The sequence below is a fragment of the Streptomyces sp. SYSU D01066-1 genome (assembly GCF_054956795.1).
Map to the genome: position 1 here is coordinate 1 of NZ_JBUDHV010000052.1, position 40,545 is coordinate 40,545.

Consider the following 40,545-nt stretch of genomic DNA (forward strand, 5'->3'; position numbering starts at 1 on the left):
ACGGGTCCCCCGCGTCGGCCCGGGACGGCCCCGAGTGCGGCCCGCCCACGTGCTGGGCGACAAGGGCTACAGTTCCCGGGCCATCCGCACCTGGCTGCGGCGGCGCGGCATCGGCCACACCATCCCCGAGCGGGCCGACCAGGTCCGCAACCGACTCCGACGCGGCAGCCGCGGCGGACGACCGCCGGCCTTCGACAAGCAGCTCTACAAGCAGCGCAACGTGGTCGAACGCTGCTTCAACCGACTCAAGCAATGGCGCGGCATCGCAACCCGCTACGACAAGACCGCCGAGTCCTACCAGGCAGCCGTCACCCTCGCATCACTCCTGATGTGGGCGTGACATTTGAAGACGCCCCCTAGGGCCTGTATCGGGTCGTGATCACTGAGTGGCTCGGGTGAGGTCCTTGATCCAGATCATGGAGGCGCGGAGGTGGAGTCCGGCGAGGTGGCTCTCAGGGGTTTTGTCATAGCGGGTGGCGATCCCGCGCCATGCCTTGAGCTTGTTGATCAGGCGCTCGACGGTGTTGCGTTCTTTGTAGAGCTCGGCGTCGTGAGTGACGGGCCGGCCTCCGTGCCGGCCCTTCCTCTTCCGGTTGGCCGCCTGGTCCTTCTTCTCCGGGATGACCGCCTTGATACGGCGTTTACGCAGATGGGCACGGTTGCCGCGAGAGGAGTAAGCCTTGTCCCCGGCGACCGCGTCCGGCCGGGTGCGAGGACGCCCGACGAGCCCACGGACACGCACTTTGGCGAGCACGGGGATGAACTGGGGGCTGTCCGCAGCCTGGCCGGCGGTCAGGAGCAGGGCCAAGGGCCGGCAGCGGCGGCGGAGGAGCCGGGGTGGTGCCGGCCGGCGCTGGAGCGCCCGGCGCCGATGCCGAGTCCGGCCGGGGGCTGGCGGTGGTCGAGGGGCTCGCGGCCCGCGTCACCGCGCGGAGGGAGGGTAACGGCAAGTCCGTCCGGGCCGAGCTGACGGGCCCGGACCTCTCACCCCTGCCCCCCGCGGGGTGAGGGCAACGTTCCCCACCGGTCACCCACAGCCACAGCGCCGAAACGCGGCCTCCCTACCTTCGGAAATCCGAAGCCCGGAGGAGCGTGGAGGCGTCATGGCAGCAGGAGGCCGCTGGATCGAGCACTGGGATCCCGAGGACGAGTCGTTCTGGCAGCGGACCGGAGCGAGGATCGCCAACCGGAACCTGTTCTTCTCCGTGCTCTCCGAGCACATCGGGTTCTCGGTGTGGACCCTGTGGTCCGTGCTCGTGCTCTTCATGGGGCCGGAGTACGGGCTCACCCCCGCCGACAAGTTCCTGCTCACGTCCGTGGTGACGCTGGTCGGCGCCGTCGTCCGGGTCCCCTACACCTTCGCCGTCGCCGTCTTCGGCGGGCGGAACTGGACGGTCGTCTCCGCCGGTCTGCTGCTGGTGCCGACCGTGGCCGCGTTCGTCGTCATGGAGCCGGGGACGTCCTTCTCGACCTTCCTCCTCGTCGGCCTGCTGGCCGGCATCGGCGGCGGCAACTTCGCCTCCTCCATGACCAACATCAACGCCTTCTTCCCGCTCCGGAAGAAGGGCTGGGCGCTCGGCATGAACGCCGGCGGCGGCAACATCGGGGTGCCGGTCATCCAGCTGACCGCGCTCGCCATCATCGGGGCGAGCGGGGGGCCGCGGGTGCTGCTCGGGATCTACATCCCGCTGATCGTCGTCGCCGCCGTGCTGTCCGCGCTGTTCATGGACAACATCGCGTCCGTGAAGAACGACACCGGCGCCGCCAAGGACGCCGCCCGCGACCGGCACACCTGGATCATGTCCTTCCTGTACGTGGGGACGTTCGGGTCGTTCATCGGGTACTCGTTCGCCTTCGGGCAGGTGCTGCAGAGCGGGTTCGGGCGGACGCCGCTCCAGGCCGCCTACCTGACCTTCATCGGTCCGCTGCTCGGTTCGCTGATCCGGCCGGTCGGCGGGAAGCTCGCCGACAAGTACGGCGGCGCGAGGATCACGCTGTGGAACTACGTCGCCATGGGCGCCGCCACCGCCGTGCTCATCGTCGCCAGCATGCGGGACTCGCTGGGGCTGTTCGTCACCGCGTTCGTCGTGCTCTTCGTGCTCAGCGGGCTCGGCAACGGGTCCACCTTCAAGATGATCCCCGGCATCTTCCAGGCGAAGGCCGAGGCCAAGGGGCTGACGGGGGAGGCGGCGGCCTCCTACGGGCGGCGGCTGTCCGGGGCCTCCATGGGGCTGATCGGCGCCGTGGGCGCCCTCGGCGGCGTCGGGATCAACCTCGCCTTCCGGCAGTCCTTCCTCTCCTACGGCTCCGGCACCGGCGCCTTCGTCGCCTTCCTCGCCTTCTACGCCGCCTGCTTCGCCCTCACCTGGTCGGTATACCTTCGCCGTACGACGGCCGGCGCCCCGGACGCCGCCGCCCGCACGGAGGAGAACGCGCAGCTCAGCTACTCCAACGTGTGACGTAACACCGGTGACATACAGCCGAACCGAGCCTGTCACGAGCCGTTGGCAGGCTCGGTCGGCACGATGGGCGCAAGTGATCCGAGCGGGACGAGGCCATGGACGACGTACAGCAGCGAACCGACGACCACGGACCCCTGGCCGGCTTCACCGTCGGCGTGACCGCCGCCCGCCGGGCCGACGAGCTGGGCGCCCTGCTCACCCGGCGCGGCGCCGCCGTGCTGCACGCCCCGGCCCTCAGGATCGTGCCGCTCGCCGACGACGGTGAGCTGCTCGCGGCCACCAAGGAGCTCATCGACCAGGCACCCGACGTCGTCATCGCCACCACCGCCATCGGGTTCCGGGGCTGGATCGAGGCCGCCGAGGGGTGGGGGCTCGGCGAGGCCCTGCTGGGGCGGCTGCGCACGGTGGAGCTGCTGGCGCGCGGCCCCAAGGTCAAGGGCGCGGTACGGGCCGCCGGGCTGACCGAGGAGTGGTCGCCGTCGTCCGAGTCCATGGCGGAGGTGCTGGACCGGTTGCTGGAGGAGGGCGTCGACGGGCGGCGGGTCGCCGTCCAGCTGCACGGGGAGCCGCTGCCGGGATTCGTGGAGTCGCTGCGGGCGGGCGGCGCGGAAGTGGTCGGGGTGCCCGTGTACCGGTGGATGCCGCCGGAGGACATCGGGCCCGTCGACCGGCTGCTGGACGCCGCCGTCTCCCGCGGGCTGGACGCCGTCACCTTCACCAGCGCGCCCGCCGCCGCCTCCCTGCTCTCCCGCGCCGACGAACGCGGCCTGCTGCCCGAACTGCTCACCGCCTTCGGCCACGACGTGCTGCCGGCCTGCGTCGGCCCGGTCACCGCGCTGCCCCTCCAGTCCCGCGGCATCGACACCGTCCAGCCGGAGCGGTTCCGGCTCGGGCCCCTGGTGCAGCTGCTGTGCCGGGAACTGCCCGGCCGGGCGCGGTCATTGCCGGTCGCCGGGCACCGGGTGGAGATCCGCGGGCACGCCGTACTGGTGGACGGCGAGCTGAAACCCGTACCGCCCGCCGGGATGTCCCTGCTGCGGACGCTCTCCCGCCGCCCCGGCTGGGTGGTGCCCCGCGCCGAACTGCTGCGCGCCCTGCCCGGCGCCGGACGCGACGAGCACGCCGTGGAGACGGCGATGGCCCGGCTGCGCACCGCCCTGGGCGCCCCGAAGCTGATCCAGACCGTCGTCAAGCGCGGCTACCGGCTCGCCCTGGACCCGTCGGCGGAGACCAAGTACGGGGACGAGTAGCCACCCCGGGCGGTACGGGGGGTTCCGGCCGTCCGGGCGGGCGGGCACTGTGGGAGGACGGTTCCCCAGTCCCAGAGCCCGGGCGGTGACAGGAACATGGCACGCTTCGACACCGGACGACCCTGCCTGGACCTCCTCGCCACCGCCCATCCCGGCGAACGCCTCGACTCCGTCGACACCCTGCGCGCCTGGATCACCGGCTCCGGACTGGTCCCGCCGGGCACCCTCCTCGACCACGCCGACCACGCCTGGCTCACCGGCTTCCGCGACCTGCGCGCCCACACCGCGCGCCTGGTGCGCGACCGCCTCACCCCCGGCGCGCACCCGCACGCCCGCGCGCTCGCCCGTGTCAACGACCTCGCCCGCGCCGCGCCCCCGGCCCCCCGCGCGCTGCCCACCGAGGGCGGCGACCTCGTACGGGTGCTGACCGGGCCGCCCGAGTGCGCGGCGCTGCTCGGCGCCCTCGCCCGGGACGCCGTGGACCTGCTCACCGACCCCGCGGCCCGCGCGCGCCTGCGCCAGTGCGAGGGCGACAACTGCCCGGTCGTCTACCTGGACACGTCCCGGGGCCGCCGCAGGCGTTGGTGCTCCAGCGAGATCTGCGGCAACCGCGAACGCGTCGCCCGCCACCGACGCCGGGCCGCCGCACCGGCCCGTGCGTGACGGCCGGTTCGTGTGTGGCAACTGGTCCGTGTGTGGCGACCGGTCCGTGTGTGGCAACCGGCCTGTGCGTGACGGCCGGCCTGTGCGTGACGGCCGGCCCGTGCCTGACGGCCGGCCCGTGCCTGACGGCCGGCCCAAGTGCCGGTACGGCGCCCCCGCGGCGGTGGCCGCGGGACCAGTGCGCCCCCGCGCCCCCGAGGGCGCTCAGGCGCCGCCCGCCGGCGCCTGCGGCGCCTGCGGCAGCGGGCGCAGCCTGCGCACCAGCAGGCCCAGCAGGACCGCGTTGAACAGCCCGGACAGGGCCACGCCGGCCGAGAAGGCCAGGGTCCCGAACCAGTCGGGTCCGGCCGGGACCGCCAGCAGGGCGACGAAGCCGAGCGGAGCTGTGGCCAGCGTCGGCCAGATGCCCGCGAACCCGGGGTCCGGCGACAGGTACACGGCGTACAGGAAGAAGCCCAGCGAGGCCGCCACGAGGGCGAGGTAGCCGCGGGCGGGCCAGTTGTCCACGGCGGGGGCCAGCAGGGCGCGCAGCCGGTGCGCGCGTCCGCCGGACCAGGGCGCCGTCTGCGTCCGGGGCGCCGGCGCGGCGGGCGTCCGCTCCTCGACCAGGGCCCCCAGCACCGCGGCGTTGACGAGGGCGCACAGCACCAGCCACAGCAGCCAGAGCCCGACGGCCGGCGTCAGGGCCGCCCCCTGTGCCGCGCTGCCCGGCCCGAAGGGCAGGAACACCCCCGCGAACGACAGCGGCGCCGTGAGCAGCATGGGGTCCACGGGGAGGGGCAGGTCCGGGAACAGGAGCACGAGCAGTACGGAGACGGCGACGAGGGCCAGATAGCCCCGGGCGGGCCAGTTGCCCGCGGCGAGCGAGGCGAACCGGCGCAGGCGTGGCTTCGGCATCATCAAGTTCCCTTGTTCACACGGTGGTTGAGGTGCCCCCACTCTGGCCGCGAACGCCCGTCCGGGCATGAGTACCCGTACTCAGCACCGGAACGGCGCGCAAATCTGTCGGCTCCCTTTGAACACCTCACCCTCCCCGTCCGTACCGGATGGGCGAGCGACCGACTCGGGGGAACCCCCGGACACCGGAGGTGGGCGTGCGCAAGGATCCCGTCGTGGCCAAGGAACGCGGTACGAGGGCCCGACACCGGATGTCCGCCAGGTCCTCCCCGGAGCCCGACGAGGACCTGATGCGGGCGCTGTACCGGGAACACGCCGGACCCCTGCTGGCGTACGTGCTGCGGCTGGTCGCGGGGGACCGGCAGCGCGCCGAGGACGTCGTGCAGGAGACGCTCATCCGGGCCTGGAAGAACGCCGGTTCGCTCAACCGGGCGACCGGATCGGTACGCCCCTGGCTGGTGACGGTCGCCCGGCGCATCGTCATCGACAACCACCGCAGCCGGCAGGCCCGGCCGCAGGAGGTCGATCCGTCGCCGCTGGAGGTCATCCCCGCGGAGGACGAGATCGACAAGGCGCTGTGGCTGATGACGCTGTCGGACGCGCTCGACGACCTGACCCCGGCCCACCGGGAAGTGCTGGTCGAGACGTACTTCAAGGGGCGTACCGTCAATGAGGCGGCCGAGACGCTGGGCATACCCAGCGGCACGGTCCGCTCCCGGGTGTTCTACGCCCTGCGGTCGATGAAGCTGGCACTGGAGGAGCGGGGGGTGACGGCGTGACGAACGGTGTGCACGGGGGATTCGGCGCGGGAGGTTCGGGTATGGCTGGCCCCATGCGGGAGTCCGGGGTGCCCAGCGAGCACGAGACCGTCGGCGCCTACGCCCTCGGCATCCTCGACGAGGCCGAGGCCGCCGCCTTCGAACGGCACCTGGCCGGCTGCGAGTGGTGCGCCCAGCAGCTCGACGAACTGGCCGGCCTGGAGCCGATGATGGCCGCGCTCGCCGGTCTGCCGGGCGGCGCGGCGGGCGGCGCGGGCACGCCCGCGCTCGGCGAGTCCCTGTCCGCCCGGCCCGCGCCGCGGCTGGCGGAGAAACTCGTCGACGAGGTCGCCGAGCGGCGCGCGCGCAAGAAGCGCCGCAACCTCTACCTGGTGGGCACCGCCGCCGCGCTGATCGTCGGCGGCCCGTTCGCCGCCGTGGCGACCACCAGCGGGGACGGCGGCGGCCGCGGCAGCGAGGCCCGGCCGAGCGCCGGACCCGCCCAGGAGGCCTTCGGCGACATGACCGACCGGGTCAGCGCCACCGACCCCGCCACCCAGGTCAGCGCCACCGTGGCGGTGGAGGAGAAGGCGTGGGGGACGCACGCGGTCCTGGAGCTGAAGAACGTCAAGGGACCGGAGAAGTGCGCCCTGATCGCCGTGGGGAAGAACGGCGAGCGCGAGACGGTCACCTCGTGGTCCGTCCCGGAGTGGGGGTACGGCATCCCGGACGCCACCACCGCCAAGGCCAAACAGCCGCTCTACGTGCACGGCGGCGCGGCCTTCCAGCCGAACCAGATCGACCACTTCGAGGTCATGACCTTCGGCGGCGAGCGCCTGGTCGAGGTCGACGCGTAGCCTCACCGGCCCCCTTCGCGTACGGTTGACGGCTGCCCAGCACGTCAGAAGGGGGCCCGGTGGCCGCACAGGCGCAACAGGATTCGGCCGTCGACTCGGACAGGGACGCCGTACGAGACGATCCGGTACGGGACGACTCCGACTCCGTACGAGACCGAGAGATCAGCGGGGAGCAGGCGCACCTGGACCGGGTGTACCTCCGGCTGGAGGAGAAGATCCACGAGGCGGAGTTCCTCATGGACGACGCCGCCCGGCGCGGCCAGGTGGGCACGCCCGGCGCGCTGGCCGAGCGGGACGCCCAGGTCTTCCGGGCGGGCGTCCACCTCAACCGGCTGAACAACGAGTTCGAGGACTTCCTCTTCGGCCGGATCGACCTGCTGCGGGGCAAGGACGGCGAGAAGGGGCCGGACGGCGCGTACACGGCCGTGGAGCCCGCCGAGGGGGCGGTGCGGCCGGACGGCACCGCCGACATCGCCGAGACCCTGCACATCGGCCGGATCGGCGTCCTGGACGCGGAGTACGCCCCGCTGGTCATCGACTGGCGGGCGCCGGCCGCCGCGCCGTTCTACCGGTCCACCCCGGTCGCCCCGGGGCGGGTCGTGCGCCGGCGCGTCATCCGCTCCAAGGGGCGGCGCGTCCTCGGCGTCGAGGACGACCTGATGCGCCCCGAGATCACGGCGTACCTGGACGGCGACGAGCTGCCCGTGGTCGGCGACGGCGCCCTGATGGCCGCCCTCGGCCAGGCCCGCACCCACACCATGCGGGACATCGTCGCCTCCATCCAGGCCGAGCAGGACCTGGTCATCCGCGCCCCCGCCGCCTCCGTGACCTACGTCGAGGGCGGCCCCGGCACCGGCAAGACCGCCGTCGCCCTGCACCGGGCGGCGTACCTGCTCTACCAGGACCGGCGCCGGTACGCGGGCGGCATCCTCATCGTCTCCCCGACCCCGCTGCTCGTCGCGTACACCGAGGGCGTCCTGCCCTCCCTCGGCGAGGAGGGCCAGGTCGCCATCCGCGCCATCGGCTCCCTGGCCGACGACGCGTCCGGCGCCGGGGCCACGCTCCACGACTCCCCGGCCACCGCCCGCGCCAAGGGCTCGGTCCGGATGCTGAAGGTGCTGCGCCGGGCCGCGCGCGGAGCCCTGGAGCCGGACGGTTCACCGGCCCGGCTGCGGGTCGTCGCCTTCGGGCGCCGGCTCGAACTGGAGGCCGAGGAGCTGGCGGAGATCCGGCGCACCGCGCTCGGCGGCACCGCCCCCGTCAACCTGCTGCGCCCCCGCGCCCGCAGGCTGCTCCTGGACGCCCTGTGGGCCAAGTCCGGCGCCGCCGGCCGGCACACCGACCCGGAACTCGCCGCCGAGCTGCGCTCCTCCTTCGACGAGGACGTGACCGGCGAGGACCCGTTCATCGCCTTCCTCGACGCCTGGTGGCCGGAGCTGACACCGCGCTCGGTGCTGGCCGCCATGGCCGACGAGAAGCGGCTGGGCCGCTGGGCGCGGCGGGTGCTCACCCCCGGCGAGGTGCGCAAGGTGGCCCGTTCGCTGCGGCGCGAGGGGTACTCGGTGCACGACGTCGCCCTGCTCGACGAGCTCCAGGCGATCCTGGGCGCCCCGGCCCGCCCGCGCACGCGCCGCGAGCTGGACCCGCTGGACCAGCTCACCGGCCTGGAGGAGCTGATGCCGCGGCGCGAGGAGACCCGGCGGGAGCGGGCCGAGCGGCTGGCCGAGGAGCGCGCCGAGTACGCCCACGTCATCGTCGACGAGGCGCAGGACCTCACGCCGATGCAGTGGCGCATGGTCGGCCGCCGCGGCCGGCACGCCACCTGGACGGTGGTGGGCGACCCGGCCCAGTCCTCCTGGTCCGACCCGGACGAGGCGGCGGCGGCCCGCGACGAGGCCCTGGGCAGCAGACCCCGCCGCCGCTTCGAGCTGACCGTCAACTACCGCAACCCCGCCGAGATCGCCGAACTGGCGGCCAAGGTGCTGGCCCTGGCCATGCCCGGCTCCGCCTCCCCGCGGGCGGTCCGCTCCACCGGCGTCGCCCCCCGCTTCGCCGTCGTCCGCGGCTCCCTGCCCGACACCGTCCGCGAGGAGGCCGCGCGGCTCCTGGCGGAGGTCGACGGCACGGTCGGCGTCGTCGTCGCCATGAACCGCCGCGAGGAGGCCCGGCGCTGGCTGGCGGGGCTCGGCGTGGGGGTCCCCCCGGGCGAGCGAAGTCGAGACTGGGGGAGGGTCGTGGCGCTCGGCAGCCTGGAGGCCAAGGGCCTGGAGTACGACGCCACGGTGGTCGTCTCCCCGGCCGAGATCGCCGACGAGTCCCCGGCCGGGCTGCGCGTCCTCTACGTCGCCCTGACCCGGGCCACCCAGCGGCTCACGGTCGTCTCCGGGGAGCGGGACGAACCGGACGCGGCGGGCGTGCCGGACCTGCTGCGCGACTGAGACGGGAGGAGGCCCGCACCGGATGCCGGTGCGGGCCTCGCCCGTGCGCTTGAGTGACACCGACCCGCCATGCTCGCCTCGCGGCAAGTGGTCGCTCGTAGCGACGAAGGTTGGGCCCGGGGGCTTGGATCGGGCCGGTGCCACATCCAAGGTAACAAACGATCCCCGCGGGGTGATTCCCGTCCCCGGCATCTCTTCTCACGATCGATGAGTTCTCGTATCGTGGAAAAGGTTTTCCTGGAATGGGGGCGGCTACCGCGTACTCAGGGGTAGGTGCGACCATCGGACGGCACAACCAAGCGACACCAAGCGACACGGTAAAAAGCAGAGGAAGTCGGCCATGGCTACGGCGCCCAGCGTCTCCTACTCGATGACCATCAGGCTGGAGGTGCCCGCGAGCGGAACCGCCGTCTCGCAGCTCACCACAGCCGTGGAGTCCTCCGGAGGCTCGGTGACCGGCCTCGACGTCACGGCGTCCGGCCACGACAAGCTCCGCATCGACGTCACCATCGCGGCCGGCTCCACCTCGCACGCCGACGAGATCGTGCAGGAACTGCGCGGCATCGAGGGCGTCACCCTGGGCAAGGTCTCCGACCGTACGTTCCTGATGCACCTCGGCGGCAAGATCGAGATGGCGTCCAAGCACCCCATCCGCAACCGCGACGACCTCTCCATGGTCTACACGCCGGGCGTCGCCCGCGTCTGCATGGCGATCGCCGAGAACCCCGAGGACGCGCGCCGCCTGACCATCAAGCGCAACTCCGTCGCGGTGGTCACCGACGGCTCGGCCGTCCTCGGCCTCGGCAACATCGGCCCCAAGGCCGCGCTCCCCGTCATGGAGGGCAAGGCGGCCCTGTTCAAGCGGTTCGCCGGCATCGACGCCTGGCCGATCTGCCTGGACACCCAGGACACCGACGCGATCGTGGAGATCGTCAAGGCGATCGCCCCGGGCTTCGCCGGCATCAACCTGGAGGACATCTCCGCGCCCCGCTGCTTCGAGATCGAGGCCCGGCTGCGCGAGGCCCTGGACATCCCCGTCTTCCACGACGACCAGCACGGCACCGCCATCGTCGTCCTCGCCGCCCTCACCAACGCCCTGCGCGTGGTCGGCAAGGGCATCGAGAACGTCCGGGTGGTGATGTCCGGCGCGGGCGCGGCCGGTACGGCGATCCTGAAGCTGCTGCTGGCCGCCGGGGTGAAGAACGCCGTCGTCGCCGACATCCACGGCGTGGTGCACGCCGGCCGCGAGGACCTGGTGGACGCCGCCCCCCAGTCGGCGCTGCGCTGGATCGCGGACAACACCAACCCCGAGGGCCTCACCGGCACCCTGAAGGAGGCCGTGCGCGGCGCCGACGTCTTCATCGGCGTCTCCGCCCCCAACGTCCTGGACGGCGACGACGTGGCCGCGATGGCGGACGGCGCGATCGTGTTCGCGCTGGCCAACCCCGACCCCGAGGTCGACCCCGCCGTCGCCCGCCGGACGGCCGCCGTGGTCGCCACCGGCCGCAGCGACTTCCCGAACCAGATCAACAACGTGCTGGTCTTCCCGGGCGTCTTCCGCGGCCTGCTGGACGCCCAGTCCCGCACCGTCAACACCGAGATGATGCTGGCCGCCGCCACGGCCCTGGCCGACGTGGTGACCGAGGACGAGCTGAACCCGAACTACATCGTGCCGTCCGTCTTCAACGACAAGGTCGCGGGCGCCGTGGCCGGGGCGGTGCGCGAGGCCGCCAGGGCGGCGGGGGCCACCGCCTCCTGAGGCGGTCCGGACCGCGGGCCGCGGGCCGACCGCGAGCGCCGGTTGTGAGGATCGCCACGGAGGCGGGGCGGTCCTCACCGCGCGTCGCTGGGCCGGCCTGCCCCGGCGTCCCCTTAGGGTGGGCGGCCGGGCCCGGGCAGTCCCTTCGCGTGACTCCCGTAGGTGTTCTCGCGACTCCTGCGGGTGCCGGATTGGCTTTACCGCCGCAGGTAGAGGCAGGATGCCTCCCTGGGCGCGTGGGTCCGGCGACGGACCTGCCCACCATGCGGCTACGCCGCGTGCCACGCCTCAACGGCAAGAAGAACACGGGAGTAACAACATGAACCGCAGTGAGCTGGTGGCCGCGCTGGCCGACCGCGCCGAGGTGACCCGCAAGGACGCCGACGCCGTACTGGCCGCGTTCGCCGAGGTCGTCGGCGACATCGTCTCCAAGGGCGACGAGAAGGTCACCGTCCCCGGCTTCCTGACCTTCGAGCGCACCCACCGTGCCGCTCGCACCGCTCGCAACCCGCAGACCGGCGAGCCGATCCAGATCCCGGCCGGCTACAGCGTGAAGGTCTCCGCGGGCTCCAAGCTCAAGGAAGCGGCGAAGGGCAAGTAAGCGTCCGCCGGGGGCGTCCGCGGGCCGGCCGAGCCGTCCGGCGGAGCCGCGGGCCGGCCCGGCCCCCGCGCCCCTGACGGGGCGCCGTGTCAACGCCGATGGGGCGGTCACCCGAGTCAGGGTGACCGCCCCATCGGCGTCGCGGAGGACGTCTAGCCCAGTGCCTTGCCCGGCAGTTCCACCTTCGCGCCCAGCTCCACGAGCTTCTCCATGAAGTTCTCGTAGCCCCGGTTGATCAGGTCGATGCCGTGCACCCGGGAGGTGCCCTGCGCGGCCAGGGCCGCGATCAGGTACGAGAACCCGCCGCGCAGGTCGGGGATGACCAGGTCGGCGCCCTCCAGGCGGGTCGGGCCCGACACGACGGCCGAGTGCAGGAAGTTGCGCTGCCCGAAGCGGCAGTCGGAGCCGCCCAGGCACTCGCGGTAGAGCTGGATGTGGGCGCCCATCTGGTTCAGCGCCGAGGTGAAGCCGAGCCGGGACTCGTAGACCGTCTCGTGGACGATGGACAGGCCCGTGGCCTGGGTGAGCGCCACCACCAGCGGCTGCTGCCAGTCCGTCTGGAAGCCGGGGTGCACGTCCGTCTCCAGGGCGATGGACTTCAGCCGTCCGCCCGGGTGCCAGAAGCGGATGCCCTCGTCGTCGATCTCGAAGGCGCCGCCCACCTTGCGGTAGGTGTTCAGGAACGTCATCATCGAGCGCTGCTGGGCGCCGCGGACGTAGACGTTCCCCTCGGTGGCCAGCGCCGCCGACGCCCAGGAGGCGGCCTCCAGGCGGTCGGCGAGGGCGTGGTGGTTGTAGCCGCCCAGCTCGTCCACGCCGGTGACGCGGATGGTCCGGTCGGTGTCCATGGCGATGATCGCGCCCATTTTCTGCAGGACGCAGATCAGGTCCTCGATCTCGGGCTCGACGGCCGCGTTGGACAGCTCCGTGACGCCCTCGGCGAGCACCGCCGTCAGCAGCACCTGCTCGGTGGCGCCGACGGACGGGTACGGCAGCCGGATCTTGGTGCCGCGCAGCCGCTGCGGGGCCTCCAGGTACTGGCCGTCCGCCCGCTTCTCGATGGTCGCGCCGAACTGCCGCAGCACGTCGAAGTGGAAGTCGATGGGCCGGCCGCCGATGTCGCAGCCGCCCAGACCCGGGATGAAGGCGTGACCGAGCCGGTGCAGCAGCGGCCCGCAGAAGAGGATCGGGATGCGGCTGGAGCCCGCGTGGGCGTCGATGTCGGCGACGTTGGCGCTCTCCACGTGGGTCGGGTCGAGCACCAGCTCGCCCGGTTCGTCGCCCGGACGGACCGTCACGCCGTGCAGTTGCAGCAGTCCGCGTACGACCCGCACGTCGCGGATGTCCGGAACATTGCGCAGCCGGCTCGGCGCGCTGCCGAGGAGCGCGGCCACCATGGCCTTCGGTACGAGGTTCTTCGCACCGCGGACACGGATCTCGCCCTCCAGCGGGGTTCCGCCGTGGACAAGCAGTACGTCATCAGCGCCGTTGACGGTCATGAATCTCGCGTTCCGTGGGGTGGGGCAGGGGGCAGAAGGGAAAGGGTAATCGCCCCCCGCCCCCGGGCCGTAAGCCCAGGGAGGACACAGCCGGTTCACGGCCGTGTCACAACACGGGGCGTTCCCCGCCGGACACGCGGGGTCACGGTGGCGGGCGCGCGGCGGGGCGTGCCGGGGCGCCGTCCGGGGCGCGTTCACTCCGGTGCCCCCGATCGCCTCCCCACCGCGCGGGAAGATGCGGGATCATGTCAGGCATGACCGAGGTGTCCTCGCTCACAGGGCGGCTGCTCGTGGCCACTCCCGCCCTGGCGGACCCGAATTTCGAGCGTGCGGTGGTGCTGCTCCTCGACCACGACGAGGAGGGCTCCCTCGGCGTCGTCCTCAACCGGCCCACGCCGGTCGGGGTGGGCGACATCCTGAGCGGCTGGGCGGCGCTGGCCGGCGACCCCGGCGTCGTCTTCCAGGGCGGCCCGGTCTCCCTGGACTCCGCCCTCGGCGTGGCCGTGGTCCCCGGGGACGGCGACGGCGGCGCCCCGCTGGGCTGGCGCCGGGTGCACGGCGCGATCGGCCTGGTGGACCTGGAGGCGCCGCCGGAGCTGCTGGCGCCCGCCGTGGGCAGCCTGCGGATCTTCGCCGGGTACGCCGGCTGGGGACCGGGCCAGCTGGAGGACGAACTGGCCGAGGGCGCCTGGTACGTGGTCGAGTCCGAACCCGGCGACGTCTCCTCGCCGCTGCCCGAGAGACTCTGGCGCGAGGTGCTGCGCCGCCAGCGCAACGAGCTGGCGATGGTGGCGACCTACCCGGACGACCCGTCGCTCAACTGAAGCGTGTGAGCTTCAGTACCCTTGGCGGTTATGAGCACTCTTGAGCCCGAGCGCGGGACTGGTACGGGGACCCTCGTTGAGCCGACGCCACAGGTGTCCCACGGCGACGGCGACCACGAGCGCTTCGCCCACTACGTCCAGAAGGACAAGATCATGGCGAGCGCCCTCGACGGCACGCCCGTCGTGGCGCTGTGCGGCAAGGTCTGGGTGCCGGGCCGGGACCCGAAGAAGTACCCGGTGTGCCCCATGTGCAAGGAGATCTACGAGTCCATGAGCGGCGGCGGGGACGAGGGCAAGGGCGACGGCAAGAAGTAGCTCCCGTCTTTCCCGCGGGCCTCCGCGGCGCGTGTCCCGACGCGCTCCGGGGGCCTCGCGCCGCCGGAAGAGGTTCAGACCTCTTGTGGGCGTGTCCGTGCGGTGCTTAGCCTCCATGGTGGTGTGCAGGGCGAGATCGCCATTGCGTGTGCCGCAACGCCCGCGGAGGGCCGCTGTATGAAGCTCGCCGTCGGACCGGTCCCGCCGCTCCTCGCCGCCGTCGCTGTCACCGCCACCGCCCGCGTCCCCGGCCCGCGTGGAGCGCACCCGGGTCCGAGCCGGCGGCCGGGGCGGAGGAGCGGCCCGCCGAGGACGACGGGAGCGGGGGCGGCACGGACCCAGGGGGGCGCGGGGCCGGGCGCGGGTCCCCACGGGGCCGTGCGCGACGGTGACGTCGCCGCGGGCCTTCCCGAAGCCCGCCACGGCCGCTCCGGTGGCTCCTCCTCCGCGCGGGACGGGACGACCGGCACCCTGCCGCGCGCCGCCGCCGGTCCCGCTCGCCGTGCCCTTCGGTCACCTGTGGTTGCCGGTCCCGCTCGCCGTGCCTCTCGGCCGCCTGCGACGGCCGGTCCCGCTCGCCGTGCTTTCCGGCTGCCTGTGGTTGCTGGTCCCGCTTGTCGTGCCCTTCGGTCACCTGTGGTTGCTGGTCCCGCTTGTCGTGCCCTTCGGTCACCTGTGGTTGCCGGTCCCGCTCGCCGTGCCTCTCGGCCGCCCGCGACGGCCGGTCCCGCTCGCCGTGTTCCCCGGCCGCCCGCCGCTGTCGTGGCACCAGGGGGAGGAACCGTGAGGCGTCCGTGGAGATCCGCCGCCGGGGCGTCGGCGGTACCGATCGCGGCCGTCGTGGCGTTCCCGCTGCGCCGGATGGCGTCGAGCGCGCCCCGACCGGCCGGGACGACCCGGGCCGGGCGCGTCCAGGCGGGCCGGGGAGAGCGGGCCGGGCGCGTCCCGGCCGGGGCCGTCGGCGCCGTCGCCCGACTCCTTCCGGTGGCCGTCGGCGCCCTCGCCCGGTCCCTTCCGGTGGCCGTCGGCGCCTCCTCCCGGCTCCTTCCGAGGCCCGTCGGAACAGCGGGAATTCGGCCGGCACTTCCCCGACGGCCTCGTCGTGGCCGGTGCCGACGTGGTCGTCCCGGCGCTCGTCGCGTTTCCCGCCGCGACCGCCGTGACACGATTCCGGTCCCGTTTACGGACCACCTCACCGGCCGTGTTCCCGGCGGTCCCGAGGGTGCCGGCGGAATCGCCCGTCATCCCCTTGTCCCTCCCTCCGCGGGCCCCCGCCCGGTCGAACACACCGGGGCCGCTGATCCCGCCTCGCACCGCTTTCCCGCCGCCCTTCGCGATCCGGATGTCCAGGGGTTTCGGGAAAGGCGTGCCACGGGAAATAGAGGGGCCGTGCGCCGCGACGGGAGGAGCCGGGCGGGATTTCCCCGGCGGATTCTTTTCCCGCCGCTCCCGCCGCTCCCGCCGCTCCCGCCGGCTCCGGCGGTCACCGGAGCCTTTCGCCGTCCCCGCCCGGAACGGCCCGTGTTCACCGGGCCGTTCGTCATCAGCGGCACCTCGCGCTCCGCCCCGCCGATGACACCGCCGGTCCTGTGCGCACCGGACGGCTCCGACGGGGCCGGTGGGACGGCCGCGTCCACGGCGGACGGAATTCCGGTGCCGGTCCTCCCCGTACGCGTACTCGTGCGACGACGGCCCGTCTCCGGCCTCGGCGAAGCGATGAAGGACTGAAGGGACTGAGGTGACCATGGACGTCGATCTGATCCCCGCGCCACGTGAACTCCGGCCGGGCGCCTGCGGACCGGTCCGCCTGGACCCCGGGACCCGGCTGGCGGCCGGACCCGGCGCCGAGGAGGTCGCGCGCCGGCTGCGGATGACGCTCGGCGCGGCGACCGGGCTGCCGCTCGCGGACGGCGACGGCCCGCGGCGGATCGAGCTGGGCATCGACCCGGACCTGCCGCCCGAGGGGTACCGCCTGGTCACCGGGGAGCACGCCGGGGAGCCTTCGGTGCGCATTCGGGGCGGTGACGCGGCCGGTGTCTTCTGGGGCGCGCAGACCCTGCGGCAGCTGCTCGGTCCGGACGCCTTCCGCCGCGCCCCGCTGCGGCCGGGCCGGGAGTGGGAACTGCCGGCCGTCACCGTCGAGGACGCCCCCCGTTTCCGCTGGCGCGGACTGATGCTGGACGTCGCCCGGCACTTCATGCCCAAGGACGGCGTCCTGCGCTGTCTCGACCTGATGGCCGCGCACAAACTCGACGTGTTCCACTTCCACCTGACGGACGACCAGGGCTGGCGCGTCGAGATCAGGCGGTACCCGAAGCTCACGGAGATCGGCTCCTGGCGGTCCCGCACCAAATTCGGCCACCGCGCCTCACCCCTGTGGGACGACAAACCGCACGGCGGTTTCTACACCCAGGACGACATCCGCGAGATCGTCGCCTACGCCGCCGAACGGCACATCACCGTCGTCCCCGAAATCGACCTGCCCGGCCATTCGCAGGCGGCCATCGCCGCGTATCCGGAACTCGGCAACACCGACGTCGTCGACACCTCGGCGCTCGGCGTCTGGGACACCTGGGGCATCTCCCCGAACGTCCTCGCCCCCACCGAGAACACCCTGCGTTTCTACGAGGGCGTGTTCGAGGAACTCCTGGACCTCTTCCCCTCGGAGTTCATTCACGTCGGCGGTGACGAATGCCCCAGGGAACAGTGGCGGCGGTCGGCGACCGCGAAGGCGCGGACGGCGGATCTGGGACTGGCCGGCGAGGACGGGTTGCAGGCCTGGTTCATCGCGCACTTCGCGCACTGGCTCGCCGCGCGCGGGCGGCGCCTCATCGGCTGGGACGAGATCCTGGAGGGCGGTCTCGCGCCGGGCGCCGCGGTGTCCTCCTGGCGCGGCTACCGGGGCGGCGTCGCCGCCGCGCGCGCCGGGCACGACGTCGTCGTCTGCCCCGAGCAGCACGTCTACCTGGACCACCGGCAGGACGGCGGCGCCGACGAGCCGGTGCCGATCGGGTACGTGCGCACCCTGGAGGACGTCTACCGGTTTGAGCCCGTTCCGGCGGAGCTGACGGAGGCGGAGGCCGGGCGGATCCTCGGCACCCAGGCCAACGTCTGGACCGAGGCGATGGAGAGCGTGGCCCGCGTGGACTACCAGACCTTCCCCAGGCTCGCCGCCTTCGCCGAGGTCGCCTGGAGCGCCCTGCCCGCCCCGGAGCAGCGGGACTTCGCGGAGTTCGAGCGCCGGATGACCGGCCACTACGCGCGACTCGACGCCCTGGGCGTCGACTACCGGCCGCCCACCGGGCCCCGGCCCTGGCAGCGGCGCCCCGGCGTCCTCGGCCGCCCGATCGACGGCCCGCCCCCGCGGAGGTGACGGACGGACGCGCGCGGACCGGCCGGTGACGAACGGCGAGCGGTGGACCGCGGCCACCGGCCACACCCTCCCAAAACCGCCCATCTCCCCGGTGAGGCGGGCGAATGCCTCCTAGCGGACCCCCGCGTCAGGGTGCTGCGATGATGTGCCAGAGTTGCCACGTCCGCCCTGTCAGCACGTACCGTACGGCGCACGGGCGGGACCAGTGGGACAGCGGGAAGGGGCAGCGGTTTGAGTACGCACGCACCGCAGGCGGCGCAGGTCGTCACGCTGCCCACAACACTGGACGAGGCCGTGGCGGCGCTCGCCGAGCGGCCCGCCGCCGTGCCGGTCGCGGGCGGCACCGACCTCATGGCCGCCGTCAACTCCGGTCAGCTCAGGCCCGCCGCCCTGGTGGGCCTCGGCCGGATCAGCGAGATCCGCGGCTGGCAGTACCAGGACGGCCACGCGCTGCTCGGCGCCGGACTCACCCACGCGCGCATGGGCCGCCCCGACTTCGCCGCGCTCATCCCGGCGCTGGCCGCCGCCGCGCGCGCCGCCGGGCCGCCGCAGATCCGCAACGCGGGCACCCTGGGCGGCAACGTCGCCTCGGCCGCCCCCACCGGCGACGCGCTGCCCGTGCTGGCCGCGCTGGAGGCGACCCTGATCATCGCGGGCCCGGACGGGGCCCGCCGCGAGGTCCCGGTCTCCCACCTGCTGGCCGGGGTGGAGATGCTGGGCGCGGGCGAACTCATCGGCTACGTACGCGTACCGCTGCTGCACGCCCCCCAGGTCTTCCTCAAGGCCACCGGGCGCACCGGGCCGGGGCGCGCGGTGGCGTCCGTGGCCCTGGTCCTGGACCCGGCCCGGCGCGGGGTGCGGTGCGCGGTCGGCGCCATAGCGCCCATGCCGCTGCGCCCGCTGGAGGCCGAGCAGTGGGTGGCGCAGCTCATCGACTGGGACAACAACCGCGCGATCGTCCCGGAGGCACTGGCCGCCTTCGGCGAGTACGTCGCCGCGGCCTGCATCCCGGACCCGGCCCCCGCCGAGGACGGGTCCGTACCGCAGTTGCCGCCCGCCGTACTGCACCTGCGGCGCACCGTCGCCGCGCTGGCCCGACGAGCACTGGGGAGGGCGCTGTCGTGACCGACGACCAGCAGGGAGAGGGCACGCCCCAGGGCGGCGGACGCTGGGATCCGCTGCCCCAGGGCGACTACGACGACGGCGCCACCGCCTTCGTCCAGCTCCCCGAGGGCGGCATCGACGCGCTGCTGGACGCCCACGGGGGGGCCGGCAGTCCGCTGGCGGCCCCCGGCCACGGCTTCGTGCCCCCGCAGATAACGGTCGCCCCCGCCGCGGGCACCGACCCCGCGGCCACCGGCTCCTGGACGATGCCGGCGGCACCGGCCGACGGCACGCAGTGGCAGACACCGCAGACGGGACAGCAGCCGTACGGCGGGCCGGAGGCGCAGCAGCCGTACGGCGAGGCGCGGCAGGACCCGTACGGGACGGCCGGGCAGTACGGCGCCGACCCGGGGCACGGCCAGTACGGCGCCGGCGCCCCCTACGGGGGACAGGCCGGGCACGACCCGCACGCGGGGCAGGGCGACCGGTTCGCCTACCACCCGGACGCCACCGGCCAGTGGGGCTTCGGCGAGGCCGTCGCCGCGGAGGAGACGGAGCCCGCGCCGGGCCATGACGTGACCGGGCGGTGGTCCATCCCGGTCGCCGGGGGCGACCTGCCCGACGAGTCCGGCGAGTTCACCACGTCGTCCCTGGTCGAGCAGTGGGGCGGCACCCCGCCGGCCACTCTCCCGGGCGGCGCGCCCGCCCCGTGGGCGACCCAGGCGGCGGGCCGGCCGTGGGACGAGCGGCCCGCCGAGCCGGGAGCGGAGTACGGCACCGGTCACGGTGCGGGCCACGACACGGGCCACGGTGCGGGTCACGACACGGGGCACGGTGCGGGTCACGACACGGGCCACGGTGCGAGTTACGGCGCGGAAACGGTTCAGGGCGGTGCTCCGGGGAGCGGAGAGGTGTTCCCGGAAAAGCGCCGGTACGCCGACGAGCAGGCGTTCCCGGAGGAGCGCGCGTACGCCGACGAGCAGGCGTTCCCGGAGGAGCGCGCGTACGCCGACGAGCAGGCGTTCCCGGAAGAGCGCGCGTACGCCGACCAGCAGGCGTTCCCGGAGGCGCGGCCGTTCACGGACGTACGGCCGTACGTGCGGCCTGCCGCCGAGCCGGTCGCGGACGTCGAGCCGGAACCCGAGCGGGAGCCGGAACCCGAGCGGGAGCCGGGACCCGAGCCGGAACCCGAACCCGTCGCGGAGGACGGCGGCCGTCCGGCGCGGGAGCCGGACGCGGCGCCGGGCGCGGTGGCGGACGAAGCCCAGGAGGCCGCTGAGGGCCCCGCTGGGCTCCCCGAGGCGCCCGACCCGGCCGGCGGAGCCGGAGCCGGGCCTGAGACCGCCGAGGAGCCCGTGACGCCCGTCGCCCCCGGGGCCCCGGCCGAGGGGGCACCGGACCCCGCCCACGCGTCGGCCCCGGAGCCGCCGCACGACGACACGCCCCCGGAGACGACGCCCGGAACCGTGCCGGAGACCGAAGCGGAGGCCGAGGCGGAGACGGAGGCGGAGCCCCCGGCCGAGGCCGGGACCGGGCCCGCTGCCGCCGAGGCCGACGCACAGGCCGAGGCGGATTCCGGCCCGGAGCCCGACACCGGCCGCTCCCCGCGGACCGGTCCGGCACCGGAGGCGGAGTCCCCGGCACCGGAGTCCGGGCCCCCGGCACCGGAGTCCGAACCCGCCCCGGAGCCCCCCGCGCCCGCGGAGCCCGGCGGCGCCGAGGACCCCGGCGCGCTCCACGAGGAGCACCCCCTCGCCTCCTACGTGCTGCGCGTCAACGGCACCGACCGCCCCGTCACCGACGCCTGGATCGGCGAGTCGCTGCTCTACGTGCTGCGTGAGCGGCTCGGCCTCGCGGGCGCCAAGGACGGCTGCTCGCAGGGCGAGTGCGGCGCCTGCAACGTGCAGGTCGACGGCCGGCTGGTCGCCTCCTGCCTGGTGCCGGGGGTGACCGCGGCCGGCAGCGAGGTCCGCACCGTCGAGGGCCTGGCCGCCGACGGACAGCCCTCCGACGTCCAGCGGGCGCTGGCCCGGTGCGGGGCGGTGCAGTGCGGTTTCTGCGTGCCCGGCATGGCGATGACCGTGCACGACCTGCTGGAGGGCAACCCGGCCCCGACCGAGCTGGAGACCCGCCAGGCGCTCTGCGGCAACCTGTGCCGCTGCTCCGGCTACCGGGGCTTCCTGCGGGCCGTCCAGGAGGTCGTCGCCGAGCGCGAGGCGACCGCCGAGGCCGAGGCCGGGACCGACGCGGACACCGCGGACGCGGACGAGCCGCACGTCCCGCACCAGGCGGGCCCCGGCGCGGGCGGCGCCGACCCGTCGGTGTTCGACCCGCAGGACCCGCCCGGCCCCCGTCCCCCGGACGGGTACGACCACCCCCACGGCCAGGAAGGAGGCCACGCGTGAGCAACGAGGCAGCCACCGCCCAGGCCGCGGTCACCGCGGAGACGGGCCTCGCCCCCGAGCCCGTCGCGCACGGCCTCGGCGCCTCCCTGCCCCCGGCCGACGCCCGCGCCAAGACGGAGGGCACCTTCCCCTACGCCGCCGACCTGTGGGCCGAGGGCCTGCTCTGGGCGGCCGTGCTGCGCTCCCCGCACCCGCACGCGCGCGTGCTGTCCGTCGACACCAGCCACGCGCGCGAGATGCCCGGCGTACGGGCCGTGATCACGCACGAGGACGTGCCAGGCACCCCGCTGCACGGACGCGGCAGAGCCGACCGCCCGGTCTTCGCCTCCGACGTCGTACGCCATCACGGCGAGCCCATCGCGGCCGTCGCCGCCGACCACCCGGACACCGCGCGGATGGCCGCCGCGGCCGTCATCGTCGAGTACGAGGTGCTCGACCCGGTCACCGATCCCGAGCAGGCCTTCGAGGCGGAGCCGTTGCACCCCGACGGCAACCTGATCCGGCACATCCCGCTGCGCCACGGTGACCCGGAGGCGGTCGGCGAGGTCGTCGCCGAGGGCCTCTACCGCATCGGCCGCCAGGACCCGGCCCCGATCGGCGCCGAGGCGGGACTGGCCGTCCCGCGCCCGGACGGCGGCGTGGAGCTGTACCTGGCCTCCACCGACCCGCACACCGACCGCGACACGGCCGCCGCCGCCTTCGGACTGCCGCCCGAACAGGTGAAGGTCGTCGTCACCGGGGTGCCCGGCGCCACCGCCGACCGCGAGGACCAGGGCTTCCAGCTCCCGCTGGGCCTGCTGGCGCTGAAGACCGGCTGCCCGGTGAAGCTGACCGCCACCCGCGAGGAGTCCTTCCTCGGCCACGTCCACCGCCACCCCACCCTGCTGCGCTACCGCCACCACGCCGACGCCGAGGGCCGCCTGGTCAAGGTCGAGGCGCAGATCCTGCTCGACGCGGGCGCCTACGCCGACACCTCCTCCGAGGCCCTGGCCGCCGCCGTCGCCTTCGCCTGCGGCCCCTACGTCGTCCCCAACGCGTTCATCGAGGGGTGGGCGGTCCGCACCAACAACCCGCCCTCCGGGCACGTGCGCGGCGAGGGCGCCATGCAGGTGTGCGCCGCGTACGAGGCGCAGATGGACAAGATCGCCAAGAAGCTGGGCCTGGACCCGGCCGAGGTGCGCATGCGCAACGTCCTGGCCACCGGCGACGTCCTGCCCACCGGCCAGACGGTCACCTGCCCGGCCCCGGTCGCCGAACTCCTGGAAGCGGTACGGGACTTCCCGCTGCCCCCGCTCCCCAAGGACACCCCCGAGGACGAGTGGCTGCTGCCCGGCGGCCCCGAGGGCGCGGGCGAACCGGGTGCGGTGCGCCGGGGCGTGGGCTACGGCATCGGCATGGTGCACATGCTGGGCGCGGAGGGCGCGGACGAGGTGTCCACGGCCACCGTGAAGGTGCAGGGCGGCGTGGCGACGGTGCTGTGCGCGGCGGTCGAGACCGGGCAGGGCTTCACCACCCTGGCCCGGCAGATCGTGCAGGAGACCCTGGGCGTCGACGAGGTGCACGTCGCCCCCGTCGACACCGACCAGCCGCCGGCCGGCGCGGGCTGCCGGGGCCGGCACACCTGGGTGTCGGGCGGCGCGGTGGAACGGGCCGCGAAGATGGTCCGCACGCAGCTCCTGCAGCCCCTGGCGCACAAGTTCGGCATGTCCACCGAGCTGCTGCAGATCACCGACGGCAAGATCACCTCGTACGACGGCGTCCTGTCGACCACGGTCACCGAGGCGCTCGACGGCAAGGAACTGTGGGCCACCGCCCAGTGCCGCCCGCACCCCACCGAACCGCTCGACGAGTCCGGCCAGGGCGACGCCTTCGTCGGGATGTCCTTCTGCGCGATCCGCGCGGTGGTGGACGTGGACATAGAGCTGGGTTCGGTACGGGTCGTGGAACTCGCCGTCGCCCAGGACGTCGGCCGGATCCTCAACCCCGCGCAGCTGGCCACCCGGATCGAGGCGGGCGTCACGCAGGGCGTGGGCATCGCGCTCACCGAGAACCTGCGCACGCCGCGCGGCCTGGTCCGCCACCCCGACCTGACCGGCTACGCCCTGCCGACGGCCCTGGACGCCCCGGACATCCGCATCGTCAAGCTCGTCGAGGAGCGCGACGTGGTCGCGCCGTTCGGCGCCAAGGCGGTCAGCGCGGTCCCGGTGGTGGCCTCCCCGGCGGCCGTCGCCTCGGCGGTGCGGGCGGCGACGGGGCGCTCCGTGAACCGCCTTCCGATCCGGCCGCAGGCCGCGGTGGTCACCGAGGGCTGACACGGCCGCGGGCCGCCCGCTTGCGGCCGGTGCCGTGCTCCCGCGGACCGCGTCGAGGACGCCGCGCGCCGCCTTCGGCACCGGACCCGCGCTCCGGCCCCGGTCCCGGTCCGGTCCGGCCGCGCTTTGGCCCGGCCCGCCCGCGCCCCGGTCCTGATCCGGCCCGCGCTTCGGCCCGGACCCGGTCCGCCCGTGCTTCGGCCCCGGTCCGCCCGCGCCCCGCCCGCTCCCGGTCCCGCCCCGCCCGCTCCCGGCTCCGACCCGGCCCGCCCGCGTCCCGACCCGGCCCGCCCGCGCTCCGGCCCGGTCCGCCCGCGTCCCGGCCCGCCCGGCACGGAGCAGGAGGGAGTGCCGGCCGTGTCCGTGAGCGGTCCGGGGCAACGCGCGGCGCGTGCGGCGCGTCCTGGTGGGTGAACGGACCGCGCACGCGGGGGCGTTGTCAGTGGTGCCGCGTAGTGTGCGAGGCGGTGGGAACGGCGGGGCCGGTCCCGGCCACGGGCACGCACGACATACCGGGGGAGACCATGCGCGGGGCGACGACGGGCGATATGACGACGGGTGACATGACGACGGGCGACACGACGACGACGGCGAACGGCGGGTGCGGGGGGAGCCGGACCGGCCGGTCCGCGCCGTCCTTGCTGACCCTGGTGCGCGCCGCCACGTCGGCGGAGGACCCGTCCTGGTCCCGGGGAGCCGTCCAGCGCGTGCCGGCGGGGGGCGAGATGTCGCTGCTGTGGAAGACCTCGGTGCTGATCGGCTGCCTGGCCCTGGCCGCGGGCCGCCGTACCGCGCCGGCTCCGGACCTGCCGTACCGCTTCCTCGACCGGGAGTTCGGCCGGGGCCGGGTGGTCCGTTTCGAGGAGGTCGACTTCCCGGCCTGCCTCACCCACGAGCCCACCCGCCGGTTCCTGTGCCGGACGGGGCTGCCCGAGGAGGCGTTCACCTTCCGGCTGGAGCCGGACGGGGACATGCCCCTGCCGACGCTGGCGGAGTACCACGAGGACGACGAGCGGCCCCCCGCCCTGCCCGGCGGGGCGGACCGCCTCCTCCGCCTGGGCCGCCTGGCGGACGGGGCCGCGGTGCTCGTCGACGCCACCGCGGGCACCGTCCTGGCCTGGCACCCGGCCACCGGCGCCCTCAGCACCCTGGCCCCGGACCTCCCCGCCTTCGCCCTCACCCTCTGGGCCCGGCACCGGGCGGCCCGCATGGAGACCGTGACGCGGAGCCCCCGCACCTGACCGGGGGCGCGGCCGTCACGGCCAGGACGGCTCGTTGCGCGGGACGATCACCACTTCCGCCATGGCGCTGCCCGGTGCCACGGACAGCGCGGCCAGCACCGCGTCGGCCACGACGTCCGGGCTCTGCAGCTTGGACGTGTCGGCGTCCGGGAAGCGCTCCGTGATGAACGGCGTCTCCATGCCCCCGGCGATGACACCGGTGACCCCGATGCCGATGCAGTCCCGCTGGGCCTCCTGGAACAGCGTGTGGGTGAAGGCACGCAGCCCGGTCTTGCCGGCCGCGTAGGCGGCGGCCTCCGTCCAGGTCCGGTTGGCGGCGGTGGACAGCACGTTCACGATGTGGCCCTGGCCGCGCGCGACCATGCGCCGGTAGACCTCCGCGCACAGGTACATCGGCCCGAGCAGGTTGGTGGTGATCACCTGGGTGATCTCGGGGGCGGTCAGGTGCTCGATGGGCTTGGTGACGTCGACGGCGGCGTTGTTGACGAGGATGTCGATGTCCCAGGAGTCCGTCTCCAGGGCCTCGACCACGGTTGCGACGGCCTCGGCGTCACGGACGTCCAGTTCCACGAACCGGGCGTCGTGGCCCTCGACGGTCAGGGCGGCACACAGCTTCTCGCCGGCGTCGCGACGCACGTCCGCGACGCACACGCCGGCTCCCGCGCCGGCCAGCCGGCGCGCGATCGACGCACCCAGCCCCCGAGCCGCTCCGGTCACGAACGCGTGCTTTCCCGACAGGTCACCTTGGGGTTGCAAGGGTGTCTCCCTTTCGACGGCGCTACGACAGCGGACGCTTCGTCCATCCCCTCCCGCGGCGCCGGGACCGGACCCGCCGCCCACAGAGCACCCGGTTGGGCCACTGCCCGCCCGGCGCCCGCGGGACCGGTCCGGGCTCCGGGAAGGCGACGGAGGTACCGGGTCACGGCGGCGGTGAGCGGGCATGGCGGCGGTGAGCGGGCACGGCGGACACGGGCGGGGCGGAAGCCGTCGTTCCCGCCCCGCCTTTCGTGGGAACCCGCGTGCCACACGCTGTCCCGCCGGTACAGCGGAGGACGAAGGAGCTGCCCCATGCCAGGCCGGACCCACGGGGGCGGGACGCGTCTCCACCACAGCCGCCCCACCGACCCCGGATACCGCCGGCTGCGGCACGGGCGCGGCTTCCGGTACCTCGACGCCCAGGGGCGGCCCGTGCGCGACCGGGAGGAGCTGGCCCGGATCCGGGCGCTGGTCATACCGCCGGCCTGGCAGGACGTGTGGATCTGCACCCGTCCCAACGGCCATCTCCAGGCCGTGGGCACCGACGCCGCGGGACGCCGGCAGTACCTGTACCACCCGCGGTTCCGGGCCGAGCAGGAGCGGGCCAAGCACGAGCACGTCCTGGACGTCGCCGAGGTGCTGCCCGAGGTGCGGGAGACGGTCGAGGGGCACCTGAGCGACCGCGGGCTGACCCGGCGGCGGGTGCTGGCCACCGCCGTACGCCTGCTGGACCTCGGCTTCTTCCGCATCGGCAGCGAGCGGTACACCGAACTCAACAACAGCTACGGCCTCACCACCCTGCTGCGCGAGCACTCCTGCTGTCAGGCCGGCGCGGTCCTGTTCACCTACACCGGCAAACACGGCAAGGAGATCGTCCAGACCGTCGCCGACCCCGCCTCCTGCCGCGCCCTCCAGGCGCTGCTGCGCCGCAAGGGAGGCGGCGACCGGCTGCTGGCCTACTGGGAACGGCGGGCCTGGCACGAGGTGAACGGGGACGACGTCAACGCCTACCTCAAGGAGATCGCCGGCCTCGACGTCAGCGCCAAGGACTTCCGGACCTGGCACGCCACCGTCATGGCCGCGGTGGCCCTGGCCGTCTCGGCGACCATGAGCAACAGCGAGACCGCCCGGCGCCGCGCCATCGCCCGCGCGGTGCGCGAGGTCTCCGGGTACCTGGGCAACACCCCCGCGGTGTGCCGCGCCTCCTACGTCAACCCCCGGGTGATCGAGCTGTTCGAGGAGGGCGTGACGGTCGCCGACGCCCTCCCCCACCTCGGGGACGAGGGCGCGTACGGCATCCCCGCCACCCGGGGCCCCGCCGAGCGGGCGGTGCTGCGCATGCTCCGCGACGACGGGTGAGGGCGCGGTCAGGGGCGGTGGCGGGAGTCGGCCACGTCCCTCGTGTCCGGATCCGGACCGGGCCCGGGCGACGGTGGCCGTCAGTGACCGTCCGGGTGCCTGGCCAGCAGGACGTTGCAGTCGGTGATGGTCGTGTGGTCGTGCCCCGCCCGCGCCCACTCGCGCACCTTCGCCAGCTCCGCGCACCCGGCGCAGCCCTCGACGGGCGCGGGCTCCCGGTAGTCACCGCGGTCCGGCAGCACGACCGGCTCGTCCGGGTACCGCTTCGGCTCGGTCATGCCGCCACTCCCGCCAGGCGGTCCCGCCCGAACGTCACCGGCGCGGCGGCCCGCCGCCCGCCCCCGTGCCGCCGCCGCTCCCGCTCCCGCTCAAGGGCGAGGAGGTAGGGGCGGACGAGCGGGGTGTCCTCGCCCCGCAGGAACTCGGGCGGCCGGGGAGAGCGGGGGAAGGGGAGAGGGGGAGCGGTGATCAGTCGCTGTTCAGGTGAGTCCGCGATGATGGGGTGTCCGGCGGGCACCCCACCGGCGGGGCGTCGTCGCTTGCCACGTCCGGGCAAGAGCCACGAGAGAACGAGGGTCGGTAGGCTTCGCATCGTCGGTCACTCCTCGGGTGATCGGCCATGCCCCCGGACCGGTAGGACGGTCGCGGGGGTCCCTGCTGTCGTGCGCGTCACACTAACCAGCACGGTCTATGCCTGTCTATACCTCTCTATAGACTCACCTGAACGTGTCTGCCCAGGTGTTCATACGTAGCGTCCGGACCATGGGAGAGCCGCAGTGGGATCCAAAACGGCCGAGGTGGCAGCAGATCGCCGACGCCATCAGGCAGCGCATCCAGGACGGCACCTATCCGCCCGACACCCTGATCAGTGAGTCGCGGATCCAGGGCGAATGGGGAGTGGCCAAGATGACGGCCCGGAAAGCTGTGGCTGCCCTCCGCGCGGAAGGGCTGCTCGTGACCACGCCGGGCATGGGCTCCTTCGTGAAGGACGACGGCTGAGGGCTGGTGCGGGACGTCCCTGACGGGCGTCCCGCACCAGCCCTCCGGCCCGTCGGGCGAGACCAGAGGCCGTGGCGGGATTCGAACCCACGTAACTCGCTTTGCAGGCGAGCCCCTCAACCACTCGGGCACACGGCCGTGTGCGTCGTTCGTGGGACGACCGTAGGGCGGGGCGGAGGGCGGGCGGAAGGGGTGGGCGCGGGCCGCAACGGGACTGCCATACGCCGTTCATGAACGGGCCGGGCGGTCCGGCCGCCGGACGCGCGGCCGAGGCCGTCACCGCGTTCCGCCTGCGGACAGGGTCCCGTCCGGCTCACGGCCCTTACGCTGACGGGCATGACCGCTTCCGGACCGCGTGACACCGGTGTCACCGGCGTTCCGCCCCTCCCGCCGCCAGGCAAGCCCGAGACCGTGCTCAGCCGTGCCCACCGGGCGCTGAGCGTCGGCGTCGTCTCCGTCGTCGTGCTGATCGCCTTCGAGGCGACCGCGGTGGGGACGGCGATGCCGGTGGCGGCGCGGGAGCTGGAGGGGGTGGAGCTGTACGCGTTCGCGTTCTCCGGGTACTTCACGACGAGTCTGTTCGGGATGGTGCTCTCGGGGCAGTGGTCGGACCGGCGCGGGCCGCTGGCGCCGCTGGCGTGGGGGATCGGCGGCTTCGCGGCGGGGCTGCTGGTGTCGGGGACGGCCCGGGAGATGTGGCTGTTCGTCCTCGGGCGGGCCGTGCAGGGGCTGGGCGGGGGACTGGTGATCGTCGCCCTGTACGTCGTGGTCGGCCGCGCCTACCCGGAACGGCTCCGGCCGGCCATCATGGCGGCGTTCGCGGCCGGGTGGATCGTGCCGTCCGTCGTCGGCCCGCTGGCCTCCGGCACGGTGACCGAACGCCTCGGCTGGCGCTGGGTGTTCCTGGGCATCCCGGTCCTGGTGGTCCTCCCGCTGGCGCTCGCGCTGCCGCGGATACGGGAGCGGGCGTCCGGCCCGGTGGCATCGGGCGCACCCGCTTCCTTCGACCGGCGCCGGATCCGCCTCGCCCTCTGCGTCTCGCTCGGCGCCGGCCTCCTCCAGTACGCCGCCCAGGACCCGCGGTGGATCTCCGTCCTGCCGGGGGCGGCGGGCGCCGCCCTGCTCGTCCCGGCCGTGCTCGGACTGCTCCCGCGCGGCACCTGCCGGGCCGCCCGCGGCCTGCCCGCCGTCGTCCTGCTGCGCGGCGTCGCCGCGGGCTCGTTCATCGCCGCCGAGTCCTTCGTCCCGCTGATGCTGGTCACCCAGCGCGGACTCGGCCCCACGCTCGCCGGGCTCTCGCTGGCGGCGGGCGGGGCGACGTGGGCGCTGGGCTCCTGGCTGCAGTCCCGGCCGCGGGTGGAGCCGTACCGGGAGCGGCTGATGACCTTCGGCATGGTCCTGGTCGCCGCCGCCATCGCCGCCGCGCCGAGCGTCCTGATCGACGCGGTGCCCGCCTGGACGGTGGCCGTCGCCTGGGCCTTCGGCTGCTTCGGCATGGGCCTGGTGATCTCCTCCACCAGCGTGCTCCTGCTCAAGCTCTCCGCCCCCGAGGAGACCGGCGCCAACTCCGCCGCCCTCCAGATCGCCGACGGCCTCTCCAACGTCCTGCTGCTGGCGGCCGGCGGAGCGGCCTTCGCCGCCCTGGGCGGCGGCACGGCCGGCCACCCGGCGGCCGAGGCCACGGCGTCCCGTCCGGCGGCCTTCGCGGCGGTGTTCCTGCCGATGGCGGGGGTGGCGCTGGCGGGAGTCTGGGTGGCGACGCGGTCGCGGACCGCCGAACGGTGAGCCGGCCGGCGGCGTGGCGGGAACCGGCACCGGCGACCGGCCGGGTCATCCCGCCCGCGCCCCGGCCGGAAGCGCCTCGCGGCCGTGAGCCGCTTCCGGCCGGGGCCGGCGTCCGCGTGACCTCCCCTCCCGCCGGACCGCTGCGTGCCACGCGGGGCAGCGGGGCCGTGCCGTGCGGCGCGCGTGGACGAGGCCGAGGGGCGGTGGCCGGGGGCGGTCCTCGCCGCCGTACCCGGTGGGCGGCCCGGCCGGCAATCCCCGGGAACGCCCTGGTGACCGCCGTGCCCGGGGCCGCCCGCGCGGTGCCGCGGGGCCCGGCCGCACCGCCGGTGTGACCTCCGTCCCACCCGTGGGCGACCTCCCTGCGTCCGGGCGTGGCCGGGTCCCGGCCGCCGGTAGGGTGGCCCGGTTGTCATACGTGGCCGAGCCGACCGACCCCCTTCGGAGACCGTGACTACCACCGCCAGTTCCAGCGCCTCGCACCACCTGTCGCCGGCCTTCCCCGGCCGTGCCCCCTGGGGCACCGCCGGCAAGCTGCGGGCCTGGCAGCAGGGGGCGATGGAGAAGTACATCCAGGAACAGCCCCGCGACTTCCTGGCGGTCGCCACGCCCGGCGCCGGCAAGACGACCTTCGCGCTCACGCTGGCGTCCTGGCTGCTGCACCACCACGTCGTGCAGCAGGTGACCGTGGTGGCCCCGACCGAGCACCTGAAGAAGCAGTGGGCGGAGGCGGCGGCCCGGATCGGCATCAAGCTCGACCCCGAGTACAGCGCCGGACCGCTCGGCAAGGACTACCAGGGAGTCGCCGTCACCTACGCCGGCGTCGGCGTACGGCCCATGCTGCACCGCAACCGGGTCGAGCAGCGCAAGACGCTGGTCATCCTCGACGAGATCCACCACGCCGGCGACTCCAAGTCCTGGGGCGAGGCGTGCCTGGAGGCGTTCGAGCCGGCCACCCGGCGGCTCGCGCTGACCGGTACGCCGTTCCGCTCCGACACCAACCCCATCCCCTTCGTCACGTACGAGGAGGGGGACGACGGCATCCGGCGGTCGTCCGCCGACTACACCTACGGGTACGGGTCCGCGCTCGCGGACGGGGTCGTGCGTCCCGTCATCTTCCTGAACTACAGCGGCAGCATGCGCTGGCGGACCAAGGCGGGCGACGAGGTCGAGGCCCGGCTGGGCGAGCCGATGACCAAGGACGCGGTCAGCCAGGCCTGGCGCACCGCCCTCGACCCGCGCGGCGAGTGGATGCCGTCGGTGCTGCGCGCCGCCGACCAGCGGCTGACCGAGGTGCGCAAGGCCATCCCGGACGCCGGCGCCCTGGTCATCGCCGCCGACCAGGACTCCGCCCGCGCCTACGCCAAGCTGATCCGGGAGATCACCGGCAGCAAGGCCACCCTGGTGCTGTCCGACGACGTCGGCGCGTCCAAGAACATCGACGCCTTCAGCCGGAGCGACGACCGGTGGATGGTCGCCGTCCGCATGGTGTCCGAGGGCGTCGACGTGCCGCGCCTCGCGGTCGGGGTGTACGCCACGACCATCTCCACGCCGCTGTTCTTCGCCCAGGCCGTCGGGCGTTTCGTGCGGTCCAGGCGGCGCGGCGAGACCGCGTCCGTGTTCCTGCCGACCGTGCCCGACCTGCTCTCCTTCGCGGGCGAGATGGAGCGCGAGCGAGACCACGTCCTCGACCGGCCGAAGAAGGACGGCGAGGAGGACCCCTACGCCGAGTCCGAGAAGGAGATGGAGGAGGCCAACAAGGAGCAGGACGAGGACACCGGGGAGCAGGAGCAGTTCGCCTTCGAGGCGCTGGAGTCGGAGGCCGTCTTCGACCGGGTCATGTACAACGGCGCCGAGTTCGGCATGCAGGCCCACCCCGGCAGCGAGGAGGAGCAGGACTACCTCGGCATCCCCGGACTCCTCGAACCCGACCAGGTGCAGCTGCTGCTCCAGAAGCGGCAGGCCCGGCAGATCGCGCACAGCCGCAAGAAGCCGGACGAGGAGGCCGACCTGCTCGAACTGCCCGCCGAGCGGCGGCCGGTGGTCTCCCACAAGGAGATGATGGAGCTGCGCAAGAAGCTCAACACCATGGTCGGCGCCTACGTCCACCAGAGCGGCAAGCCGCACGGGGTCATCCACACCGAGCTGCGGCGCGTCTGCGGCGGGCCGCCGAGCGCCGAGGCCACCGCCGGGCAGCTCCGCCAGCGCATCGCCAAGGTCCAGGAGTGGGCCACGCGCATGAAGTGACCCCCCGGGAGGACGGGCCGTGCGGGTGCGGGTGCGGTCCGTGCGCGGTTCGTATGCGGTTCGTGCGCGATGTGTGCGTGGCCCGTGTGCGGTCCGTGTGAGGCCCGCATGCGGTGCGTGTGCGGTACGTATGCGGACAAACACAGGTAGTCCGTACCTGCCGGTGACCGGATTCTGGACGGAACCTTCCGCTGAGCGGACCGGCTCGCTACTGTCACGCTACGCACACGCCCCGTGGCAGCGCCGCCGCGGAGCGCAGCCGTGAAGCGACTCGGGCCCGGACACGCCGGGCCGCCGGCCGATCGGCGGCCTCTGAGGCACGACGCCGACGGGACTCGGCGACGCATCCGCCGCGAAGGGGCCGCAGACCTCACCACAAAAGGAGTGGGCGTCGTGACCGCGGAGACCTCTCAGACGCTCGACAGGGGACTGCGTGTCCTCAAACTGCTCGCCGAGACCGACCACGGGCTGACCGTCACCGAGCTGTCCCACCGGCTGGGTGTGAACCGTACCGTCGTGTACCGGTTGCTGGCCACTCTGGAACAGCACGCCCTCGTCCGCCGTGACCTGGGCGGCCGTGCCCGGGTGGGACTCGGGGTACTGGGCCTGGGCCGCCAGGTGCACCCCCTGGTGCGGGAGGCGGCGATGCCGGCGCTGCGCGCGCTGGCCGAGGACATCGGGGCCACGGCCCACCTGACGCTGGTGGACGGGGCGGAGGCGCTGGCGGTGGCCGTCGTCGAGCCGACCTGGACCGACTACCACGTGGCCTACCGCGCCGGGTACCGGCACCCGCTGGACCGGGGCGCCGCCGGCAAGGCGATCCTCGCCGCCCGGCGGCGGCCGGCCACCGACCCCGGTTTCACCCTGACCGAGGGCGAGCTGGAGGCCGGGGCGTGCGGGGCGGCGGCGCCGCTGGTGGGGGTGTCGGGCGTCGAGGGCAGCGTCGGCGTCGTCATGCTCTCCGACGTGGTGCCCGAGCGGGTCGGCCCCCGTGTGATGGACGCGGCCCGGGAGGTGGCGGAGGCGCTGCGGTGACCGGCCTGAAGCGGGTGGCGGAGGCGCTGCGGTGACCGGCCCGGAGCGGGCGGCGGAGGCGTCGCGGCGACGTGGCCCGGGGACGCCGGCGGAGACGCGCTGCCGCGACACGGCCCGAGGAGGGGCGGCTGTGCGCGGTGGGCCGGTCTTCCGGGGAGGGTCGGCTGCGTGCGGCGGGCCGGCCCCCGGGGGTGGCCGCGGGCCGGTCCCCGGAGGTGGCCGCGGGCCGGTCCCCGGAGGTGGCCGCGGGGGTGGCCCGGAGACGGCGGCAGCCCTGCGGTGACCCCGCCCGCGCCGGGCGTCGACCGGCGCCGCGTTAGATTGAATCCGTGCTCTCTCGTCTCACGCGCCCCCAGACCCTGGCCGTCTGCGCCCTGCCCGTCGTGGCGCTGTTCGCCACGGCGGTGGCCGCGCCGCTGCCGTTCTCCGTGGCGCAGCCCGGGATGACGGCGGACGTGCTCGGCGAGAACCGCGGCACCCCGGTGATCACCATCTCCGGCGCCCCGGTCCAGAAGACCACCGGGCAGCTGCGGATGACGACCATCGTGGCCACCGGCCCGGAGGAGAGCGTCTCGCTCGGCGACGTCCTCGGCAACTGGTTCGCCACCGACCGCGCGGTCATGCCGCGCGACGCGGTCTACCCGAGCGGCGACGACGAGCAGGAGATCGAGCGGTACAACAAGGAGCAGATGAAGGAGTCCCAGGACACCGCCACCGCCGCCGCCCTGGGCTACCTGGACCTCGACCCCGCCGACGTCGACGTCACCCTGACGCTGGCCGACGTCGGCGGCCCCAGCGCCGGGCTGCTGTTCTCCCTCGGCATCGTCGACAAGCTGGACGACGCCGACCTCACCGGCGGCCGGACCATCGCCGGCACCGGCACCATCAGCGCCGACGGCGAGGTCGGCGCCGTCGGCGGCGTACCGCTGAAGACCAAGGCCGCCCGGCGGGACGGCGCCACCGTCTTCCTCGTACCGCAGGACGAGTGCGCGGACGCGCGGGCCGAGCTGCCCGAGGGGCTGCGGCTGGTCCCGGTGACGACGCTGAAGGGCGCGGTCGGCGCGCTGCGCGCCCTGGACACCGGCAAGGGCGACGTCCCCCACTGCTGAGCGGCCCCGCCGCCCCGCCTCGGCCCTCCCTCACGAACCCCTTCCCCGCCGTCCGGTCCGGCGCCACCCGGCGCAGGCTCTCCCCGTCCACGTCGGCCTCGGCGCTCGGCTCCCGTGCCACGCCGTCGGTCGGCGCCCGGGTCACCGGTCCTCGGCCGCCTGCTCCACCAGCGGGATCACCCGCAGGGGGACGGGGTTCTCCATGACGATCGCCGTGGCGGCCCGGACGATGCCGTCGAAACCGACGACCCGGTCGATCACCCGTTGGAGATCGGCGTTGGAACGGGCGACCAGCCGGCACAGCATGTCGTTGGCGCCGGTGGTGGTGTGCAGCTCCAGCACCTCCGGCACGGACGCCAGGTGCGCCCGCACGTCGGCCCCCTGGCCCTGCCGGATCTGGAGCGCGGCGAACGCGGTGACGGGGTAGCCGAGCGCCGCCGGGTCCACCTCGGGGCCGAAGCCGCGGATGACCCCGTTCGACCGGAGCCGCTCCAGCCGCGCCTGCGCGGTGCCCCGGGCCACCCCCAGCCGCCGGGACATCTCCAGCACCCCGATCCGCGGCTCCCGCGCCAGCAGCACGATGATCCGCCCGTCCAGCCGGTCGATCCCCATCCGCCCCGCCTCCGGCCTGGTCATGTTGTACAGATCGCCCGGCCCGACCGCCGTGGCACTGGTCAGACTGCCCAGGGAAAACGCGAACTATTGCGCACCTTGCGGACCCGGAGGACCCTGCGGCTATGACGCAGACCACACTCCGCACTCCCGACACCGCCCGGCGGGCCGACCCCTTCCCGGTCAAGGGAATGGACGCGGTCGTCTTCGCCGTGGGCAACGCCAAGCAGGCGGCGCACTACTACTCCACCGCCTTCGGCATGAAGCTGGTCGCCTACTCCGGACCGGAGAACGGCAGCCGCGAGACCGCCTCGTACGTCCTGGAGAACGGCTCCGCCCGCTTCGTGTTCACCTCCGTCATCAAACCCTCCACCGACCACGGCCGCTTCCTCGCGGCGCACGTGGCCGAGCACGGCGACGGCGTGATCGACCTCGCCGTCGAGGTCCCCGACGCCCGCGCCGCGCACGCCTACGCCGTCGGGCACGGCGCCCGCTCGCTCGCCGAGCCGCACGAGGCCCAGGACGAGCACGGCACGGTCGTCCTCGCCGCGATCGCCACCTACGGCGACACCCGCCACACCCTCGTCGAACGCACCGGCTACGACGGCCCCTACCTGCCCGGCTACGTCGCCGCCGACCCGATCGTCGAGCCCCCCGCCGACCGCACCTTCCAGGCCGTCGACCACTGCGTCGGCAACGTCGAACTCGGCCGCATGGACGAATGGGTCGGCTTCTACCACCGGGTCATGGGCTTCACGAACATGAAGGAGTTCGTGGGCGACGACATCGCCACCGAGTACAGCGCCCTGATGTCCAAGGTGGTCGCCGACGGCACCCGCAAGGTCAAGTTCCCGATCAACGAGCCCGCCGTCGCCAGGAAGAAGTCCCAGATCGACGAGTACCTGGAGTTCTACGGCGGCGCCGGCGTCCAGCACATCGCGCTCAACACCAGCGACATCGTCCGCACCGTGCGCACCATGAAGGCCAACGGCGTCCAGTTCCTGGAGACGCCCGACTCCTACTACGACACCCTCGGCGAGTGGGCGGGCGAGACCCGCGTCCCCGTGGACGTGCTGCGCGAGCTGAGGATCCTGGTCGACCGCGACGAGGACGGCTACCTGCTCCAGATCTTCACCAAGCCGGTCCAGGACCGCCCGACCGTCTTCTTCGAGCTCATCGAACGCCACGGCTCCATGGGCTTCGGCAAGGGCAACTTCAAGGCCCTCTTCGAGGCCATCGAACGCGAACAGGAGAAGCGCGGGAACCTGTAGCGCCCGGCCAGGGGCGCGGGGCCAAGGCACCGTCCGGCTCCGCCGCGCGGGCGCACGCCCGCTATCCCGAGGGCGGGCTCTCGACCGAGGGCTCGCCCAACCCCGCCAACGCGGCCCGTGCCCTCGGCGCCTCCGACGGCGAGAACCACGGGTTGATCCGCAGCGCCTCCCGCAGATGCCGCCGCGCCGCCCCGTACCGCCCCAGCTCCGCCTCGATCACCCCCCGGTGGTACACGTACGCCGCGCTGCGCACCCCGCCCCCGCGCTCCCCGTCCGTCGCCCGCACCGCGTACTCCACCCCCTCCCCGGCCCGCCCGTCCCGGTACAGCGCCCACCCCAGCGCGTCCGCCACGGCGGTGGACGGCTGCCGCCGCCACTGGGCCCGCAGCCGCCGCACGGCCGCCGCCGGGTCCCCGTGCTCCGCCTCGAACCGCCCCAGCACCAGTTCCTCGTCCACCCCGCCCGCCGCGGCGGCCCGCACCCGCTCGCGCAGCAGGCCGTACTGGGCCCGCGCGGCCCGCCCGAGCCCCAGCGACTCGTACAGCTCGCCCAGCTCCAGCGCGTCCTCGGGACGCGGATGCCGCTCCAGCGCCGCCTGGTACGCCGTGAGCGCCTCCGACGTACGCCCCAGCGCTGCCAGCGCACGCCCCTGTCCGGCCCGCGCGGCCCGCTGGTCGGGATCGGCGCGCAGCGCCGCCCGGAAGTACCGCAGCGCCTCCTGTCGTTCCCCGCGCTCGAACGCCAGCCGCCCGGCCTGCTCCAGGTACGCCGCCCGCTCGGCCGCCGTTTGGGCCACCGCCACCGCGTCGGTGATCTGCGCCGCCGCGTCCTCCCGCCAGCCCCGGTCCCGGTAGACGGCCGCCTTCCGCGCCCGCACCGCCGCCGTGCCCGGCCGCAGCCGCACGAGCCGCTCCAGCGCCCGTCCCACCGCCTCGTGGTCGCCGAGCCCGGTGTACGCGTCGATCAGCACCGCGTGCGTGGTCCACCGCTTCGGCGCCAGCCGCCGCGCCGCCTCCCCCCAGCGCTTCGCCCCGGGGAAGTCCCGCCGCGCCACCGCCAGCGCGGCCAGCCCCTCCAGGGCGGCGGGGGACTCCTCCAGCCGCAGCGCGGTGCGCAGCGCCCGCTCCGCCTCGGGGAAGCGCGCGGGGTCGGCCGTGCGCCGCCCCCGCTCGGCGTAGGCGGCCCCGAGCACCGCCCACGACCGCGCGTCCCGCGGGCGCGCCCGCACCCGGGCCTCCCGCTCGCCGATCAGCACCGCCAGACCGGGCAGCGCGGCCGGGGCCCCGCCGGTCACCGCGCCCTGCGCCAGGGCGGCCGGGCCCGGCGCGGGCGCCGCGGCCGGGCCCGGCGGCCACAGCCGTCCGGACAGCAGGGACGGCACGGCGCCGAGCACGGCGCACCCGGCCGCCGAGGCGATCAGCCACCGCCGCCACCCGGCCGGACGCCGCTTGAGTCGGATCGTCATACCGGACACTGTGCGCCCGTACGGCCGGGACACCCGCGCAGGCGAAGGGCGGTGCCGACGGGGTTCACACCGATGGCCCCCGGTGCCACCCTGAGGATCATGAGCCGTATCCAAGCGCCCCGCGACGAGGCGACCGGCAACCTCCTAGACCGGCTGCTCGGCGTCCTGCCCGCCGACGCCGTCCGAGCCGACCCCGACGTCACGGCCTCCTACGCCCACGACATGGCGGGCTTCTGCCCGGCCGGCACCCCGGCCGTCGTCGTCCTGCCGCGCACCGTCGAAGAGGTCCAGCACGTCATGCGGGTCGCCACCGAGCTGCGCGTCCCCGTCGTCCCGCAGGGCGCCCGCACCGGCCTGTCCGGCGGTGCCAACGCCCACGACGGCTGGATCGTGCTCTCCCTGACGAGGATGGACCGCATCCTGGAGATCAGCCCGGTCGACCGGATCGCCGTCGTCGAACCCGGCGTCGTCAACGCCGCCCTCTCCCGCGCGGTCGGGAAGCACGGCCTCGCCTACCCGCCCGACCCCTCCAGCTGGGAGACGTGCACCATCGGCGGCAACATCGGCACCGCCTCCGGCGGCCTGTGCTGCGTCAAGTACGGGGTGACCGCCGAGTACGTCCTCGGCCTCGACGTCGTCCTCGCCGACGGCCGCCTGCTGTCGACCGGCCGCCGCACCGCCAAGGGCGTCGCCGGGTACGACCTCACCCGCCTCTTCGTCGGCTCCGAGGGCTCCCTCGGCATCGTCGTCCGCGCCGTCCTCGCCCTGCGCCCCAAGCCGCCCGCGCAGCTCGTGCTGGCCGCCGAGTTCACCTCGGCCGGCGCCGCCTGCGACGCCGTGTGCCGGATCATGGAGGGCGGACACACGCCCTCCCTCCTCGAACTGATGGACCGTACGACCGTCAAGGCCGTCAACGACATGACCCGCATGGGCCTGCCGGAGACCACCGAGGCCCTCCTCCTCGCCGCCTTCGACACCCCCGACGCGGCCGGTGGCCTCGCCGCCGTCGGCGCGCTGTGCGAAGCCGCCGGGGCCACCCGGGTCGTCCCCGCCGACGACGCCGCCGAGTCGGAACTGCTGCTCCAGGCACGGCGGGCGTCGCTCCCCGCCCTCGAAGCGGTCAAGGGCACCACGATGATCGACGACGTGTGCGTGCCCCGCTCCCGGCTCGGCGAACTCCTCGACGGCGTCGAGCGGATCGCCGGCGAGCACCGCCTGACCATCGGCGTCTGCGCCCACGCCGGCGACGGCAACACCCACCCCACGGTCTGCTTCGACGCCGCCGACCCCGACGAGTCGCGGCGCGCCCGCGCGTCCTTCGACGAGATCATGGCCCTCGGCCTGGAACTGGGCGGCACCATCACCGGCGAGCACGGCGTCGGCACCCTGAAGAAGGAGTGGCTCGCCCGCGAACTCGGCCCGGTGGGGCTGGAGATGCAGCGGGCGGTCAAGCAGGCCTTCGACCCGCTGGGCATCCTCAACCCCGGCAAGCTCTTCTGACGGCCGTGTCCCCTCACCGGGCGGGCGGGCCGGCCCGCCCGCCCTCGCTCCCCGGGGGACAGATCCGCAGGGTCCGCTCCAGCCAGGCCGACACCTGCGCCGCCGGCACCTCCAGCAGGACCTCCCCGTCCGGCCCGCTCAGCCCGATCAGCACCACGCCGCGCCCCTCGGACCTGGCCGGCCGCACCCGTACGCCCCCGTGCCCGCACGGCCGGAACACCCCCTCCACCAGCAGCTCGCGGGCGAACGCCCAGTGCGCGGGACGGGCGGAGCCGGCGGGGAGGCCGATGTGCACGGCGTACGGGTCGTCGGTGCGGTAGGCGAGCCGGGCGGGGACCGGGACGCTGTGCCCGGGCGACAGGACGAGCATCAGTTCCAGCTCCCGTTCGACGACGGTGTGACGCATCGGTGCGTGTCCTTCCTCGTGCGGTCCGTGCGGGCCGGGGCGTCCCGACGGGCGGGTACGGGACGGCCGGGCGGCCGGGGCGGCCCGCGTCGGGGCGAGCGGGCCGGCGGGCGGGCGTGACGCGGGCGTGACGCGGGTTCGCGGGTGCGGTGTGGCATGGGTGTGCGGGTGACGCGGGTTCGCGGGTGTGCGGGTTCGCGGGTGCGGTGTGGCATGGGTGTGCGGGTGACGCGGGTTCGCGGGTGTGCGGGTTCGCGGGGAATTCTTCCGGACGTGTGTGAAGCCCTTGCGCGAGGTCGCCCGGAAAGGGGTGGGTAGGGCGGGACCGGCGGTGCGGGATGCGCCCGTCTGATAGATGTGGACCCCTCCATACCACCGAGCAGATACGGGACGACGGACATGAGCGCCCCAACCCCGGCCCCGGGCGACGACAGGCCCCGCGAAGGGTATTACCCGGACCCGTCCATTCCTGGATATGTCCGGTACTGGAACGGCGCCTCCTGGGTGCCGGGCACCAGCCGCCCGGCGCCCGAGGACGGCGAACCGCTCCTCCCGCCGCCCGGCGCGCGGCCCGCCGGCCCCTCGGTGGAGGAGACCGGCCCGCACTTCTTCGACGAGGACCCGGCCGACGAGCCCGCTCCGGACGCCTCCACACGGGCGGACCAGCACGGCGGCCGCCCCGAGCCAGCCTCGGCCTGGGGCGCCGACCCCGCCCGCCAGGCGGGCCCGGGCCACGGCGCCGGTCAGGAGCAGCGGCCCGTCTGGCCCTCTCCGCAGGGGGCCGACCCGAGGGTGCCCCGGCCGTCGGGCCCCGTGGACGGGCCGGGCGGGAACGGTACGGCGACCGCGCCGGCCGCCGGGCCCGAGGAGGAGTCCGGCGGCACGGTCCTGTTCCGGCGCCCCGGCACCGCCGCCGGACGGCAGCCGGCGCCCGCGCGGGGACCGGCTGCCGCCCCCGGGGCCGACGACGACCCGGGCACGATGAAGTTCCGGGCGGTCTCCCCGGGCGCGGCCCGGCGCCCGGACCCGTCCCCGGCCCGGCCCCCGGCCGCCCCCCGCGCCGTCCCCGGCACCGGCGCCCCCGCCGCCCACCAGGGTCCCGCCGCCCAGCCGGCCCCGGAGGCCCCCCGGCCCCCCCCCCCGCACCCCCCCCCCCCCCCCCCCCCCCCCCCCCCCCCCCCCCCCCCCCCCCCCCCCCCCCCCCCCCCCCCCCCCCCCCCCCCCCCCCCCGCCCCCCCCCCCC

At 74.7% G+C, this 40,545-nt stretch carries 32 protein-coding genes, 1 tRNA gene and 1 pseudogene; 24 read left to right on the plus strand and 10 right to left on the minus strand.

Annotated features, from left to right (window positions below):
• Positions 1-340, plus strand: a 340-nt coding sequence (locus ACY1JF_RS30245; RefSeq protein ID WP_462708462.1) for a transposase, incomplete at its 5' end; no start/stop codon positions are given.
• A gap of 39 nt (positions 341-379) precedes the next feature.
• On the opposite strand, the pseudogene ACY1JF_RS30250 reads toward ACY1JF_RS30245, so the two are convergent.
• A pseudogene (locus ACY1JF_RS30250) lies at positions 380-823 on the minus strand (IS5 family transposase); the annotation flags it as partial.
• Between the two features lie 280 nt (positions 824-1,103).
• Between ACY1JF_RS30250 and ACY1JF_RS30255 the strand changes: the two are divergent.
• The 3 genes from ACY1JF_RS30255 to ACY1JF_RS30265 all read left to right on the plus strand — a co-directional run bounded on the left by ACY1JF_RS30255 (position 1,104) and on the right by ACY1JF_RS30265 (position 4,375).
• On the plus strand, positions 1,104-2,459 hold the full coding sequence (locus ACY1JF_RS30255) for a nitrate/nitrite transporter (RefSeq protein WP_462708463.1): 1,356 nt from the start codon (positions 1,104-1,106) through the stop codon (positions 2,457-2,459).
• 98 nt (positions 2,460-2,557) lie between these two features.
• Entirely contained in the window at positions 2,558-3,712 is a 1,155-nt protein-coding gene (locus ACY1JF_RS30260) for a uroporphyrinogen-III synthase (RefSeq protein ID WP_462708464.1), read from the plus strand.
• A 96-nt stretch (positions 3,713-3,808) separates the two neighbouring features.
• Positions 3,809-4,375, plus strand: coding sequence for a CGNR zinc finger domain-containing protein (locus ACY1JF_RS30265; protein ID WP_462708465.1), 567 nt, complete (start codon positions 3,809-3,811; stop codon positions 4,373-4,375).
• A gap of 204 nt (positions 4,376-4,579) precedes the next feature.
• Here ACY1JF_RS30265 and ACY1JF_RS30270 read toward each other — a convergent pair whose 3' ends face one another.
• Positions 4,580-5,272, minus strand: a complete 693-nt coding sequence (locus ACY1JF_RS30270; protein WP_462708466.1) for an SCO4225 family membrane protein — start codon at positions 5,270-5,272, stop codon at positions 4,580-4,582.
• A gap of 191 nt (positions 5,273-5,463) precedes the next feature.
• Between ACY1JF_RS30270 and ACY1JF_RS30275 the strand changes: the two genes are divergently transcribed.
• The 5 genes from ACY1JF_RS30275 to ACY1JF_RS30295 all read left to right on the plus strand — a co-directional run bounded on the left by ACY1JF_RS30275 (position 5,464) and on the right by ACY1JF_RS30295 (position 11,685).
• Positions 5,464-6,051: a sigma-70 family RNA polymerase sigma factor gene (locus tag ACY1JF_RS30275; RefSeq protein WP_462708467.1), complete on the plus strand. Its 588-nt coding sequence runs from the start codon at positions 5,464-5,466 to the stop codon at positions 6,049-6,051.
• A 41-nt stretch (positions 6,052-6,092) separates the two neighbouring features.
• Positions 6,093-6,887, plus strand: a complete 795-nt coding sequence (locus ACY1JF_RS30280; RefSeq protein WP_462708468.1) for a zf-HC2 domain-containing protein — start codon at positions 6,093-6,095, stop codon at positions 6,885-6,887.
• Between the two features lie 59 nt (positions 6,888-6,946).
• Positions 6,947-9,325, plus strand: a complete 2,379-nt coding sequence (locus tag ACY1JF_RS30285; protein ID WP_462708469.1) for a HelD family protein — start codon at positions 6,947-6,949, stop codon at positions 9,323-9,325.
• 340 nt (positions 9,326-9,665) lie between these two features.
• The gene (locus tag ACY1JF_RS30290; protein ID WP_462708470.1) at positions 9,666-11,084 is read left to right on the plus strand and encodes a malic enzyme-like NAD(P)-binding protein; all 1,419 of its coding nucleotides are present in this window, start codon (positions 9,666-9,668) and stop codon (positions 11,082-11,084) included.
• Between the two features lie 319 nt (positions 11,085-11,403).
• Entirely contained in the window at positions 11,404-11,685 is a 282-nt protein-coding gene (locus ACY1JF_RS30295; RefSeq protein WP_004987462.1) for an HU family DNA-binding protein, read from the plus strand.
• A gap of 152 nt (positions 11,686-11,837) precedes the next feature.
• Here the strand turns inward: ACY1JF_RS30295 and murA are convergent, their stop codons facing one another.
• Positions 11,838-13,184 carry a UDP-N-acetylglucosamine 1-carboxyvinyltransferase gene (gene murA, locus ACY1JF_RS30300; protein ID WP_462708471.1) on the minus strand — a complete coding sequence of 449 codons (1,347 nt, stop codon included), beginning with the start codon at positions 13,182-13,184 and terminating at the stop codon, positions 11,838-11,840.
• Between the two features lie 254 nt (positions 13,185-13,438).
• On the opposite strand from murA, the gene ACY1JF_RS30305 reads away from it, so the two are divergent.
• From ACY1JF_RS30305 to ACY1JF_RS30335, 7 genes are all read left to right on the plus strand, one after another.
• Positions 13,439-14,008, plus strand: coding sequence for a YqgE/AlgH family protein (locus ACY1JF_RS30305; RefSeq protein WP_462708472.1), 570 nt, complete (start codon positions 13,439-13,441; stop codon positions 14,006-14,008).
• A 30-nt stretch (positions 14,009-14,038) separates the two neighbouring features.
• Entirely contained in the window at positions 14,039-14,323 is a 285-nt protein-coding gene (locus tag ACY1JF_RS30310; protein ID WP_189419969.1) for a DUF3039 domain-containing protein, read from the plus strand.
• Positions 14,324-16,067: 1,744 nt separating this feature from the next.
• Positions 16,068-17,696 (plus strand): beta-N-acetylhexosaminidase, encoded by a 1,629-nt coding sequence (locus ACY1JF_RS30315; protein ID WP_462708473.1) that lies wholly within the window; start codon positions 16,068-16,070, stop codon positions 17,694-17,696.
• 231 nt (positions 17,697-17,927) lie between these two features.
• Entirely contained in the window at positions 17,928-18,821 is an 894-nt protein-coding gene (locus ACY1JF_RS30320) for an FAD binding domain-containing protein (protein ID WP_462708474.1), read from the plus strand.
• On the plus strand, positions 18,818-21,205 hold the full coding sequence (locus ACY1JF_RS30325) for a (2Fe-2S)-binding protein (protein WP_462708475.1): 2,388 nt from the start codon (positions 18,818-18,820) through the stop codon (positions 21,203-21,205). Before ACY1JF_RS30320 ends, ACY1JF_RS30325 begins: the two co-directional genes overlap by 4 nt.
• Positions 21,202-23,517: a xanthine dehydrogenase family protein molybdopterin-binding subunit gene (locus tag ACY1JF_RS30330; protein ID WP_462708476.1), complete on the plus strand. Its 2,316-nt coding sequence runs from the start codon at positions 21,202-21,204 to the stop codon at positions 23,515-23,517. The genes ACY1JF_RS30325 and ACY1JF_RS30330 overlap by 4 nt, the downstream gene beginning before the upstream one ends.
• A gap of 563 nt (positions 23,518-24,080) precedes the next feature.
• Positions 24,081-24,758, plus strand: a complete 678-nt coding sequence (locus tag ACY1JF_RS30335; protein ID WP_462708477.1) for an SUKH-4 family immunity protein — start codon at positions 24,081-24,083, stop codon at positions 24,756-24,758.
• 15 nt (positions 24,759-24,773) lie between these two features.
• Here ACY1JF_RS30335 and ACY1JF_RS30340 read toward each other — a convergent pair whose 3' ends face one another.
• Positions 24,774-25,514: an SDR family oxidoreductase gene (locus ACY1JF_RS30340; RefSeq protein WP_462708478.1), complete on the minus strand. Its 741-nt coding sequence runs from the start codon at positions 25,512-25,514 to the stop codon at positions 24,774-24,776.
• A 312-nt stretch (positions 25,515-25,826) separates the two neighbouring features.
• Here ACY1JF_RS30340 and ACY1JF_RS30345 point away from each other — a divergent pair, with 312 nt between their 5' ends.
• Complete coding sequence (locus tag ACY1JF_RS30345) at positions 25,827-26,873, plus strand: DNA topoisomerase IB (RefSeq protein ID WP_462708479.1); 1,047 nt, start codon at positions 25,827-25,829, stop codon at positions 26,871-26,873.
• A gap of 80 nt (positions 26,874-26,953) precedes the next feature.
• On the opposite strand, the gene ACY1JF_RS30350 is transcribed toward ACY1JF_RS30345, so the two are convergent.
• Both ACY1JF_RS30350 and ACY1JF_RS30355 read right to left on the minus strand, forming a co-directional pair.
• Positions 26,954-27,151: a hypothetical protein gene (locus tag ACY1JF_RS30350; RefSeq protein ID WP_462708480.1), complete on the minus strand. Its 198-nt coding sequence runs from the start codon at positions 27,149-27,151 to the stop codon at positions 26,954-26,956.
• Positions 27,148-27,390: a hypothetical protein gene (locus tag ACY1JF_RS30355; protein WP_462708481.1), complete on the minus strand. Its 243-nt coding sequence runs from the start codon at positions 27,388-27,390 to the stop codon at positions 27,148-27,150. Before ACY1JF_RS30355 ends, ACY1JF_RS30350 begins: the two co-directional genes overlap by 4 nt.
• A 245-nt stretch (positions 27,391-27,635) precedes the next feature.
• On the opposite strand from ACY1JF_RS30355, the gene ACY1JF_RS30360 reads away from it, so the two are divergent.
• Complete coding sequence (locus tag ACY1JF_RS30360) at positions 27,636-27,872, plus strand: GntR family transcriptional regulator (protein WP_462708482.1); 237 nt, start codon at positions 27,636-27,638, stop codon at positions 27,870-27,872.
• 66 nt (positions 27,873-27,938) lie between these two features.
• Here ACY1JF_RS30360 and ACY1JF_RS30365 read toward each other — a convergent pair.
• Positions 27,939-28,010, minus strand: a tRNA-Cys gene (locus ACY1JF_RS30365).
• Positions 28,011-28,208: 198 nt separating this feature from the next.
• On the opposite strand from ACY1JF_RS30365, the gene ACY1JF_RS30370 reads away from it, so the two are divergent.
• From ACY1JF_RS30370 to ACY1JF_RS30385, 4 genes are all read left to right on the plus strand, one after another.
• Positions 28,209-29,657, plus strand: a complete 1,449-nt coding sequence (locus tag ACY1JF_RS30370; protein ID WP_462708483.1) for an MFS transporter — start codon at positions 28,209-28,211, stop codon at positions 29,655-29,657.
• A 450-nt stretch (positions 29,658-30,107) separates the two neighbouring features.
• Positions 30,108-31,904 carry a DEAD/DEAH box helicase gene (locus ACY1JF_RS30375; protein WP_462708484.1) on the plus strand — a complete coding sequence of 599 codons (1,797 nt, stop codon included), beginning with the start codon at positions 30,108-30,110 and terminating at the stop codon, positions 31,902-31,904.
• A gap of 393 nt (positions 31,905-32,297) precedes the next feature.
• A complete protein-coding gene (locus tag ACY1JF_RS30380; RefSeq protein ID WP_462708485.1) occupies positions 32,298-32,939 on the plus strand; it encodes an IclR family transcriptional regulator in 642 nt (213 codons plus the stop codon).
• Positions 32,940-33,268: 329 nt separating this feature from the next.
• Positions 33,269-34,048: a YlbL family protein gene (locus ACY1JF_RS30385; protein ID WP_462708486.1), complete on the plus strand. Its 780-nt coding sequence runs from the start codon at positions 33,269-33,271 to the stop codon at positions 34,046-34,048.
• A 141-nt stretch (positions 34,049-34,189) separates the two neighbouring features.
• Here the strand turns inward: ACY1JF_RS30385 and ACY1JF_RS30390 are convergent, their stop codons facing one another.
• Positions 34,190-34,660, minus strand: a complete 471-nt coding sequence (locus ACY1JF_RS30390; RefSeq protein ID WP_462708491.1) for an Lrp/AsnC family transcriptional regulator — start codon at positions 34,658-34,660, stop codon at positions 34,190-34,192.
• A gap of 125 nt (positions 34,661-34,785) precedes the next feature.
• Here ACY1JF_RS30390 and hppD point away from each other — a divergent pair, with 125 nt between their 5' ends.
• The gene (hppD, locus tag ACY1JF_RS30395) at positions 34,786-35,931 is read left to right on the plus strand and encodes a 4-hydroxyphenylpyruvate dioxygenase (RefSeq protein ID WP_462708487.1); all 1,146 of its coding nucleotides are present in this window, start codon (positions 34,786-34,788) and stop codon (positions 35,929-35,931) included.
• 61 nt (positions 35,932-35,992) lie between these two features.
• Here hppD and ACY1JF_RS30400 read toward each other — a convergent pair whose 3' ends face one another.
• Entirely contained in the window at positions 35,993-37,396 is a 1,404-nt protein-coding gene (locus ACY1JF_RS30400) for a tetratricopeptide repeat protein (RefSeq protein WP_462708488.1), read from the minus strand.
• Positions 37,397-37,495: 99 nt separating this feature from the next.
• Between ACY1JF_RS30400 and ACY1JF_RS30405 the strand changes: the two genes are divergently transcribed.
• Positions 37,496-38,896 (plus strand): FAD-binding oxidoreductase, encoded by a 1,401-nt coding sequence (locus ACY1JF_RS30405; protein ID WP_462708489.1) that lies wholly within the window; start codon positions 37,496-37,498, stop codon positions 38,894-38,896.
• Between the two features lie 13 nt (positions 38,897-38,909).
• Here ACY1JF_RS30405 and ACY1JF_RS30410 read toward each other — a convergent pair whose 3' ends face one another.
• Complete coding sequence (locus tag ACY1JF_RS30410; protein ID WP_462708490.1) at positions 38,910-39,302, minus strand: SsgA family sporulation/cell division regulator; 393 nt, start codon at positions 39,300-39,302, stop codon at positions 38,910-38,912.
• Positions 39,303-40,545 lie beyond the last annotated feature (1,243 nt).

Bases quoted from the DNA above. Each gene is read 5' to 3' on its own strand.
- ACY1JF_RS30390 (WP_462708491.1), bottom strand. From the start codon at position 34,660: ATGGGGATCGACCGGCTGGACGGGCGGATCATCGTGCTGCTGGCGCGG.
- ACY1JF_RS30350 (WP_462708480.1), bottom strand. From the start codon at position 27,151: ATGACCGAGCCGAAGCGGTACCCGGACGAGCCGGTCGTGCTGCCGGAC.
- ACY1JF_RS30335 (WP_462708477.1), top strand. From the start codon at position 24,081: ATGACGACGGGCGACACGACGACGACGGCGAACGGCGGGTGCGGGGGG.
- ACY1JF_RS30310 (WP_189419969.1), top strand. From the start codon at position 14,039: ATGAGCACTCTTGAGCCCGAGCGCGGGACTGGTACGGGGACCCTCGTT.
- ACY1JF_RS30405 (WP_462708489.1), top strand. From the start codon at position 37,496: ATGAGCCGTATCCAAGCGCCCCGCGACGAGGCGACCGGCAACCTCCTA.
- ACY1JF_RS30410 (WP_462708490.1), bottom strand. From the start codon at position 39,302: ATGCGTCACACCGTCGTCGAACGGGAGCTGGAACTGATGCTCGTCCTG.
- ACY1JF_RS30370 (WP_462708483.1), top strand. From the start codon at position 28,209: ATGACCGCTTCCGGACCGCGTGACACCGGTGTCACCGGCGTTCCGCCC.
- ACY1JF_RS30290 (WP_462708470.1), top strand. From the start codon at position 9,666: ATGGCTACGGCGCCCAGCGTCTCCTACTCGATGACCATCAGGCTGGAG.
- hppD (WP_462708487.1), top strand. From the start codon at position 34,786: ATGACGCAGACCACACTCCGCACTCCCGACACCGCCCGGCGGGCCGAC.
- ACY1JF_RS30255 (WP_462708463.1), top strand. From the start codon at position 1,104: ATGGCAGCAGGAGGCCGCTGGATCGAGCACTGGGATCCCGAGGACGAG.
- ACY1JF_RS30345 (WP_462708479.1), top strand. From the start codon at position 25,827: ATGCCAGGCCGGACCCACGGGGGCGGGACGCGTCTCCACCACAGCCGC.
- murA (WP_462708471.1), bottom strand. From the start codon at position 13,184: ATGACCGTCAACGGCGCTGATGACGTACTGCTTGTCCACGGCGGAACC.
- ACY1JF_RS30305 (WP_462708472.1), top strand. From the start codon at position 13,439: ATGACCGAGGTGTCCTCGCTCACAGGGCGGCTGCTCGTGGCCACTCCC.
- ACY1JF_RS30360 (WP_462708482.1), top strand. From the start codon at position 27,636: ATGGGAGAGCCGCAGTGGGATCCAAAACGGCCGAGGTGGCAGCAGATC.
- ACY1JF_RS30295 (WP_004987462.1), top strand. From the start codon at position 11,404: ATGAACCGCAGTGAGCTGGTGGCCGCGCTGGCCGACCGCGCCGAGGTG.
- ACY1JF_RS30270 (WP_462708466.1), bottom strand. From the start codon at position 5,272: ATGCCGAAGCCACGCCTGCGCCGGTTCGCCTCGCTCGCCGCGGGCAAC.
- ACY1JF_RS30280 (WP_462708468.1), top strand. From the start codon at position 6,093: ATGGCTGGCCCCATGCGGGAGTCCGGGGTGCCCAGCGAGCACGAGACC.
- ACY1JF_RS30315 (WP_462708473.1), top strand. From the start codon at position 16,068: ATGGACGTCGATCTGATCCCCGCGCCACGTGAACTCCGGCCGGGCGCC.
- ACY1JF_RS30400 (WP_462708488.1), bottom strand. From the start codon at position 37,396: ATGACGATCCGACTCAAGCGGCGTCCGGCCGGGTGGCGGCGGTGGCTG.
- ACY1JF_RS30260 (WP_462708464.1), top strand. From the start codon at position 2,558: ATGGACGACGTACAGCAGCGAACCGACGACCACGGACCCCTGGCCGGC.
- ACY1JF_RS30265 (WP_462708465.1), top strand. From the start codon at position 3,809: ATGGCACGCTTCGACACCGGACGACCCTGCCTGGACCTCCTCGCCACC.